The 57,168-nt window shown below is 47.2% G+C and carries 56 protein-coding genes; 6 read left to right on the forward strand and 50 right to left on the reverse strand.

Going from position 1 to position 57,168, the window contains the following annotated elements:
* Positions 1–394 precede the first annotated feature (394 nt).
* Positions 395–751, forward strand: coding sequence for a thioesterase family protein (locus HMPREF2626_RS04730; RefSeq protein ID WP_067973186.1), 357 nt, complete (start codon positions 395–397; stop codon positions 749–751).
* A gap of 54 nt (positions 752–805) precedes the next feature.
* On the opposite strand, the gene HMPREF2626_RS04735 is transcribed toward HMPREF2626_RS04730, so the two are convergent.
* From HMPREF2626_RS04735 to HMPREF2626_RS04745, 3 genes are all read right to left on the reverse strand, one after another.
* On the reverse strand, positions 806–1,510 hold the full coding sequence (locus HMPREF2626_RS04735; protein WP_070618161.1) for an O-methyltransferase: 705 nt from the start codon (positions 1,508–1,510) through the stop codon (positions 806–808).
* A 76-nt stretch (positions 1,511–1,586) separates the two neighbouring features.
* Positions 1,587–2,933, reverse strand: a complete 1,347-nt coding sequence (locus HMPREF2626_RS04740) for a hemolysin family protein (protein ID WP_070618163.1) — start codon at positions 2,931–2,933, stop codon at positions 1,587–1,589.
* A gap of 180 nt (positions 2,934–3,113) precedes the next feature.
* Entirely contained in the window at positions 3,114–4,934 is a 1,821-nt protein-coding gene (locus HMPREF2626_RS04745) for a glycoside hydrolase family 3 protein (RefSeq protein ID WP_070618386.1), read from the reverse strand.
* A gap of 276 nt (positions 4,935–5,210) precedes the next feature.
* On the opposite strand from HMPREF2626_RS04745, the gene cbpA reads away from it, so the two are divergent.
* On the forward strand, positions 5,211–5,912 hold the full coding sequence (gene cbpA, locus HMPREF2626_RS04750; protein WP_246818924.1) for a cyclic di-AMP binding protein CbpA: 702 nt from the start codon (positions 5,211–5,213) through the stop codon (positions 5,910–5,912).
* Between the two features lie 97 nt (positions 5,913–6,009).
* Here the strand turns inward: cbpA and HMPREF2626_RS04755 are convergent, their stop codons facing one another.
* From HMPREF2626_RS04755 to HMPREF2626_RS04885, 26 genes are all read right to left on the reverse strand, one after another.
* Entirely contained in the window at positions 6,010–6,918 is a 909-nt protein-coding gene (locus HMPREF2626_RS04755; RefSeq protein ID WP_070618168.1) for a cysteine ABC transporter substrate-binding protein, read from the reverse strand.
* A 14-nt stretch (positions 6,919–6,932) separates the two neighbouring features.
* A complete protein-coding gene (locus HMPREF2626_RS04760) occupies positions 6,933–7,682 on the reverse strand; it encodes an amino acid ABC transporter ATP-binding protein (protein ID WP_070618171.1) in 750 nt (249 codons plus the stop codon).
* Positions 7,682–8,368, reverse strand: a complete 687-nt coding sequence (locus HMPREF2626_RS04765) for an amino acid ABC transporter permease (protein ID WP_070618174.1) — start codon at positions 8,366–8,368, stop codon at positions 7,682–7,684. Before HMPREF2626_RS04765 ends, HMPREF2626_RS04760 begins: the two co-directional genes overlap by 1 nt.
* Positions 8,361–9,008: an amino acid ABC transporter permease gene (locus HMPREF2626_RS04770; protein ID WP_070618177.1), complete on the reverse strand. Its 648-nt coding sequence runs from the start codon at positions 9,006–9,008 to the stop codon at positions 8,361–8,363. Before HMPREF2626_RS04770 ends, HMPREF2626_RS04765 begins: the two co-directional genes overlap by 8 nt.
* 310 nt (positions 9,009–9,318) lie before the next feature.
* The gene (locus HMPREF2626_RS04775) at positions 9,319–10,365 is read right to left on the reverse strand and encodes an ABC transporter ATP-binding protein (protein ID WP_070618180.1); all 1,047 of its coding nucleotides are present in this window, start codon (positions 10,363–10,365) and stop codon (positions 9,319–9,321) included.
* On the reverse strand, positions 10,352–11,230 hold the full coding sequence (locus tag HMPREF2626_RS04780) for an acyltransferase domain-containing protein (protein WP_070618182.1): 879 nt from the start codon (positions 11,228–11,230) through the stop codon (positions 10,352–10,354). The genes HMPREF2626_RS04775 and HMPREF2626_RS04780 overlap by 14 nt, the downstream gene beginning before the upstream one ends.
* Positions 11,227–12,072, reverse strand: a complete 846-nt coding sequence (locus tag HMPREF2626_RS04785; protein ID WP_070618185.1) for a carbohydrate ABC transporter permease — start codon at positions 12,070–12,072, stop codon at positions 11,227–11,229. The genes HMPREF2626_RS04780 and HMPREF2626_RS04785 overlap by 4 nt, the downstream gene beginning before the upstream one ends.
* A gap of 12 nt (positions 12,073–12,084) precedes the next feature.
* The gene (locus HMPREF2626_RS04790; protein ID WP_083294349.1) at positions 12,085–12,945 is read right to left on the reverse strand and encodes a carbohydrate ABC transporter permease; all 861 of its coding nucleotides are present in this window, start codon (positions 12,943–12,945) and stop codon (positions 12,085–12,087) included.
* 470 nt (positions 12,946–13,415) lie between these two features.
* Positions 13,416–14,729 (reverse strand): sugar ABC transporter substrate-binding protein, encoded by a 1,314-nt coding sequence (locus HMPREF2626_RS04795; protein WP_070618190.1) that lies wholly within the window; start codon positions 14,727–14,729, stop codon positions 13,416–13,418.
* Between the two features lie 33 nt (positions 14,730–14,762).
* Positions 14,763–16,457, reverse strand: coding sequence for a DUF4091 domain-containing protein (locus HMPREF2626_RS04800; protein ID WP_070618193.1), 1,695 nt, complete (start codon positions 16,455–16,457; stop codon positions 14,763–14,765).
* A complete protein-coding gene (locus HMPREF2626_RS04805) occupies positions 16,454–17,122 on the reverse strand; it encodes an HAD family hydrolase (RefSeq protein WP_070618196.1) in 669 nt (222 codons plus the stop codon). Before HMPREF2626_RS04805 ends, HMPREF2626_RS04800 begins: the two co-directional genes overlap by 4 nt.
* Positions 17,123–17,138: 16 nt before the next feature.
* A complete protein-coding gene (locus HMPREF2626_RS04810) occupies positions 17,139–18,029 on the reverse strand; it encodes an ROK family protein (RefSeq protein ID WP_070618199.1) in 891 nt (296 codons plus the stop codon).
* An 18-nt stretch (positions 18,030–18,047) separates the two neighbouring features.
* The gene (locus HMPREF2626_RS04815; RefSeq protein ID WP_070618202.1) at positions 18,048–19,097 is read right to left on the reverse strand and encodes a uroporphyrinogen decarboxylase family protein; all 1,050 of its coding nucleotides are present in this window, start codon (positions 19,095–19,097) and stop codon (positions 18,048–18,050) included.
* A gap of 87 nt (positions 19,098–19,184) precedes the next feature.
* On the reverse strand, positions 19,185–20,111 hold the full coding sequence (locus tag HMPREF2626_RS04820) for a metallophosphoesterase family protein (protein ID WP_070618205.1): 927 nt from the start codon (positions 20,109–20,111) through the stop codon (positions 19,185–19,187).
* A gap of 1 nt (position 20,112) precedes the next feature.
* Complete coding sequence (locus HMPREF2626_RS04825; RefSeq protein ID WP_070618208.1) at positions 20,113–21,498, reverse strand: SLC5/6 family protein; 1,386 nt, start codon at positions 21,496–21,498, stop codon at positions 20,113–20,115.
* A 65-nt stretch (positions 21,499–21,563) separates the two neighbouring features.
* Positions 21,564–22,442, reverse strand: a complete 879-nt coding sequence (locus tag HMPREF2626_RS04830; RefSeq protein ID WP_070618211.1) for a sulfurtransferase — start codon at positions 22,440–22,442, stop codon at positions 21,564–21,566.
* Between the two features lie 10 nt (positions 22,443–22,452).
* Positions 22,453–23,415 carry an arsenosugar biosynthesis radical SAM (seleno)protein ArsS gene (gene arsS, locus HMPREF2626_RS04835; protein WP_070618213.1) on the reverse strand — a complete coding sequence of 321 codons (963 nt, stop codon included), beginning with the start codon at positions 23,413–23,415 and terminating at the stop codon, positions 22,453–22,455.
* 12 nt (positions 23,416–23,427) lie between these two features.
* Positions 23,428–24,330: a nucleoside hydrolase gene (locus tag HMPREF2626_RS04840; RefSeq protein ID WP_070618216.1), complete on the reverse strand. Its 903-nt coding sequence runs from the start codon at positions 24,328–24,330 to the stop codon at positions 23,428–23,430.
* A gap of 395 nt (positions 24,331–24,725) precedes the next feature.
* Positions 24,726–25,772 carry a sulfurtransferase gene (locus HMPREF2626_RS04850; RefSeq protein ID WP_070618222.1) on the reverse strand — a complete coding sequence of 349 codons (1,047 nt, stop codon included), beginning with the start codon at positions 25,770–25,772 and terminating at the stop codon, positions 24,726–24,728.
* Between the two features lie 28 nt (positions 25,773–25,800).
* Positions 25,801–26,478: a TIGR04283 family arsenosugar biosynthesis glycosyltransferase gene (locus HMPREF2626_RS04855; RefSeq protein WP_070618225.1), complete on the reverse strand. Its 678-nt coding sequence runs from the start codon at positions 26,476–26,478 to the stop codon at positions 25,801–25,803.
* 3 nt (positions 26,479–26,481) lie between these two features.
* A complete protein-coding gene (locus HMPREF2626_RS04860) occupies positions 26,482–27,195 on the reverse strand; it encodes a TVP38/TMEM64 family protein (protein WP_070618228.1) in 714 nt (237 codons plus the stop codon).
* Positions 27,196–27,286: 91 nt separating this feature from the next.
* Complete coding sequence (locus HMPREF2626_RS04865) at positions 27,287–28,048, reverse strand: rhodanese-like domain-containing protein (RefSeq protein WP_070618231.1); 762 nt, start codon at positions 28,046–28,048, stop codon at positions 27,287–27,289.
* Positions 28,049–28,069: 21 nt separating this feature from the next.
* Positions 28,070–28,306 (reverse strand): hypothetical protein, encoded by a 237-nt coding sequence (locus HMPREF2626_RS04870; protein WP_141744586.1) that lies wholly within the window; start codon positions 28,304–28,306, stop codon positions 28,070–28,072.
* A gap of 18 nt (positions 28,307–28,324) precedes the next feature.
* A complete protein-coding gene (locus tag HMPREF2626_RS04875; protein WP_246818925.1) occupies positions 28,325–28,705 on the reverse strand; it encodes a glycine/sarcosine/betaine reductase selenoprotein B family protein in 381 nt (126 codons plus the stop codon).
* A 115-nt stretch (positions 28,706–28,820) separates the two neighbouring features.
* Positions 28,821–30,329 (reverse strand): TIGR04282 family arsenosugar biosynthesis glycosyltransferase, encoded by a 1,509-nt coding sequence (locus HMPREF2626_RS04880; protein WP_070618238.1) that lies wholly within the window; start codon positions 30,327–30,329, stop codon positions 28,821–28,823.
* Positions 30,330–30,930: 601 nt separating this feature from the next.
* Positions 30,931–31,248 (reverse strand): metal-sulfur cluster assembly factor, encoded by a 318-nt coding sequence (locus tag HMPREF2626_RS04885; protein ID WP_070618389.1) that lies wholly within the window; start codon positions 31,246–31,248, stop codon positions 30,931–30,933.
* Between the two features lie 585 nt (positions 31,249–31,833).
* Between HMPREF2626_RS04885 and HMPREF2626_RS04890 the strand changes: the two genes are divergently transcribed.
* Entirely contained in the window at positions 31,834–32,616 is a 783-nt protein-coding gene (locus HMPREF2626_RS04890; RefSeq protein WP_070618240.1) for an alpha/beta hydrolase, read from the forward strand.
* A 93-nt stretch (positions 32,617–32,709) separates the two neighbouring features.
* Here HMPREF2626_RS04890 and HMPREF2626_RS04895 read toward each other — a convergent pair whose 3' ends face one another.
* Positions 32,710–33,468: a DeoR/GlpR family DNA-binding transcription regulator gene (locus HMPREF2626_RS04895; RefSeq protein WP_070618243.1), complete on the reverse strand. Its 759-nt coding sequence runs from the start codon at positions 33,466–33,468 to the stop codon at positions 32,710–32,712.
* Between the two features lie 110 nt (positions 33,469–33,578).
* Here HMPREF2626_RS04895 and manA point away from each other — a divergent pair, with 110 nt between their 5' ends.
* Complete coding sequence (manA, locus tag HMPREF2626_RS04900; protein WP_070618246.1) at positions 33,579–34,529, forward strand: mannose-6-phosphate isomerase, class I; 951 nt, start codon at positions 33,579–33,581, stop codon at positions 34,527–34,529.
* 253 nt (positions 34,530–34,782) lie between these two features.
* Here manA and HMPREF2626_RS04905 read toward each other — a convergent pair whose 3' ends face one another.
* From HMPREF2626_RS04905 to HMPREF2626_RS04970, 14 genes are all read right to left on the reverse strand, one after another.
* On the reverse strand, positions 34,783–35,151 hold the full coding sequence (locus HMPREF2626_RS04905) for a DUF956 family protein (protein WP_070618249.1): 369 nt from the start codon (positions 35,149–35,151) through the stop codon (positions 34,783–34,785).
* Positions 35,152–35,289: 138 nt separating this feature from the next.
* A complete protein-coding gene (locus HMPREF2626_RS04910) occupies positions 35,290–36,201 on the reverse strand; it encodes a PTS system mannose/fructose/sorbose family transporter subunit IID (RefSeq protein WP_070618252.1) in 912 nt (303 codons plus the stop codon).
* Positions 36,202–36,218: 17 nt separating this feature from the next.
* Complete coding sequence (locus HMPREF2626_RS04915; protein WP_067973229.1) at positions 36,219–37,031, reverse strand: PTS mannose/fructose/sorbose transporter subunit IIC; 813 nt, start codon at positions 37,029–37,031, stop codon at positions 36,219–36,221.
* 28 nt (positions 37,032–37,059) lie between these two features.
* Positions 37,060–38,052 carry a PTS sugar transporter subunit IIB gene (locus HMPREF2626_RS04920; protein WP_070618255.1) on the reverse strand — a complete coding sequence of 331 codons (993 nt, stop codon included), beginning with the start codon at positions 38,050–38,052 and terminating at the stop codon, positions 37,060–37,062.
* A gap of 383 nt (positions 38,053–38,435) precedes the next feature.
* Positions 38,436–40,442: a transketolase gene (gene tkt / locus HMPREF2626_RS04925; protein WP_070618258.1), complete on the reverse strand. Its 2,007-nt coding sequence runs from the start codon at positions 40,440–40,442 to the stop codon at positions 38,436–38,438.
* A 160-nt stretch (positions 40,443–40,602) separates the two neighbouring features.
* A complete protein-coding gene (locus HMPREF2626_RS04930) occupies positions 40,603–41,304 on the reverse strand; it encodes a hypothetical protein (protein ID WP_070618261.1) in 702 nt (233 codons plus the stop codon).
* A gap of 11 nt (positions 41,305–41,315) precedes the next feature.
* Positions 41,316–42,041, reverse strand: coding sequence for a DUF5058 family protein (locus HMPREF2626_RS04935; protein ID WP_070618264.1), 726 nt, complete (start codon positions 42,039–42,041; stop codon positions 41,316–41,318).
* A 156-nt stretch (positions 42,042–42,197) separates the two neighbouring features.
* Positions 42,198–43,346, reverse strand: coding sequence for an ArgE/DapE family deacylase (locus HMPREF2626_RS04940; RefSeq protein WP_070618267.1), 1,149 nt, complete (start codon positions 43,344–43,346; stop codon positions 42,198–42,200).
* A gap of 179 nt (positions 43,347–43,525) precedes the next feature.
* Entirely contained in the window at positions 43,526–44,485 is a 960-nt protein-coding gene (locus tag HMPREF2626_RS04945; RefSeq protein ID WP_070618270.1) for a nucleoside hydrolase, read from the reverse strand.
* Positions 44,486–44,549: 64 nt separating this feature from the next.
* Complete coding sequence (locus tag HMPREF2626_RS04950) at positions 44,550–45,317, reverse strand: PepSY domain-containing protein (protein ID WP_070618273.1); 768 nt, start codon at positions 45,315–45,317, stop codon at positions 44,550–44,552.
* Between the two features lie 114 nt (positions 45,318–45,431).
* On the reverse strand, positions 45,432–46,178 hold the full coding sequence (locus HMPREF2626_RS04955) for an alpha/beta hydrolase (protein WP_168162711.1): 747 nt from the start codon (positions 46,176–46,178) through the stop codon (positions 45,432–45,434).
* Positions 46,168–47,844 carry a 2-oxo acid dehydrogenase subunit E2 gene (locus HMPREF2626_RS04960; RefSeq protein WP_070618278.1) on the reverse strand — a complete coding sequence of 559 codons (1,677 nt, stop codon included), beginning with the start codon at positions 47,842–47,844 and terminating at the stop codon, positions 46,168–46,170. Before HMPREF2626_RS04960 ends, HMPREF2626_RS04955 begins: the two co-directional genes overlap by 11 nt.
* A gap of 16 nt (positions 47,845–47,860) precedes the next feature.
* Positions 47,861–48,862: an alpha-ketoacid dehydrogenase subunit beta gene (locus tag HMPREF2626_RS04965; RefSeq protein ID WP_070618280.1), complete on the reverse strand. Its 1,002-nt coding sequence runs from the start codon at positions 48,860–48,862 to the stop codon at positions 47,861–47,863.
* A gap of 16 nt (positions 48,863–48,878) precedes the next feature.
* The gene (locus HMPREF2626_RS04970) at positions 48,879–49,967 is read right to left on the reverse strand and encodes a thiamine pyrophosphate-dependent enzyme (RefSeq protein ID WP_070618283.1); all 1,089 of its coding nucleotides are present in this window, start codon (positions 49,965–49,967) and stop codon (positions 48,879–48,881) included.
* 172 nt (positions 49,968–50,139) lie between these two features.
* Between HMPREF2626_RS04970 and HMPREF2626_RS04975 the strand changes: the two genes are divergently transcribed.
* Positions 50,140–50,646, forward strand: a complete 507-nt coding sequence (locus HMPREF2626_RS04975; RefSeq protein ID WP_083294353.1) for a glycine/sarcosine/betaine reductase selenoprotein B family protein — start codon at positions 50,140–50,142, stop codon at positions 50,644–50,646.
* A 114-nt stretch (positions 50,647–50,760) separates the two neighbouring features.
* Positions 50,761–50,982, forward strand: coding sequence for a hypothetical protein (locus tag HMPREF2626_RS04980; protein WP_070618287.1), 222 nt, complete (start codon positions 50,761–50,763; stop codon positions 50,980–50,982).
* Between the two features lie 84 nt (positions 50,983–51,066).
* On the opposite strand, the gene HMPREF2626_RS04985 is transcribed toward HMPREF2626_RS04980, so the two are convergent.
* The 6 genes from HMPREF2626_RS04985 to HMPREF2626_RS05010 form a co-directional block, all read right to left on the reverse strand.
* On the reverse strand, positions 51,067–51,981 hold the full coding sequence (locus HMPREF2626_RS04985; RefSeq protein ID WP_070618290.1) for a TDT family transporter: 915 nt from the start codon (positions 51,979–51,981) through the stop codon (positions 51,067–51,069).
* Positions 51,982–52,354: 373 nt separating this feature from the next.
* Entirely contained in the window at positions 52,355–52,552 is a 198-nt protein-coding gene (locus tag HMPREF2626_RS04990; RefSeq protein ID WP_070618293.1) for a heavy-metal-associated domain-containing protein, read from the reverse strand.
* Positions 52,549–55,017 (reverse strand): heavy metal translocating P-type ATPase, encoded by a 2,469-nt coding sequence (locus tag HMPREF2626_RS04995; RefSeq protein WP_070618296.1) that lies wholly within the window; start codon positions 55,015–55,017, stop codon positions 52,549–52,551. The genes HMPREF2626_RS04990 and HMPREF2626_RS04995 overlap by 4 nt, the downstream gene beginning before the upstream one ends.
* Positions 55,018–55,128: 111 nt before the next feature.
* A complete protein-coding gene (locus tag HMPREF2626_RS05000) occupies positions 55,129–55,893 on the reverse strand; it encodes a 3-oxoacyl-ACP reductase (protein ID WP_070618299.1) in 765 nt (254 codons plus the stop codon).
* Position 55,894: 1 nt separating this feature from the next.
* Complete coding sequence (locus HMPREF2626_RS05005; protein ID WP_070618302.1) at positions 55,895–56,116, reverse strand: DUF2829 domain-containing protein; 222 nt, start codon at positions 56,114–56,116, stop codon at positions 55,895–55,897.
* Positions 56,117–56,126: 10 nt separating this feature from the next.
* The gene (locus tag HMPREF2626_RS05010) at positions 56,127–56,816 is read right to left on the reverse strand and encodes a hypothetical protein (RefSeq protein WP_070618304.1); all 690 of its coding nucleotides are present in this window, start codon (positions 56,814–56,816) and stop codon (positions 56,127–56,129) included.
* Positions 56,817–57,168 lie beyond the last annotated feature (352 nt).

Below are 57,168 nucleotides of genomic sequence, written 5' to 3' on the forward strand. Positions count from 1 at the left end.
CTTCTTTGTTCAGTTTTCAAAGGTCTATCTCGTCGCCTCGTCGAAGCGACTTAATTAGTATATCATCTTATCCGAAAACTTGTCAAGAACTTTTTAAAAAAATCGGAAGTTTTTTGAAGATGACCGTTCGCTTCGCCGACGCTATGTAAGCGCTAACTTAACGACTCATTTAGTATATCGAAGTCTTTTGGACTTGTCAACACATTTTTTGAAAATGTTTTTAACTTTTTTCTCACCGCTCTCTCAAGCGGATCTCAAGTATATCTCATTTCAGTTTAAAGGTCAAGCCTTTTTACTAAAATAATTAAGTTGCCTTTAGACTGTGCGCCGACAAGCAACTTTGATATAATAACAAGAGAAGTGTTATATTGTCAAGTCTATCAGGGAGGATTTTATGAAAAAAGTTTTTACAGTGCGTCCAGAGCAAAGTGCCAAACAGGTTGGCTCAGGGGAATTAGAGGTTCTTGCTAGCCCTGTCCTCTTGGCTTATATGGAAAATGTTGCTTCTGAAATTTGTTTGAGTCATTGCCAAGGCAGCGAAACGACCGTTGGCATTGAGGTTGACTTCAAACACTTAGCCCCCTCTGCTGTCGGCAGTGAAATTACCATTGATGCTGATATCAAAAAAATTAAAAAGAATGTTATCAGTTTAGTCATTCAAGCAAGTGACCAAAATGGCCAAACAGTCGGGGAAGCTAAGCACAAACGAGCCATTGTTAACACAGAAAAATTTATGGCCAAATTAAAATAGCAAACTTATCGATAGAAAAGGCGCTGATCTCTTCAATAGATCAGCGCCTTTTGATTAGCCTTCCTTCATATAATTAAAGTGGTCCGTATCTTGGAGCTTCTGCACCATGAGGACCCCATCGCCTAGGGGGAGCAGCGAGGTTTTTAATTCAGGGCGCCCCAGACAGGCTTCTAAGAGACGGTTCAACTTAGCATTCATTCCTCGATTTCGCCGGGGCACTTCTTTGGGGTCCTTAAAGATCGTTCCTCCTTGGAAAATATCGTCAATCATGAGGACACCACCTAGCTTGAGCCGGTCTAAGCAGTAGGGAAAGAATTCATAGTACTTGGACTTGGCAGAATCCATAAAGATAAAGTCATAGTTTTTGGTTAATTGAGGCAAGATCTCCGCAGCTTCTCCCTGGAGAATTTGGATCTGGTTTTCTAGGCCAAGTTTGCCAATATTCTGCTGGGCTTCCTGGATCATCAGATCGTAGCGGTCAATCGTATCTACATGACGGTCGGGATAGCCGTAAGTCATAAGAGAAGCGGAGAAGGCAATAGCTGTACCGATCTCTAAGATTTCTTTTGCCTGGGTCACGCTAAGGAAGAAGTCAAGAAAGACGGCTGTTTCATGGGGGATGATAGGGACCCGGCGTTCATGGGCATCCTCTTCAATGGCCTTGAGCGGAGCCGGAAATTCCGTTTGCCCCTGGCGCATAAAGTCAAGTACCTCTTCCTTGACGATTGCTCGGTCCATCATTTCATTTAACTTGTGCATTCCAATCTTCCTTCCTCAAAAAAAGAGAGTGGGCAAGGCCTGGACACTCAACCTGCCCGCTTGTCCACCTTCTTTATTAGTCATCTTCTTTGTTTTCATCGTCTTGGCTAGCGTCTTCTGCTAGGCGGGTCACTCGGATGCCGCGGATCCGCCCCTCCTCAACAAGTGTAGTTAACAGTTCATAGTTTTCAATTTGTAAATGTTCAGCTGCCCCGTCTTCAGGAAAGTGGCCTAGTTGTTCGATCATATAACCGGCTATGGTATCCGATTCATCCGATTGAATATCCGTTTGGAAAATCTGATTGAACTTGTAAATAGGTAACATGCCGTCGATCGCATAGTTTGACTCATCCAACTGGCGGTATTCACTATTGGCTTCATCATATTCGTCTTCAATTTCACCAACGATTTCTTCCAACAGGTCTTCTAAGGTAACAATCCCTACCACCCCACCGTACTCATCCTTTAAGATCGCCATATGTTGGTGGTCCTTCTTAAATTGCAGCATCAGATCATCGATAAAAATCGTTTCTGGTGCAAAATAGGCCGGTTTGATCACATCTTTAATGCGGACTTGGTCGAAGCCCTTCTTGTGGGCCTGGCGCAAGATATCTTTCACATGGACGATGCCTAGGATATCATCCTTATCATCTGCAAAAACAGGAACACGTGAATATTGGGAACTCAGTGTCTCTTGAACATTAAAAGAATCGGGATCATCAATATCTAACATAAAAGTATCTGTCCGCGGTACCATCACTTCACGAGCCAGCTTGCTATCCAAGGAGAGAACCCCTTGCATCATGCGGAATTCCGTCATATCGATAGCCCCGTCTGTCTGACTGTTCTCAATCAAAGCGCGCATCTCTTCGCGGGTCAAGTGCTCATCCTTCTTAGTGAAGTCAATAGGCACAAGCCGTTTCAATAAATTCGTCGAGGCCGTAAGTAACCAGACAAAAGGTGTAAAGAGGCGCTTCAAGAAAACAATTGCTCCCGAAGCCATCATGCTATATTTCTCGGGGAATTGGATGGCAACTTGTTTAGGAAAAAGTTCACCAAAAACCAAGGAAATATAAGAAAGGACCAGGGTCACCAAGGCTGAAGCTAGAATATCTGCACCTGGCAATTGGCCCAGATAAGGGCGGATATAGCCCACAAAAGTTGTGGCTGCCTGAGCAGAAGAGAAGAAGCCTGCAAAAGTTATTCCCACCTGGATGGTTGATAGAAAGGCATCCGAATCATCAAGCAAGGCTTGAACTCTCTTAGCGGCCTTATTTCCTTGATCAGCTAAACGACCAATCTTTTGGTGGTTGACTGATACAAAAGCCATTTCAGCACCTGCTAAAAAAGCGTTGATCAGCGTCAAAACTAAGATAATTAACAGTTGACTAACAATTGCCGTCTCGGCACCGGGACCTTCCATTTATGACATTACTCCTTTGTTCCATATCTTTAATTTCATTAATGAGAAAATACTCACTATTACTTTCAAGTATAGCTTTTGCCTCCATAAATTGCAAGCACCAGGGCTAAGTTAGGCAGAGCTAAAAAAGAGGAAGCTAATAAGCTCCCTCTCTTTATGCATCGATTTATTGCGCAGGATCTATGCTTTTGTTTTAGCTGGGTTGATACGGTTTTCGTAAACCTCTTTAACATTATAGTAAGTGTCTTCTTTACCACAGAATGAATCCACTGGGTCAACACCCTTGAAGGCTTCTGGCCCTTCTTGTAATTTGTCCATCAAGATTTCTAAGTTGAATGGCTTATCATCGTAAGCATTGATGTAAGTTTGTACTTGAGGCACATCAACAAGGTGGAATGGGTGGTTAACAGATACCATAATGGTTGGAATTTCATTCACATAGAATGGGCTATCTGGTGTCCCCTTAGAAGCTGGCCACGCTACACGTTGAACAGTACCAGCCGCAATCTTAGCTAAGTTAATTACTAAGTCATACTTATCAGTAAGCTTAGCGATTGGTTGTTTTTGAGCGTAAACGTTAGCAACAGCAGCTGAACGTTCTTCCTTAGGTAACTTCATAATTTTATCTTCAGTTGATTCCCAAACTTCAACATTGAAGCCACGTTTTTCCATGATTTCCTTCATGATATCAGCTGGGGATTCTTTTGAAGCGATCAATTGACCGAAGCCGCCCTTAACGCCTTCATTCATTACAAGGAGAACATTCTTGTAACGTTCAGGTGTTACAGGGAAGATATCTTCTTGGTTGTTCTTCACTAAGGTAATGGCTTTATCAGCTACTTCGCGAGCCATTGCTTGGTTTTCTTCAGTGTTGATATGAGCCAAGGCTTCTTCCTTAGGTGCTAATAAGCTCTTAGGATCTTTTTCGTGAAGACCAATTGAAGCTTTCAAGCCAAGGGTACGACGAAGGGCATCTTCTAAACGTTCATCAGTAATTGTTCCGTTTTCATAACCTTCCTTCATCCATTGGAAGTCTTCGTCTGGATCATTAAAGAATAAGAAGAGGTCACAACCAGAAGCAATGGCTGTTGGTAAGATGTCGCGACGTGATAAAGCACCAGTCATCGCTACCATGTGGGAAGCATCTGTGATAACTGCCCCGTTGAAGCCCATCTTGTCTTTGAGTAAGCCAAGGAGGATTTCACGAGAAAGGGTAGCTGGTAACATCGCTTCTGATTCTGAGATGTCAGGGTTAATGGTTTTAGCATAAGATGGTAAGCCAATGTGTCCTGCCATGATAGCGGGTAGACCTGCATCAAAGAGTGAAGAATAAATCTTACCATATGAATTATCCCATTCTTCAGTTGAACAATGGTTGGTTGCGAATGATAAGTGGTGGTCACGTTCGTCATTCCCGTCCCCAGGGAAGTGTTTAGCAGTTGCGATGATGCCTTTTTCAGAGATTCCCTTGAGATAGTTTAGAGAGAAATCAATGACTTTTTGAACATCACTTGACCAGGTACGAACAGAGATAATGGGGTTACGCCAGTTGCTTTGTAAGTCAACGATTGGTGCAAAAGACATGTTACAGCCGATAGCTGCAGCTTCGTCCCCTGCAATCCGTCCCATTTCATAACCATATTTAGGATCGTTAGTAGCGGCTAACTTCACTTCATGTCCAACATAGGTCCCGTCAGTACAAGCACCATCCCCACCTGCTTCTGTATTCGCTGCGATTAAAACAGGAATCTTAGAGTTTTCTTGGAGAATCTTGTTTTGATTGTAGACGGTATCCGCATCAGATTTATTGTAGCGAACCCCTGCGATATGATAAGTATCAAGAACGCTCTTTAAGTAATCTTCTTCTGCGCTAGCCCCCATATTAAAGAATAATTGGCCAATTTTTTCATCAATTGACATGTTTTTGATGGTGTCTTCAACCCATTGAACACCTTTTTCATCTAAATTATAGGGTGCTTTTGTTAAATCGACTTTCTGCATTTTTACTTCTGCCATCGATTGCATCTCTCCTTTCATTAAGTCCACATGATATTATAAAGGCTTATGACCTTTATTTTATTATAGCAAAGTTCTTAGAAAATGTAAGGGGTTAACACTTGGATCAGGGGTCTAAGTCTTAAAAAGCCTTTTTAAAGTCTGTTTTGTGGTACATTTTTGGTTTTTCAATAAGAAAAAGGAGGCTTTAGATTAAATTTTTCTATTCTTAGCTCCAATAAAACTTAAATCCTTCTCATTATCTGAGGGGGTGTGTTATACTTGTATACGGTCAACAGAAAGGATGGTATCCTAGCAATGAATATCTCATCTTTTACCATTCAAAAGAAAGATGTGGTTTATGTTACGGCATCTACAACGATGCGTGATGCCTTGATTATTTTAGAAGATCACCAATTCCGCTGCATTCCCATCCTAGATGACAATGAGAAGATTTTTAGAGGTAATATCTACCGCTCACATCTCTATCAAAGGCTAGCGGAGGGCCAATCACTCGACGAACCGGTCACCCTCCTGCTCAAGAACGCCACCAAATATGTGAGTGTGGACAGTTCCTTCTACCGTGTGCTCTTTAATATCCGTGACTTGCCTTATATCGCAGTTCTCGACCAGGACAACCGCTTTTTCGGCTTGCTCACCCACCATCAATTCGAGCGCATGCTCAGTCATTCTTGGAAGTTAAATGACAGCAGCTATATCTTAACCGTTACGGTTCCTCAAGAATCAAGGGGGACCATGTCCAAGGTGACGAAGATTATTAGCCGGGTCTGCTCGATCAATAGCATGATTACTTTGACCGATCTCGAAGACCCCAGCCTCTGCCACCTGACATTCTTCCTTTCCGATACTTGTTCTTATCCTGAACTTCAAAAAATTGTTGCCCGGCTCAAACGTCGCGGCTTAAGAAATATTGGCCTTGAAGAACCAGATAAACTTTTCGAGTATAAAATGGGAAGCCTATAAGAGGTCTGGCGCCTGCGACAACAGTCGATACTGGCCGCCAGCCAATCCATCAAAAATCCCGCCAGCTTGCTAGCTAGCGGGATTTTTGATTTGTATTTTATTTTTTAGCGTAGTTAAAGGCATCATAGTAAGCTTTGAGGTCATCGGCTTCAAGGACAATCTGCTTAGGATCAACATCCTTGCCATAAACGGGCAGGCAGGTCTTGTCATAAGCCTTGGTGAAGAAGTGGTCTTGACCTAAACGCACAATCAAGTCATCCAAGTAATCTTTTAATTCCTGATTTCCTTTTTGAACAGCTGGGGCAATGGTATCTTCTTGCCCAAGGGATTCAATGCCTACTTTGAAGCCAGGATTTTCATTGGCCCAGGCCAGGACTTCTGTGTTATCCGTGGAGAAGGCGTCACCCCGGCCATCTCTTAGGGCATCATAAGCTTCTTGGTAGGCGTCATACTTGTCGATATTTTTGATATCAGGAGCTTCTTTTTGGAAGTAGTTCTCTGCTGTTGTGCCCTTCACCAGAATTAACTTTTTATCCTTGAGCTGGTTGATATCGGTGACTAGGCCCTTCTCTGGTGAAACGACCCCGATAGCTACCTTCATGTAAGGGAGGGCGAAGTCCACTTGCTCGCGGCGCTCGTCGGTCACTGTGAAGTTGGCCAGGGTGATATCAACTTTCCCGGACTTCAAGAATTCAGCCCGGCTAGCTGCATCCATGGGGACAAACTCTACCTTGTCGGCACTCCCTAAGAGATCTTCCCCAATTTTCTTAGCGAGTTCGATATCATAACCCTGGGGCTGGCCTTTATCATCAACATAGCCAAAGGGCATCTTGTCTGCAAAGACACCGATGCGGATTTTGCCTGAGTCTTTAATCTCCGCGAGACTGCGGGCTGCTGCCTGCTTACCGGCCGTCGCTTCAGGATCTTTGTCTGTTTGCTGGCCAGATTGACAAGCGGTAAGGAATAAAGCTACTAGTGCTAAGAGCGCGAATATTTTTTTCTTCATTTTCTTTTCTCCTTTTATCGGTCAAATGTTAAACGGTCTAAAAATTGCTGGGCACGCCGGGTCGTGGGTGCCTGGAAGAAGGCTTGGGGGTCGTGACTGCTCTCGACAATCTCTCCCCCATCGAAGAAGAGCAATTGGTCAGCCACTGCTTGGGCAAAGGCCATTTCATGGGTCACAATCACCATCGTCAGGCCCTCTTTGGCGAGCTCTAAAACGACATCTAAGACCTCTCGGACCAACTCAGGGTCCAGGGCAGCAGTTATTTCATCCAACAAAAGCGCTTTTGGATGCATCATCAAAGCCCGGACAATCGCTACCCGCTGCTTCTGTCCGCCAGAAAGCTGGCGGGGATAGGCTGCTGCCTTGTCTTCCAGTCCAACCTTGGCTAAGAGCTCACGGGCCTCCGCTTCAGCCTCTAGCCGGTCACGCTGCTGGACCTTGCAGGGAGCCAGGATCAGATTATCAATAACGGATAGATGGGGGAAGAGGTCATAGGATTGAAAGACCATCCCCACCTGTTCTCTCAGCGCCCGGATCTCACTTTCCGACTGGCCCATGGACTGGCCATTAAAGCGGATCTCACCGGCATCGATCACTTCGAGGGCATTGAGACAGCGCAGGAAGGTCGATTTGCCACAGCCTGAAGGGCCAATGATGACCGTTACCTCTCCCCGCTCAACAGCTAAGGAGATGCCCTTGAGCACCTCAGTCTGTCCATCATAGGATTTGTGTAAATTATCAACTTCAATCAATAAGTCTGCCATTAGTGACCTCCTTCTTGCATCTTATTTTCTAAATATTGACTGATCTTTGAGAAAGGATAGCAGGCCGCAAAATATAAGAAAAAGATTGCCCCATAGATCCAGATGGCTCCACCCGGATAATCGAAGCGGTTCATATCAATAATCTGCTTGCCTACTGCAATCACTTCAACCACCCCAACAAGGACTACAATAGCTGTCGTCTTAATCATCCGGGTCATCAGACTCGTGATGGAAGGAAGGAGGCGGCGGATGATCTGCGGCATAATAATATAGCGGTAGACTTGGCTACGACTCAAAGCCAGGGCCAAGCCGCTCTCCGTCTGTTGCCGGGGCAGGGCTTCGATCGCTGACCGCACCAGTTCTGCCAATTCCGCAGTTCCCCAGAAAGTAAAGGCGAGGACTGCCGCTCCCTCAGCAGAGAAATTCAAATTCAAATGCTTAGCTGCTCCGAAATAGACCAAGAAAACTAAGACCAATTGCGGCATCACGCGGACAAATTCGACATAAACCCGCAAGATGGCTTTGATGACCCGGTAGCGGCTCGTCATCAGGACGCCTAAGAAGAGCCCCAGGGCTAAGGAGCAGCCCATGGAAACCAGGGCCAATTTGACCGTCACCCAAAGTCCTTCTAGTAAACGTAGGAAATTATTCCCTTCAAAGAGAATTTCTAGACCTGAATTAGCCATGCTGGAGCCTCCTTTCTAGGGCATGTCCCAGAAGCGAGAGCGGCAAGAGCAAGGCGGTGTAGGCCAGAACCAGGAGTAGGAGGGCCTCATCTGTCTTGTAATAGAGACCAATATGTTCCTTGGCCACATACATAAGATCCGCCAGAGCCACAATACTGAACATGGAGGTTTCCTTAATCAGAAAGACCACATTCGTCATAAGGGCCGGTACCGAAGTCGCCAAGGCTTGGGGCAAAACGACATAGCGGAAGGTTTGCTGGCGAGTCAAGGCCAGGCTGTAGGCTCCTTCCAACTGACTCTCAGGAACCGCCTCGAGGCCTGAGCGAAAAGCTTCAGCCATGTAAGAAGATCCCAAGAAGGTTAAGCCGACAATTGCACAGACAGAAGATGGCCAGACCACACCGAGTTTGGGTAAGGCATAATACAAAAAGAACAGCTGGATGACCAAGGGGGTATTCCGGGACAGTTCGATATAAATTTGGACGAGGTAGCTTAGGACAGGCAGGCGCCAATAGCGGACCAAAGCACAAGCTAGGCCACAAATCAGCGACAGGACAACACCCAGTCCACCCAGGGCAAAAGTAAGCCCTGCTGCTTTGAGGTATTCCGGTAAGACCGCCCCTATGAATTCCCAATCCATTCCCTCACTCCTTTCAATCACTTATTTTTTACAAGCTAAATCATAGCCGGTCCCCCCAGCTCCTGTCAATTCCAAGTCAAAGACGGTCTGGCCTATTAGGCAAAGCAAAAATAGCCTAAAAGCTTACTATTCTTGCATTTTTTAGCTAGCTGATAGGAAGAGCCGATAACCAACGATATGGAAAAGATAAAACTTAAGCCAAAAATATAAACAAATAAGAACAAAATAAATACAAAAAAACTATCTCAGAACTACTTAAATTGACGAGTTCTGAGATAGTTTTACTCTAGAGAGATCTGTGCCCCTTTAGTTAAAGTAAGGCTTCCTTAGTCTGCGGATCGAAATAAGATAAGGCCCTCGGATCTTTAATCTGTAAGGAATAGGCTTGGCCAACTTCCAATGGGGCTTGGCTGTCTGTCTTCACGCAAAGCCGACCCTCTTCCCCTTCCAGATAGAGATAGCGCTCGCTACCTAGGTTCTCGACCAAAGTCAAGCGATGACTTGCTCCCGCCACGACTTCAAGATTCTCAGGCCGGACGCCCAAAAGACAAGTCTCCTGGCTTAATTGGCCAGGTGTCGTATACGCCTGCCCCCATAAATTTAAGACCTGGTCATCCAAGACAGTCGGAAATATATTCATCTGTGGCGAGCCTAGGAATTCGGCGACAAAGCAATTGGCAGGAGCTTGGTAGAGCTCGTCCGGACGGCCCAACTGTTGGATGCGACCATCACGCATAACGACAATGCGGTCCCCCATGGTCATGGCTTCCGTCTGGTCGTGGGTCACATAAAGCATGGTCGCTCCCAGTTCCTGTTGGATGCGCGAAATCTCATAGCGCATCTGCACCCTCAGCTTAGCATCCAAGTTGGATAAGGGCTCATCCAGCAAGAAGACATTAGGTTCTCTCACAATCGCGCGTCCCAAGGCTACCCGCTGCCTTTGCCCACCCGACAACTGGCTGGGCTTGCGGTCCAGCAAGTCGGCCAAGTCCAATTTTTGGGCCACTTCTTCAACCCGGCGGTCAATTACTGCAGGCTTTTCCTTTCTTAATTTCAAAGAAAAGCCAAGGTTCTGACGCACATTGAGATGGGGGTAGAGGGCATAATTCTGGAAGACCATGGCCACATTCCGGTCTTTAGGGTCGATGTCGTTGACAACCTGCCCATCGATCAAGATCTCCCCTTCAGACAAGCTTTCTAACCCAGCTAAAAGCCGCATCAAAGTCGACTTGCCACAACCCGATGGCCCCACCAAAACGAGGAGTTCACCGTCATTAATCTTAAGGTTAAAGTCTCGGACGGCGGCTTGCCCTTCAGCATAGCGCTTAGTGACCCCTTTAAATTCAATACTTGCCATTTCTTTCCTCCTTAATCATGGGGCGGTAAGCAAGACCTGCCCCTAAAATATCTGCTCCTGACCGAGCTAGCCCCTGCAAACGCGAGCCTTGGTAGACAGTGGGTGCTTGGTCTAAAATGCGAGCCCTTGCCATATCCGGCCAATCCGTACTTGCCAGCAGGTGAAAGAAGGAAGCAAACTGGCGAATACGGCTTCCTTCACCGAGCACTTGCCATAAGCCTGGGTACAAGAGCCAGGAAAAACAACTAAAAGCTTGATAGGCTTCACCAGGGAAATGCTGGCTAAAAAAAGCTTCTGCCTGGTCAAAGGAGGCCTGGCAATTGGCCAAGCTGAGCTCACTCCCCTCCATGATATGAACCGCTAATAAGGGGGTTCCCTCTGGCCAAAAAGCCAAGTCCTCTTCTGGCAGGTGGTAGTAGTCTGGGGCATTCATCCAGTGAGTCCGCTCAAATTGCAAAGTCCCTAACTTGAAGATTTTTAAATCAAAAATGCGCAGCAACCACTGGCCATCATCTGCAGTCAACCCTAAAGTCCCATGGGCTTCATAATAGAGGCGCTCACGCAAGTACAAATCGTCCAAACTAGCTTGTAAAATACCCAAGGGAAGCCCCTGGGACTTGTAGCGTTCAGCAGCTTGGGGAAGTAAGAGAAAGAGACTGGCTAAGCGCTGGCTCGGCTTTAAGCGCTGGATCATAGCTAGCCGCTGGTCACCAACTTCGGGCCAAGTATCTGCTAAAACATCCTGAGCCCTCTGCCAATCTTTTGCCCCTAGCTGACTCACTAGGTCCTTCCAAAGGCTAAAATGCGGCTGGCCTGCATCCAATAAGGCAAGAATTTCTTCATCACTAGGCATCATTTCACTCATCCTTTCACTGCTCCTGCCATTAAACCCGAAATTAAATGCCGTCTAAATACCAAAGCCAGGAGGGCAGGTGGCACAATCGCAAAGACACCTGCTGTTGCAACGAGACCATAATGAATGGAATCACGGGTCATAAACTCCGACATCACCAGCGTCATCAGCTTGGTCTCCTGGGAACTGGTTAAAATCATAGGAATTTGATACTGGCTCCAAGACATCAGGACCAGCATCAGAAAAGCTGTAATTAAAATAGGTTTAGCATTGGGCAATATCACCTTAGTAAAGGCCTGCCATTCCGTACAACCATCCGTTCGAGCTGCTTCCCAGAGTTCTTTAGGGATAGCCCTAAAATAAGACTGGACCATCCAAGTCGTCACCGGCAAGAAGGCGGAAACATAGACAATGGCTACCCAAAAGCTCTGGTCCAACCAGCCCCTCTCCGCAAACATAGCATAGAGGGGGATAATCGTGGTAAAAACCGGAATCACAATGGTGAAGAGCAAGAAATACAGGACAAACTTCCGCCCTCTAAAGTCCTGGCGCACAAAAACATAGGCAGAAGCTACCGCTATCGGCAAGGCCAGAATAACAGTCACCAAGGCCATATTCAAAGAATTCCCCAAGCCCCGCATCACAGTTTCATGGGCTGAGCTATGGGGATCGAGAACTAGCTGGTAATTGCTGAAGTCAATCTGACTCGGCAACAAGTGGGGCGTCGCTGCTAGCACTTCCTTTTCCGGTGTCAGGGTCAAAATCACTGTCCAGAGCAGGGGGCCCAGGCTAAAGATCAAAAATATTCCTACCATGAGCCAATAGAGCATACGGCTCGACCGACGTTCTTTCATTCCTACTACCTCCTATATCTTTTCTGCCATTTTACGAATATAAACAAAGGCTAAGATGCCCGATAGAATCGTAATCACATAAGTAATCGCAGAGCCAAAACCAAAGTTCAAGAATGAAAAGGTGTTCATGTAATTATAAACTAAGAGGGTTTGGGTCTCGTAGCGATAACCAGCTAGGGCTACAATTTCATCAAAGACGTTTAAGGCCGCCATGGTCATTTGGATCAAGGCCAGACCAATGGAGGGCCAAATAAGAGGCAGGGTGACCATGCGGAAATCCTGCCAGGCTGTGGACCCGTCCACTCGGGCTGCCTCATAGAGCTCGCGGGGGATAGTCTGCAAGTTAGCCAAGATAAGCAAGGCACAGAAAGGGATCACCCGCCAAGCCACAACCAAGGCAGCAATCATCATGAGCATCCAGCGATTGGCCGTCCAAGCAATGGGTTGGTCAATCAGTTGCAAGTTTATCAATAGCTTGTTTAAAAAACCGTAGCCTGGATAAAAGATAAAATTCCATATAATCCCATTAACAATTGGGGGTAGAGCCCAAGGGATAATCGCAATCGCCGTCAATACTGGCGTTATCACATGTCGGCGGTTGAGCATCAGGGCAATGGCTAAGCTCATGATCAAACCAATAACCAGGACAAAAATTAAAACCAGCAAGGAATTGATGAGAGCCTGGTAAAAGTCCGAAGACTGTAAAACGGTCAGGTAATTCTCTAAGCCCACAAAACGCACATTACCGGGCTCAGTTAATTTTAAGCGGTAGAAACTATAGACCAAGGTCCGGCAAATGGGGTAGACCACAAAGACCAGCATGATCACGAGCATGGGGCTCAGTAGCAACCAAGGTTTGAAGCGTTTAAACATCATAGACCTCCTTCAAAGCTTAACAAAAAAGAGGCTGGTTCGATTGTCCAGCCTCCGACAAAGCAGATTCATTAGATTCTTTCCCAAATCGTATTGGCGAGCATCCGTTTCGCTTTTGAATTTGGCCCTTGAAGAGCTATGGCATCGGTTCGGGCCAAGGCCCCTCACCTAGCGAGCTTCAAACGGCTAGTACGGCCCCAAAAGCAAGTCCTACTAGCCGTAATTCACATCTAGTCGGGTTCGGCCTAGCAGAAATAGCTCCTCTTCACAAAGATCCACCGAAGACTTACAGTCTTCTCTTGCTCTTTGCTCCAGAGGTCTATTTCTCCCGCTAGTCCTCGCACCCTTGGCTTGCTTTTTCATGACTAAGGGCCAACTTCAAAGCTCCACTCCTGCTCAAAACAAGCTGATATAAAAATGATTCTTTAATAAATCGCTAGTTACCAACACTAAAAGTAGAAAATTCCTAATTAGGCATTTGTCTCGACGATGGCGTTTACTTTTTCTGTCATTTGGTCAGCGGCTTCTTCTGGTGTTAACTTCCCGTTAGCCATTTCGCTAATGGTATTGAAGATTTCTGTACTCATTTCTGTATAGTATTTAGGCACGCCGTTAGGGAAAGGTGAGCCGACCATATCAGCAAGCTGCAACATTTCCTCTGATTCACGGATTTGCCCGTCTGATACGACCGCTTGTAAGGCAGACTTGCGAGTAGGCAGGATTTCAACTTCTTTAAAGAGTTCTTTTTGGGTTTCCTCAGAAGTGTACCAGTCGACGAATTTTTTCGCAGCTTCAGGATTTTCGCTATATGGGGAGACACCAACTGCTTCAACAAAGGAAACGGTCCGGTTTGATGGGCCATCCTTACCAGGAAGGGGCACTACCTCTACCTCTCCTTGGACAGCTGAGTCTTTCTCCGAATCCACGCGAATGGCATAGAAGGAAGGCGCAACCGCATAAGAGGCTTCCCCCTTCTTGATGAGGTCATACTTGCCTTCATTGGTCGTCCGATAGGCAGGGTCCACTAATTCTTTTTGGTTGAGCTCATCCATGATCTTCAAGGTTTCCAAGGCATTATCCCGGTTGAGAGTATTGTCCTTATTGAAGACTTCGCCTGTCAGCGCATAATTAATAGTCAAGAAAGAAGTGGTTGTATTCTCGTCTGCAGCCATGGGAAGAGCCACCGGATATTTAACCACTCCTTGGTCCTTAATCTGCTCAGCTGCTTGGACCACATCCTGCCAGGTCTGAGGCGCCTGGTCTAGGCCGGCTTGGTTAAATTGTTTCTGGTTCATGTAAGACATCCGGTACTCGTTGGAATAAGGGATGGCATAGTAGTCGGTCCCTACTTGGAAGGTCTTCAGTGAAGGGATATCTTTGACGGTCGCTTCATCAACTTCCAGGGGAGCCAACCAACCGGCTTCTTTGAATTCTCCTACCCAGGACCAGTCCACTTCGAAGACATCGGCTGCGGCCTTCTTCCCTACAGCAGCGGTTGAAATCTTATCGCGGATATCATCCCAAGAAGTTGGCATAACATTAACCTTAATGCCTGTCTCATTTTCAAAGTCTTTGAGCATCTCGTCACTCGGTTGGCCGTATTCTGGAATCATAAAAGAAATTTCTTGTTTTTCGCCGTTTCCAGCTGCTTCTTCGCTCTGGGGATCGGTATTATCCTGGGCACTCGACGATTCTTCCCCGATCCCCATGCCCGCATTGGAACAGCCAGCCAAGAAGGCCAGGAGTAGAGACGTTGAGGCTAAGTATTTAAAAGGTTTTTTCATGGTTTTTCCTCCATCTAATTATTAGGACTCGTTTTATTTCTTCTCTAACAAGGCGAGGCAGTCCCGCTTGATCGTCTGTAATAAAGCAAAGTCATCTTGGTAATGTGTATCAATCGTATCCTTCTCTGAATCATAGGTCATTTGACGAATATCCCCCGTCAAGCGCTGGACCTGGGCTTGTACCTGGTCTTCTCCGACCTCAGCCTCAATGGCCTTAAAGAAGCGATAATCTTGCAAGCCAAAAACCAGCTGTTTCCAACGCAAACTAAATTCAGGCTTGCCGTTAGCGCCAGGATAAACAAAGAACATATCACCGGCTGCCCACTTGTAGGTCTTATAGCGGATATCGCGGTTGGGATTGGCAGTCCACAAGCAATAATTCCAACGCAAGAAACCCTTCACCCCGAAAGCATAGGTCAGATAGCCGACCAAACGTGATTCCATTAAGGGACTGCGGACAAAGACATTCAAATTTTGAGGGAAGCAGCAGGAATACCAAGTCATCTCTGCCCGCTTCTGCCAAATTTGTGAATCTGGATCATCCAGCTTATCAATCAGAATTGAAGAGATGGCTGAGTTACTTTCAAAGTTTCCTTGGTAAGCCTCTAAGAAATCGCTATGTAGGCAGGCATGCTTGAAGCTGATGGCTTCCTTACTGGCTGAAGAGAGAAAGTCTTCAAATTTCGCAAAGCGGTCGGGATCATTAGGTTCGTCTGAAATCACCTTCACCCGGTCCCAGAGACCACGGTCTTGCATGTGGTCAAAGACGAGTCCCAGATAGGTTTTTAACTCGGCCTTGGTGCGCAGGTAGCTCACTGTCCCCTGGTCTTCGTCATAGACTTGGACACGGATTGGGTCCTCATAATCGACAAGGGGATTGCCGAAAGCATAGGCATCCCAATTCCCTAGGAGGCCAAAGAGGTTGATTTCTTCTGCCATCCCATAGCTCAAGCAGAGGTCCAGATAGCGGTCGAGCGCGGTGAAGTCAGCCACTAATTCCCCCTCACGGCGACTGAGGCCAACAATCTTATATTCAAAGAGGCTGCTAGGATTATCGCTCACCTGGTAGCAAGCCTGGCCAGCCCAGGCATAGTCAGAAATCACCAAGTCACAAACTTTCTGGCCCGCTTCCGCAAGTGGTTGGATATAGTTTTCAATCAGTTTAAAGTGGTCATCGGACCAGAGCGGCACTTCATAATAGCGAGCAAGGGCCGTCAAATGTTGCCAGAGATCAAGGAAGAAGGGCTGGTCTTCGGGATAGGCATAGTCAGCCACTTCAACGATGAGAGAGGTCTGACTCACCAAGTCTTCATCTTCGAAGCCCTTCCGATAATAAAGCTTGGCTTGAACTTCATGCTTGCCGGGACGTGTCCCCTTCAAGTCCACCCAGAGGCAGTGGGTCCCCCGGTCTAAGAAGGCCGCTTCCCGGTGGAGGATACGGTCCTTCTTGTATTGCTGGTCATCATCAAGGACTGCCCCTTCAAAACTCAGCCGCCCTTCCAAGCCTTCCGGTAAAACCAAGGCTAGGCGGTAAGAGCCAGTTAAACCATTCCAAGGCAGGCTGGTATCCCTATTCAAATTGACCCAGGATTTCTGGTCCAGGTCGAGGGCTAACTGCGCCCCACCCTGCTCATCCTGGAGAAAAAAAAGATCCTCGAGCCTCTCTTCATCTGCCATCGATTGGTTGCCAAACTGGCGAATCGTCGGTTGCAAAAATTTTAAAGTCATAAAGACCTCCATTCTTCATCCATCAAGTAAGGAATAACTTCATCAATCTGATCCAAGCACAGGCAGGCCTGGTCTCTCATCTGGGGACTGGCCGGCAATAAATCGGGAATAAGCACCGTATCGAGGCCAGCTGCTCGGGCTGACAGGAAGCCTGATTCAGAATCTTCAAAAACCAAAGCGGCTTCCCTAGCTATCCCTGCCCGCTTCAGAGCTTCTTCATAGACATCCGGATAGGGCTTAGAGCGCTCAATATCTTCCCCGCATACATAGGCTTCAAAATAGGGCTGGATACCTGTCGTTTCCGTCATCGTCAGCACATTATAGCGGGTCGAAGCGGAGGTGATATAAGAGACATAGCCCTGATCTTTGGCGAAGGCTAGCAATTTTTCAACGCCAGGTTTTAGCTGCAAGCGTCCTGCCGCAACGCCCTCTCTGAAAGTTGCCAGAGCCTGGTCAAAAATTTCCTGCCCCTGGCTCGGGCCAGCTAAGTCTTGCAGGCGGCTCAGGGTATAGCGCCAGCCCCGGCCCGCATAAGCCGCATGGTCTTCCTTAGAATAAGGATAACCATGGGCTAGGAGAGCGGCCTGCCGAGTTTCAAAATATAGGGCCTCCGTATCAATCAAGAGCCCATCCATATCAAAGAATAAGTGTGTCTTTTGCGTCAATAGCTTCTTTCCTTCCCTAGTCAATTAAAGCCGCCGCCCCCAAGAGGCCATTGTTTTCACCCAGCGAGCTGGCAGATATATGGTCTAGCACATGGGCTTGGTCGGGGAAGAGCATAGGCTCTAAGGCTTCCTTACAAGCCTGCAAGTAGCCAGCCTGCTCTAAAATCACCGAGCCACCAAGAACAATTTCCGCTGGATCGAGCACACAGATAATCTGATAGAGGGACCATGCCAAGACTTCTGCCCCCTCCTGGATGACCTCCTGGGCTTGCCGGTCGCCGGCTTGGGCCAGGTTAAAGATGTCAACCGTGGCTAAGTCGGGACGATCTAGGAGCTGCCGTCCCCGGTCTTGAATGCCTGTTCCTGACGCCAGGTGCTGAACTAAACACTCCGGATTCCGGTAAGAGACGGGGACTAGCGCCGTTTCCCCTGCAAAGCCGGAGCCGCGTATCATCTGACCATGAACAAAGCTCTGTGAGGAAATCCCGGTGGACACGGTTACATAGCTAAAGGTCTCTTCTGGGTCGCGCTGGGCCAGCTGGTATTCTGCTAGAGCCGCGACTGCCACATCATTATCGATACGAATGGGCAGGTCGAAAGATTCCTCTAAACGGTCCACAATCGGAAAATTTGCCCAAGGAATCATCATTTGATAGACCGCAATCCCACGGTCTCGGTCCACCTTACCGGGAATACCTAAACCAATCCCCCGTACGCTGGCCTTCCCTGCTTCCTGGAGAGCTCTTTGGATTAATTCCTTCACGAGGTCAAACAAGTCTTCCCTCCCGAGTCCAGAAATTTTGCGATAATACTTCTTAACAATTTCTAGTTGGTCATTAACGAGCGCAACAGAAAGCTTGCTGCCGCCAATATCGACACCAATGCGATAAGCTCCTGCCTGCGTCATAGATAACTCCTCCTTTTTCTACTTACTAGTCACTTGCCCAAAACGACGGGCGGCATCCATATAGGCATGGATATTCTCCAAGGGACTCTCCGCCGGGACATCACAGCCAGGAGCCAGCACAAAGCGCATGGGATCTGTCCCCATGCAGGCATAGGCCGCTTCTACCGCCTGGCTAATGCTTTGAGGATCACCCTGCCAGAGCAAATCAACGGGAGCGATATTCCCTTGAACTTGCAAGTGGTCAGCCAAAATTTCCTTAGCCTTGGCTAAATCAACCACCTGGTCCACGCTGAAAGCATCGACCCCTGTCTCTACTACATCCGCTAAAATTTTTTCCGTTTGCCCACAAATATGTAAGGCCACAAAAGATTCTTTTTGGTGGATGTAGTTCACGAGTTCTTGGGTATAGCTTTGGGCAAATTGACGGTAGACCCGCGGACTAATCAAGCTACCCGAAGCCACAGGGTCAGAAAGAGAAATATAAGTCCCTTCGAGCTGACTAAACTGGTCCACTACATCCTTTAAAATCACCAAGACCCGGCTGAGCAGGGCGTTGAGTTCATCTTTTTGCTTGCGGGTGGCCCGAAGCAATTTCTCTGGGGCAATAAGCCCAGCAGCTGCTGTAAAGGGGGCCGGCATATGGATCCGGCAGTAGACCTGGCCATCCGTTTCTTCCTGGATGATTTTCACTGCTTGGAACACTTTTTGCTGGCCAAGATCGTTGTCAAAATGAACCGCATCATAGGGTAAACAGTCGAGATCAGCCAAATCATCCAGAGCGTAGCGGCTAACTGAAGCCGGGGCATCCTCGGCCACTTTCACTTCCGTCCCCAAAAGCTTGGTGAAATTCTTAGTAGAGTAAATCAAAGAAACCGCATCGTGACCAAAAGTTTGGTAAGAAGCCACGAGCTTCTTAGCCAAAGCCTCAGCAGAAGCTTCAGATTCTTGGTAGGTCATGCCTACTAATTTTGCAGCAATTAGGTTGTCATAAAGAATGACTGGAGCCCGGTCAACTGCCTGGCCATTCTTAAGAGCCCGATGTCTTTCAACTGCTGTCATTTGATCCATAATGAAACCGCCTACCTTTTGTTATGATACCTTATCTTAGCATATTTTCACAAAGCTTAACATCAAAAAAGCCCTAGTTTACTCAAGTTATTCAAGACTTGGTGAATAGATACGCAAAGGGAGACTCGTGCCCTGAATCAATCTTTCTCTATAAGAAACTGCTGCTGCCGACCCTGATGGCCAGAGCTGATCAAAATCAGACATAAATAAATCTAAATCGTAGGCCACCCTTAGCAATTCCACATATACGTGATTCATTTTTTTGGAATAAATAGCATCTGGATGGGCAACTTGCCCCAAACGGATAATTAGACCCGCCGGATCCCCAGCTAAAGTCCCCATACCTGCAGATCCATTATTGATAACTAAAGTTGCCTTGCCTTCATAAATAACTTGGGAACAAGTGTGGGTACAGGCAATGACATCGATTTGATAGCTCTCCATAAAAGCTTCAAGTTCCTGTTGCCGACCTGGCTCTTGTAGGGACTCTGCTGAACACCCCCAACCTGCTAAAAACTTTTCATCCCCATGCAAGACAAGGAGACGTAAGCCATAAACTGTAAAAACTTGGACTTTACCGAGATCTTGAAAAGAATCTACTGGTATTTGAGACTCCCTCACCATTTCCTTAAGCCTTTTATGAATGGCATTTGACCGACTTACCGCTGCATCTGAAGTTGACGACGGATAAGCACATCCACAGCCAATTTCTTGGTCGCCAGTTCTCAAGAGTTCAGCTTCTACATTGCCTAGCGACCGATAGTGGCAGTTAAGCCGCTCTTCCAAATCTTGGAAAAGGTCTGGGTCACAATCGAACCAGTGAGTATCCCCATTAAAACATAGAGATACCGGCTCAGGATCCCTGACTTGCATAGCCTCAATCTCATCCAAGGCATAGGGGTTTCCATAGAGGCCGCCAATAATATAAAGTCCTTTATCGTGATCTGGAAAATCTTTTTCATAGACCTTCTCTTCTATGGCGTAATCGCTTGGACAAAGTCTTCCTGGTCTCATATTATTCGACTCCTTTACTTTGAAATTTTTCTAAGAGTCCTGGCAAAAGATAGCCTAAAGTGCAAAGGATCAAGCCGTAAACATTGGTCCCTAAAAGCAAGGCGCTATCTCCAGCCCCAATAGCAAAGATACTTGGGACAAGCCCAAAAGTATAAAGCAAACCAATTATGATACCTATCCAAAAGCTCAGTTGGAAGCTCCACTTATTTGTTGGCACAAAACCATGAAGGCAAAAAATAGGCGCAAAGCCCATAACCATGGTGCCACTGATGGTTGTTGCACTAAGGATGCTTGTTCCAAAAAACATGGGTAAATTCCCCAAGATTGCAAAAAGCACCATAGTCAGCATCGCAATAAATCGTGTTTTTTTCTTAGTCAAGCGAATACCCAGCAAATGAGGCACGTCAATAGCAGATAATTTCGCAATACTTGAAAGCGCAGAATCAAGAGTCGACCCCGCTGAAGACACCATAATCCCTGCCATAATAACAAGGGCGGCAGTTCCCAGTGACTGGGCAACAGCTACTGGAATATTATCCGTTAAAGCCATCCCCTCCATCTTGGCGTAGATGCCAACAAAAGAGAAAAGCACAATCGATACGAAACCCGCTAGGCCCGCTATGATAAAAGCCTTGAGCATCTTCTTCTCATCTGAGATAAAGCCCCGGTCAGTTAAAACTGGGTCATGGAAAGGATAGCTAAAAATTTGAACAGCAGATACTAAAAGCATGTCTACTCCCCCTAGCAAAGTCCAATTCCCTGACTGAACATAATCAGTCATCGGACGATTAGGCAGCACCAATGCAAAAACAGCCACCATAAAAATAATAAAAATGATACTTTGAATCATATCAGTTACAATCGCACTCCGCAAACCACCACGGACAGAATAAGCTAGGGTAATTACGGAAAATATCACAGAGGCAAGTATAAAGGGAGTAGATCCCGACGCCCCAAAATAACCACCTACTACTGAGGTATTCGACCAAATTTCATTGAATAAACGTGTAAAAATTGCCAAAGTAAAGAAAATTCCCGCCCAAGGGCCATAATTATGATTGAGAAAAGGAATAATCCCTTTTGCTCCAAATTTTTTACGTAAACGGTAGATAACAAAACCAGCTAAGGGAATACATAGCCAATAAGTTGCGTAGGCAAAGCCTCCCACAATCCCATACTGAGCCCCTAAATTAGCTGCATTAGTTACTGATTTAGCAAAAATCCAACTAATAAAAATGGTTGCTGTTAGTAAGGGGAGCGAAGAATCCTTACCTTCCTTATTCGTTCCTCTAAAATACCCACTGAAATCAACAAACTTTGGCGATAATAAAAACATCAAAATAGCATAAATCGTAAGAAAGGCCCATATCACTTCATTACTCGTCATAAACTTCTCCTTTTTAATTCAATAAAAGCCAGAGCAGACAAACTCTGGCTTGACTAACATTATACTTATACTTCCAAGGGCTTATCTGTCTGCGTGGCCCATTCCATCAAGGAGCCGTCATACATGGCAACCTGGTCTTGACCAAGATAATTCAGAACAGCTCGGAGCCAGCAAGCCGCAATCCCAAAACCGCAATAGGTAATGACGCGCTTATCAGGATCGAGCACAGCAAAGTCTGCAAAGACCTGCCGCAAATCTTTTTCAGGCAAGAGCGCGCCTGTCTCAGGATCAGATAAGGACCCGAAGAAGACATTAACTGCGGATGGAATGTGTCCCACTCGGTCGTCACCGAAGCCAGCAAATTCCCCCTCGTATTGGGCCTTAGGAAGACTATCTAAGATCACAACGCTCGGATCTTCGACGGCTGCTTCCACTTCCGTCAGATCAGCAAGCAGGTCTTCTCGACGTTGCAAGCTTAGCTGGCCCTGCTTGCTTTCAGGTATTTCTTCTGTTAGGGCCCGACCTTCACGCTCCCACTTATTCAAGCCCCCCTCAAGGATAGCAATTTGTTTTTCGGGAAAGCCCTCATAAGCCAGCTGCCAGGCCAAGCGTGCCGCCCACATATTCGCTGTAAAATCCGCGCCGACTTGGGCTCCACTGTCATAGATAACAACCTGGCTATCTTCAGCAATCCCCAAGTCTTCCATATTTTTCACGAAAGGCTCATGGGCAGTGACTTGGAAGGGAATCGGGTCATGACTTGCTGCTTCAGCCAGTTGGTCATAGAAGACAGCCCCTGGTAAATGTTTGGCCGCATACTGGTCCTTACCAGAGCGCAAGAACTCTCCTTCTGGATCATTAAAGAAAACGGTAGCATCCACCAAAACTAAGTTTGGATCGGCTAGCTGACTCGCTAATTCTTCAGTTGATACAATATTTTTCATCAAAAACCTCCTACGCTTCAGCCAAGGCGACTTGGGCTGGACATTCTGTCGTCAATTCGCCTCCACAAGATGAACCAAAACCAGCTGTACAGCCATAACAATAATCGCGGAAGAGGATCTCCCGTCCAAGATCTTCTTTATCAATCACATCGGTAATTGTATCTCCCGTACTAATCGGCAGGTTAGACATTTGATGGAAGTCACAATCATAGAGTTGGCCGTCGTAACCCACTGACAGCTGGGACCGGCACATCAGATTAGGTACCGTCACGGGATTAAAGGCATTGCGAAGGATATCCATATACTCGTCATAATAGTCCATATCATTTAGGAAATCTTCAAAGTAGCCCATAGGCAGGTTGGTAATGGTATATAGATTCGTAAATTCAATGCCATACTGACCTAAGTGGTTGCGATAGTCTACCGCCAAGGCGTTTTGCTCTGGGGGTAAAGTGGCCCCTAGCGGATTATGGACGAGGTTTAAAGGTCGGTCTTTATCAATGCCATAGCCATAAGAATTCAGTTCTTGGAGGACCTTGATTAACTTCTTAAAGACCCCGCTACCGCGTACGACATCCACATTGTCTTCAGTGTAACAAGGCATCGAAATAAAAATCGTCACAGGATATTTTTGATAGAACTCACGCATTCTTTTATTCAAAAAAGTCCCATTCGTTCGGACAATCACTTCGTCCACATAGGGAGCCCCTTTCTCTGCCAGATAGGTGAAGCCTGGGTGCATAGTAGGTTCTCCCCCTGTAATATCCAGGGTCGTCACTTCATCATGGGCCTTGAGAAATTCAATGCAGGCATCCATAATCTCGGGCGACATCATTTCATTCTTCGAGTCGCGCATCACGTGACAGTGCCGGCAACGCAGGTTACATACCTTACCAATATTCACTTGCAGAGTAGTAATTGCTGAGGTTTTCCGGTATTCAGGTTCGATCCGGTCAATAAAATCACTTGACATTATTTTCTCCTTTCATTTTTGCTGATCATCGAGGGACAACCAAGTCTGGTAGAGATGATCTTTTAGTGCCTCTTTTTTAGTAATTCTAGGTGTCGTGACCAGCGTCTGCTGGTAAGGCTTAGTCACCACATACTGGGTCGGGTCCTGGCTCGGGCAGTGAAGGCGTCCTCGAGCTAGGCCTTCTACACTCAGCCAATATCTCTCTTGGTCTAAAGAAAAGTATTCTGGATGAACGAGGCAGGCCGCTGCCAGGCTATCCCAGTTATAGAAGCCTTTGATGCCATACTCTAAGTCATTATCGCGAAACCAAGGCGCTGAATATTTTTGAATCATTTGGACAATAGGGCCTTCCACTCGGTCGAAAGCTGCTTCATATTGCTCCTGGGTAAAGAGCAGGTCCAAGCAATGATTGCCTGTCATGACACGGACATTATGCCCCTTGGTTAAGACTTGATAGGCAGCTTGAGGATCACAGGAGAAATTCAATTCCAACATTTCCTGCTTGGCGAAGTTCAGGGGCGCCGTAGTGCCTCCCATCAAGCTAAAACCAGCAACTTGATCAAAGAAATCTGGATTAAGAAGAGAAGCTCCCATAAGATTCGTCAGAGATCCTGTCGCCAAGACATACAAGTCTCCTGCATATTGGGCAGCCAAATCAGCCAGAAGACGACTAGCTGGATTGAGATAATCGCCACAAGCCTGACCGCCCTTAGCATAGGGCAGATCAAGCTGAAGCGTCTCTAGGAGATGCTGGGTATCCCGGTCCACCAGGTCGATCCCCTTATTCCCGAACGTCGATGTCACAGCGATCAGCTCCACTTCAGGACAGCCTAATAAATAAAGCAGCGCCATCCCATCATCCACATCACGATTAGCCGTAAAAAAAGTATTGTCAAAATCAATGGCTACTTTCATCGGTTAAACCCTTTCTAGACCTAGCCTTTATCCCAGCAATGATCATTTGGAAGAGGCTTAGAGCAAGTAGAAGCAAATAGTAGAGATAGTAGGTTTCCAATTGGTCGAAAGTCCAGAATAAACTATAGAACGTAAAGGCTAAAGTCAAGACTAGCCCTCCATAGGCTGATCGCCGTTTGTAACGAAGCAGAAGTATAACGGCCACTATAAGACACAAGCTAGGCAGTATCCAGGTCCAAAAATCATGATAAAGTTCAGCTTTCCTTGAACGATAGAGTACTGACCGCATAAAATTCAAATGATTCGCGTAAAAACCACTAACTTGCGTCATTAAAAAGAGCGCGAGAACTTGTAAGCCACGCAAACTTGCGATCACTAGCTGGACAGGCCTTGACTTAATCAAGGATTTCCACATCATTTCCGCGGGGATCTCCTACTTGTACCGGGTACTTGCTTGGATTTTTTTGATGGTTTAAATTCCATTCATACCAACCCCCATCTTGGACCGAAATATCATGCCAGCCTGCTTGTTTAGCAACAAAGAAGGCTGTAGTATTACGCCAGCCTGTTCCACAATAGAATGTTACCGGTTTATCTTGACTAATTCCCCATTCTTCCCAATCAGCAAATACTGCTTGTGGCTCACGAATTGTGCCATCTTCATTGGTTAGATAGTTGACGTCAGCTGCTGTTTCGCTGGCTTTGGCCCAGACTGCTCCTTTGATCTCGCCTGCCTTGTCAATGTAGTCATAACCTGATGTTTCACCAATAAACTCAGGCCAAGAGCGAACGGAAGCAATCACCAAGTTTGGTTGGGACTCCTTAGCTGCTAGGAGGTCATCCGACGTCTTAATATAGGCTTCGGGCCGACCTGGATAATCCCCGCCAAAATCTTTAGCTGCGGTAACTTGAGGACTTTCCTCAGTAAGTTCATAACCTGCCTTCTCCCAGGCTGCTTTACCACCGTCAATAATGTGCACTTCATCTACACCCAGGTAGTAAGCGGCAAAGGCCACACGGGAAGCCGCATTGACATCCTCACCATAAACAAAAAGTGGTGTATCCTTGCTTACCCCCTTAGCGAGAAAGGCTTTGACCAAGTCATCATCTGTTAAGAGATTCCAATCACTCTCTTCTGTCTCAATCTCCATCGTATCCATGAGTTGAGCACCTGGCAGGTGGCCTTTTTTGTAGGCTGCATCACCATAACCTGCCTCTAGAATCTTGGCTGTATCCTGCTGGTCAATCTGGTCTTTAGCCCAAGCGGCATCCACAAAAATATCCTCTTTCTTGCTTTCGCCTGCTTTGACCAGATGGGTCTCCTCTTTTGAAGGAGGGGCTGGTTGCGTTGAGTCGCTAGCTGTTGAACTTTGCCCTTGGCAAGCCCCTAAAAGAAAACTAGCTAGTCCACATACTGCTAAAATTTTTTTAGTCCAATGCATCTAATCTTCCTCTCTTCTTCTCAATTACTTATTTATCGCGGTAAAATTTTTGAATACTTTCAATCGACTTTCCCTGCCTGAATAGGGCTTGGGCTCTTTGCATCTTAAATAGGGTTCTCAGATAGCCCTTAGCTTCAAAGCGTCTCGCTGAGGTATAGATCTTCTGCTCTGCCACCCGGCAATAAACACCAGCCTCCTTGGCCCGAATCGAAAGATCATAGTCTTCCATTAACGGGTAGGAACGAAAGCCTCCCAAAGCCTGGTAAAAATCGCGGCGCATATGCATGCCCTGGTCTCCAAAGGCAATATGGCGGTGACTTAGCCGCCAATTGGATCCTGCTGCAATCAGACGCATCCGCCAATCCTCACTGGTAAAGCGCAAGGGAAAGGCAGCAAAGGGGACTTCCTGACCATTCTTTTGTACCTCCTTAAGAGGGCAAGTTTTAAAGAAAGAATCTGCATGCAGAAAGAATAAGATTTCACCCTGACTGGCAAGCACGCCTGTATGAAGCTGTTGCCCCCGCCCCGGCTGGGAGTTAACGACTGAGTAGCCTGCCGCCCTGATTAAATGGGCTGTACCGTCCCGGCTGCTCCCATCCACGAAGATCAGCTCATGCGGAATATCTGGGTTAAACACCTCTAAATGATCAAACAATTGATCCAGTTGGTTTCGCTCATTAAAAACAGGAATGATAATACTAATCATCAGCTAGTTAAGGGATTCCTTTTTCTTCTTGCGGTCGGTATAGACCCGGCGCAGGAGGGCAACTAAGACGCTCAAAGCGAATAGGATCAACAGACCCGTCACAAGCTTCTGAGCGCCACCTGTCAACATACCACCTACATAAGAATAAATAATGGTCGCCGGTAATTGACCGATCCCTGTGGCAATAAAATAACCCCAAAAGCCCATCGATGTTAAGCCTGCTGCATAAGATACAATATCAAAGGACATAAAGGGCAGCAAGCGGGCCACTAGGATGGTCTGCATGCCATAGCGGTCAAAAAAGTTTTCGATGCTTTCTAAGCCCCGCTTAGTCGTAAAGCGAACAACCACATCACGCCCTAAGATGCGGGCAATGTAAAAGCATAGGGCAGCCCCCACCATCGCACTCGACCATGACAAGATAGCTCCCTGCCACCAACCAAAGAGATTAGCATTGGTCACCGTAATCAAGAAAGCAGGGAGCGGGGCGATCACTGCCGTTAAAACCATTAGGAAAAATGAAATAAGTGCCGCATAGCCCCCGTATGAATCGATAAATTCGCGCACTTCATCAAAATTCCCCGTTGCAAACATCTTAAAGACCTGGTTGATCCATTCCCTAACTGGGGGGATCAGAAAATAAATAGCCAGGCAAAGGCCCACAATACCTAGCAATAACCAGCGTCGCTTACTGGCTTCGTTAGTTTTCTTCGTCATCTGTCTCCTCCATCTTCCAATAAAAAGAGCGACCCAATCTAAGAAACTGGGCCGCCTAAAATTAACTACCCAACTAGATCAGAGACTTAAATTATTTCTCTGACAAATCAAAGCCGTCCCATTCCTTAGTACCTTCTGTGGCATTGATGGTGTTGTAACCTTCATCTGTTAGGGCTTGAGCGATGGTATTTGATTTATTACCGGAGTAGCAGTAAGTCAAGATAGTTTTATCTTTAGGAATATCAGCTTTCTTCGCATCCAAGTCGTCAACTTCGATATTTACTGCCCCTTTAACGTGGCCCTTATCGTAGTCCTTAGCCTTACGTGCATCGATGATGTAGTATTCGCCATCATTGTTGTCAACCATTTCTTGGAATTTGTCTCCTAGCACATAGCCAACTTGAGTCATTGTTGAATAGTCATGGTCTTTAACCCCGTCAGCATTGTAAACTTCTTCAAAGCCGTTTTTAGCCAAGATGTCTGCCCCTTCCTGGCTCTTGTTCCCAGTGTTGCAGATCGTTACTACATTTTCTTTCTTATAGTTGCTTAAACGATCGAGGTTATTTTCAAGTTCATCGACAGGGATATTGATAGCCCATTTCACATGGCCTTCTTTGTATTCATCTTCTGGACGAACGTCGATGACGAGGTAGTCTTCTTTCTTCTTGTCATCAGCTAAAGCTTCGTCGAGCTCTTCGCCGGATATAGTTTTAACTTCAGCCGCTTGGTCAGCTGTAGCTTCTGTTTGAGCATCATTTGAACCGCTAGAAGCAGAGTCTGTGTTATCTGCACAAGCAGCTAGTGACAATGAAGTAAGAGCAGTTAAACTGAGTAATAATAATTTTTTTGACATAATTTTTTCTCCTTTAAATTTTTAAATTTCCCATTTCTTCAATTCTTCGGCACCGCCATGAATGGCAAAATCGAGCAGAGCGGTGAGGCCCTGGCGTTCGGTTTCTAAGTCAAAAGCTTGCCCCGCAAAAGTATGGCCCAGGGCAAAGGGGGTCTCAAGCATGCGAGGTGGGCGGGCTTTTTCCGCCACATTAGGCAGGTGCATCATGGAAGCCGTGCGTATGCCCCGGCTTTCAATTTCGCGCTGAATCAGCCCCACGGACTGGTGGCAAATATATCAGCCAGGAGACAGCAAGGCAATATCGACCTGGTCCTCCTGCAATTGGTCAGCGATAGCAGGTGCCGTCTTATTCATGAGCTTCTTAACCTGGGGGATGTAGCCCATCAAACCGAAGTGGTGAGGAGCTACTTCTCCAATCTTACCCTCCCTAGCGAATTGCCGGAGGATATCCAGGGGGAAGACCAAGTTAATATCTTCGAGGGCATCTCGAATATCATAGTGTTCGTGGTTTACCGTAAGGTCCTCATAGTCCACATCTCCGGGAATAATACGGAAAGTTGGATCTCCCTTCTTCGTCTCAAAAGGCGGATCCGTCTTCAAGCGGACCCCCGCCGTGGTAATGAAAGCAACTCGGGCTTCATCTAGTGCCTTATCCATATGCGCAATTTTGGGTGCCGAATTGATGGTCACGACCATGTGCTGGGCGACACGACTAATAACAACTTCTTTTAAACTTCGGCGATTTTTTTTAACGATAAAAATCCTCCTTTCTTTATCCAGGCAATCTTTTAGCGATATAGTCTTCAATCATCTGGATAAAGTCAGTACTTAAAAAGCGTGAAATGACCTGGTAAGTTTCCTGGTTACGCGCCAATTTATCAGCTTTATTATATTGCACATAGGCCATGGCGCACCAAGTCAAGCCCCGCAGGCAAGTGAAGACCAAGTACTGGTCGAGCTTAGCCTGGTCAATCGCAATCGGAGAGTGGGCATCATAGGCCTGGATGAAGCTTTCTAAAGACTGGTCATCATAGAGGTAGTCAGTCTTCCAAAGCGTCGTTGTCGGCGCTAAGAAATGTCCCAAATCCTGTTCACGTTCCCCAATCAGCGGCTTCTCCCAGTCAATGACATAGGACTGGTCGCCTGGGTTGATCAGGAAATTAGAGGCATTGAGTTCCGTATTAATGATACAAGGATTAACAAGCTGGGCGCTGTGGTCATAGACCTTTAAGCCATCTAAGAGCCGCTGAATCCGCTGAGTCACTTCCTCCGACCGCCCCTCCCAGGACCGGTAGTGGGCAAACATGGTCTCAAACTCTTCATACATCACCACAAAGGGTTGGCCCACATAAATGAGATGGTCTGCCTGCTTAGGATCTTGTTGGTGAATTTGCGCCAATAATTCCGCTGCAATCTGGCTATCCGTCTCATAGTCCAGCTGGCGACCAGGCAGGAAGGCTTCCACTAAATAACCCGCCCCAATCAAGGGGTGGTAGTCACAAAGCGCCAAGGGTTTGGGCGTTACGCCACTCGCTTCGAGCGCCTTCAAAGCCCCGTACTCATACTGGATCTGCTGGTCGAGATGCAATTGTGAGCCCAAAGCAATCCGCAACAATTTCCTGCCTTGGTCAAAGATAAAATTGGCATTATATTCCCCTTGGGCTAGGAAAGTCGCCTCAGGGTCCCCCGTCAAGATAGCCGCAATATCTTCTTTATCATCAATATCACGGATGGCTGGCAGGAGTTCATAACTGATCCCGGCTTGGTCAGCATGTGAAAGCGTCGCCGCCAAAACAGAGGTATGGCCATAACTTTCCAGGGCAAATAGGTCGGGATAATAGGCGGACATGCCGATCAGCCCATAGCCCCCATCCAAGCTAGGCGCCAAAACCAAGTCGCAGGAATCCAAATAAGTGAAGGCTTGGTCGACCTGGCTAGTAGATAAATCATAAAGATCTGACCCCATAAGAGCCACCTGGTCATAACCCCGGTTGAAACCATCTCGAATCGCCCGAGACATACGTTCACCTAGGCTATCGCCCTCCTGCCAAAACACCGCTTCCTGGTCAAGGTTTAAAAAGTCACCCAAGTCATAGCCGGCTTGGTCAGCCGTTAGCCAGAAACAGAGGTCTGCTTGGCTCGCCTTAGCCCGCTGATAATTCATCTCTAAGAGATACTGGCTAAGCGCTTGGGTTTGATCGACCGTCAAGAAATCAGACAGACGACTCTTCGTCTCGCCTTTCAGTGGCAAGCGAGTCATTATAATTAATAGTTTTTTCATAGCTTTTGTATGTAAAGGTTTCCATATAAACAAAAAAGGTGCTGACAGCAAATGCCAACACCCCTTTGAATTATGGATACCCGCCGGTAATTTGTTGAATGATGCGGCGACGAAACCTCTTCGCATACTAAATAAGCCACTAACTTTCTTATTTACTATGCCCCACAAGCAAGCTCATAATATCCCCATTAGAAAAGTGTATAGCATTTACCAGCTGTCTTCCTAGCATCTTTTTATAGACTCACTGTACATACATGATAAATGCCCCCCTCTCTAATGTATTCACTCAAACGTTACCATAATCACAAGAAAAAGGCAACTATTGTTGCCCTTTATAGAAATTTTTTTATTACTTTAAAGATAAGAAAAGCCCTCAATCGGATCGGTAATGGGGGGGATCCAATATGAGGGCCTGGCGCAGTCGCCAACTCTTTCAGTAAAGAACAACCTAACAAGTAGGAAGCGCAAGGAAATCGACTATCAAAGTTGGAGAAAAACTTTTATCTTCCTAAAACGGTCTTTTAATTTGTGATGGTAGTAATCAAGTACCTGTTAGCAAGGTTCTTTACTGAATGGAACTGGCGACCTCGGTCGGTTCAGTCTAACGGAGACCCAGCGCAATCCGCGCATAACGCGTTAAACGGTCCGGGCTCCAAACAGGCTGCCAAACTAATTCCACTTTAACATCCTGAATAAGTTCAATCTCTCGGAGCCTGTCCATCAGGGTCTGGAAAATCACATCGGCTAAGGGACAGCCTGGCATAGTGAGGGTCATCCGCACCCACAAGTGCCCGTCTCCGTCATAGAGCAGGTCATAAATCAAGCCTAAATTATAAATATCAATTCCAAGCTCCGGATCGATCACTTCCTGGCAGGCGGCCAACACGTCTTCATAGAGCTCCGGATCCCGCAAGCTCAGTTCAGTGAACTCACTAGGATCTGCGAAGCGTTCCGAATTCGTTGCTGCCGCATAGTTCTCGTTCCAATCCTGGTTTTCGGCCAATTGCTCTTCAATTTCTTCCTTAATCGAGAGGGGGAGGGCCTCTTCATTCCCCATTTCTAGTTTATCTTTATCGATGGTCATAGGAATCGCCTCCAATTCTTATTCAGCTAAGTAGACAGTTTACGCGAGCTAGGTGCGATTTTCAAGTTAGATAGGAAAAAAGCGCCCGCAAACAAATGCGAGCGCTCGGTAGATACGAGTTAGTCTGGCTAAGAACTTGAGACGAGGTTAAAAATAGGCATAAAAAACCCAGCATCCTCAAGTTCTCGAACTAAAGCTCATTAAAAAGGCGCATTTACACGTGTTTGCTAAACTAGCGTCATTCAACTGTACTCATAGCCTAACCATGTAAATACCCCCACTCTTATCTAGTGATACTATTAACAATATACAATACTTTAATGGATTTAGCAAGTCAAAAATGCCCAGAAAGCAAGGAGGAGGACTGGTCAAAGCAATTTTGTTATAATGGAGTCAAAGCAAACTAAAGGAGGAAAATACATGACCCGACTACACGCGACCTTCTATTCTGATACCCTACGCATGGATATGCACCTCAATATCCTTGTCCCTCAAAACTGTGAGCGCACCCCTGAAGCCATCCGGCAAAAGCGCCGTCCCCCCTACCGTGTCCTCTATCTCTTACACGGCCTGTCCAGTAATGAGGACGGCTGGTTACGGTTCACCTCGCTTGAACGCTATGCCCGCGACCTCGACCTGGTGATCGTGATGCCGACTACCCACCGCGGCTTCTACATGAACACGGCTAAGTCCTATGCCTATAGCGACTTTATCAGCCTGGAACTGCCTGCCTATATCCAAAACCTACTGCCCGTTTCAAGCAAGCGGGAAGATACCTTCATCGCAGGGGCTTCCATGGGCGGTTACGGCGCTCTCAAGGCGGCCTTCACTTATCCTGAGCAATATGGCTATGTGGCCTCCTTATCTGGCGTCACCGACCTTTCCGCCCGCTACCAAGAAGGCCCTGATCCTAAGTCACCCTTTGAATTCGACCTCCTCTACGGCGGCCAAGATCCCAAGGGCACTGACAAAGACATCTACCAGCTGGTGGACCAGGCCATAGAAGCTGATATCGACCTGCCTAAAGTCTTCCTCACTTGCGGTCGCGAAGATGAACTTCTTGGACAAAACCATGATTTCAGAGATCGCTACCAAGACCAGCTCCAGCTCAGCTTCCAAGAAGCAGACGGCGGCCACGGTTGGGACTACTGGGACACCCACATCCAAGACGTCCTCGACTGGCTCCTCACCTTGTCCGATTAATCAAGCAGGCAAAAGCGCATGAATATAAGCAAGAGCTGCCACTCCTCAACCTAGAAGTAGCTGCTCTTGCTTTTTATCATTATTTTAGCCAAGCTATTCCTCTTCAGCCGGCACTTGAACCAAATCCACCCCTGCCTGGTCTAGGGCCTGGGTAATATTTTGGGGAATGCCGCTATCCGTATAGACCCGGTCAACCTCCTCCAAGCGAAATTGTAGGATGCCTTGGCTATTGGTAAATTTAGAAGAATCCATCAGCACATTAATCTCTTGGGCAGACTCGGCCAGGGTCCGGGCCGCATCGATCCGTGCAACATCAACGCCTGTAAAACCCTTCTTTAAATCAAAGCCATCCATTCCCATAAAAAAATGTTGGACCTGGAAGTAGGAGGCAATTTCGCGCAGGAAGGGGCCCACGCAGACCTGGGAGTCCTTCTGGTATTCCCCACCTAGGAGAATGAGCTTCACGCTAGGAGACTTACGCACAAAGGAGGCAATAAAGGTCGAGTTGGTGATAATCGTGATGTCGCGGTTTTCAAAGGCGAGAATTTCTGCTAGAAGAGCGCAGGTGCCTCCCGATTCAATCATCACAGTATCCCCATCGTGGATGGCTGCCGCTGCCCGCTTGGCGATCCGGTGCTTGAGGTCATAGTTCACTGCCAGACGGTAATTCATATCCGCGCTAGAGCTGACCACCGCATAGCCGTGCTGTCGGCTCAGGATCCCCCGCTCTTCCAAACGATCCAAGTCTTTTCGAATGGTTACCTTGGAGACTTGGAAGTGGTCTGCCAATTCATTCACAGATACCTTGCGTTTCTGGCTCACCCATTCCACAATCGCATCTTGTCTCTTCATTGCTTCTTCCTCCTTCTATCGCTTTTCCATTTTGCCAGCTTAGACACCCTTTCAATCCCTCCTTAAAGTACGTATAATAGGAGACACAAGCCTTTGAAAGGAGTCTTAGCATGGACCTCATATTTCTCGACGCCTACCTCCAAGAAAAGATCTGGGGCGGGCAAAAATTAAAAGATATCTATCATTTCCAATTGCCTTCTGACCATACCGGAGAGGCTTGGATCATCTCCGGCCACCCCCACGGCCCGTCGCGTGTCCATTCACCCCAAGCCTATGCTGGTATGACCTTAGCTGAGCTCTACCAAGACCAGCCAGAACTCTTCGGCCAGCCTGAAGATACTAACTTCCCCCTCCTGGTAAAGATTCTTGACGCCAAGGAGGACCTCTCTGTTCAAGTCCATCCCGATGACACTTATGCCTGGACCCATGAAGGCGAACTTGGCAAAACCGAATGTTGGTATGTCATCGCTGCGGATGAAGGAACAGAGATTGTCTATGGCCACCGCGCCAAGAGCCGTGAAGAATTTCTACAAATGGCTGGCGAAGGCCAGTGGGATAAGCTCCTCAAACGCCTTCCGATTAAAGCAGGCGACTTCTTCCCTGTGCCAGCTGGAACCATCCATGCCATCGGGGGCGGGGCCCTTATTCTAGAGACCCAGCAGAGCTCCGACACTACCTACCGGGTTTATGATTATGACCGCAAAGATAAGGATGGGCAGAAACGGCAACTCCACCTGGACCAAGCGGCCGATGTTACACATTTTCCTAGCCAAGATACCCTGGCCCAACCCCACACAGAAACCCAGGAAGGCGGGCAAATCACGGAGCTTTGGGCTAATCCCCACTTCACCGTCTACCGCTGGCAAGTCAAGGAGGAAATCCAGGTCGATACCTCTAGCCATCCTTACAGCTTGGTTAGCCTCATCCAGGGCCAGGCCCAAATCGAAGCTGATGGTAAGACCTACAACATCCTAGCCGGCCAGTCCTTCATCATCCCGCATGCTATCCAGAGCGTTAAACTCCGAGGTGAGGCAAGCCTGATCTGCTCGCATCCCAACTAGAACAGGGTGTGAGGCTTGGCGCTTAGACTCGGATGATTGGAGCAAGTCAGAATAAGAGCGAAGCATGCGCTCGTTTCTGACTTGCGAAATCACTCCGAGTCTGCCAAGTCGAACCCGACTAGAACAGGGGGTGAGGAGAAGTTATTTCTGCAATTTTGAACCCAACTACAAACTATAACTATTCGAAGGTCAGCTAGTTACAGATATCGTATGCTTGATCTGATTCAGGCCTAAGCGACTTTTTGTTACACTCTCATTTCTTCCCCCAGCCCAAAGCCTGCTTAACCACTTCAAAGAAAGAGAGTGAGCGGACAATCCGGTCGGCTGGTACATACTCGCGCACTTGGCGCAACAAAGCCTTGGCATCTTTAGCCGCAAAGCTGAAGCTGCCGGCTTTTTTTGTTTGGATGGCAAAGCGGGGAATCCAACGACCAGAGAAAAGGATGGAAACCACCACATAATCAATCTCCTCCCAGGGAATTTGAATAAAGTTGGCAGGATTGCGCTCGTCATAGAATTCAAAAGCTGCATTACCTAAGAGAATCTTACCATAATCTGTCATCCCTAAAAACGATGTTGCCTTGGTCACATAGACGACCTCTTGGTTCAAAGACTGTACCATAGAAACTCCTTTCAGATACTCAACAGCAGGGGCAAAAATTAAGAAAGCCCTGGATCACCGAAACAAAGGAGGAGCCAGGCAAAGGCGTGCCCTCAGTTTGTAGCGTGGAGGCCAGGACTAACTGTTGAAAATTTTTAATTACATGAGCCCAATGACATGGAGGATAACCCCCGCTGCGAAAAGACCCAGAATAATCACGATTGGTGAGACCTTCTTATTCAGTAACCACATACAGAAGAGGGTCAGTAAGAGCCCCGCCAAACCAGGAATCAAGCTATCCAAGTTATCTTGGAGGGTGGTTACCTTAGTTGGATCGAGCGATAGGCCTTGAGCCTGTTGTTCTAAAGCGACCTTAATGCCTTCTGCACCGGCAGGGAGTTTATCCCATTCGATGTAAGCCCCCTTGTCTAGCGGAACCTCTGAAACAACCGGGGTGAAGGAGATGGCCACCCAGCGGTTAACCAAAGAGCCGAGGATGAACATCCCTAGAATCGAAGCCCCCTTGGTAATGTCTTGAAGTAAACCGCCTGACAAGTCTTCAGTAATCTTAGATCCTGCCTTATAGCCGAATTCCTGGGTATACCACATGAAGCCCAAACGAATAGCATTCCAAACCACGAAATAAATGATTGGGCCGAGGATATTGCCCCCCATGGCCAGTGATGCGGCTAGGGCCCCAATAATTGGCTTCACAGTGAACCAAAAGACCGGGTCTCCGATCCCCGCTAAAGGACCCATCATCCCTACTTTAACCCCTTGGATAGCGACATCATCGACAGGTGCCCCATTAGCCCGTTCTTCTTCTAAGGCCAGAGTTACCCCAAGGATCGGTGAAGCCACATAAGGGTGGGTATTAAAGAATTCCAAGTGCCGCTGTAAGGCTTTTGCTTGTTCGTCTTTCGTCTTATAGAGTTTACGGATAGCTGGGATCATTGAGAAGACCCAGCCACCATTCTGCATCCGTTCATAGTTCCAAGAACCTTGGAGATAGGTGGAACGTAGCCAGATGGAAATCCGGTCACGTTTCGATAGTTTAACGCCTTCTGCCATTACGAATTCTCCTTTCTTTAATAGTCATCAATCAAGTCGCCGACAGGGTCCCCGGTATGTTTAGGTCCAGATTGGCCGTTCGACGACCCGCCCATTTTAGAGAGTTGGAGGTAAAGTAAAGCGAGCGCGATACCAATCGCCCCAAGCCCAATCAAGGTCAGCTCCTGGATCGTAGCGAGAACGAAACCGATGGCAAAGAAAGGCCAAACTTCCCGGGTAGCCATCATATTGATCACCATAGCATAACCTACAGCAACCACCATGCCCCCGCCAATGGACAGACCATCTGTCAACCAGTCGGGCATAGCCAAGAGAAGCTCACGCACAGGACCTGCCCCGATAGCTAGGATCAGAGCAGCAGGGATGGCGATCCGCACCCCTTGCATGACAATCGCGATCATATGCCAGATCTCTACTTTACGAACGTTCCCTTCAGCAGCGGCCCCGTCCATAATATGGACAATCCCAGTTGCTAGGGTCCGGCAGATAATGGTCAAAAGTAGACCCGCCACAGCTAGAGGGACGGCCAAGGCAATGGCTGAACCAATTCCAGCTTGACCCTGCCCCCCTAGGACCAAGATAATAGCTGATGCCACAGCGGCTAGGGCCGCATCCGGAGCAACCGCTGCCCCAATATTAGCCCAACCCAAGGCGATCATCTGTAAGGAACCACCTAGCATCAGACAGGGTCCTAGCTGGCCACTTACGAGACCAATCAAAGTGCAGGCAATCACAGGTTGGTGAAAATGCCAGGCATCCAAGATCCCCTCGGTACCAGCTAAGAAGGCAATAAAGATAATTAAGATAATTTGGATAATATTTAAATCCATAAGACTGCTTCCTCCTTAAGCGATAATTTTATGCGTTCTGCTTGTCGAGTTCTTTCTGAGCTTGCCGCAAGATACTGTCCATATTGTCGCCTTGATCTGCAGGCACCTTACGCACATCAAAGCGCAGGCCTTGATCTTTCAAAGCTTGGAAGGTGTCAATATCGTCTTGACTGAAGGCCAAGACTTTATTGGGTTGGACCTTCCCCTTGCTGTGAGCCATAGAACCCACATTAATTTCTTCCAGTGGGACACCGCCTTCAACTACCCGCAAGACATCTTGGGGATTTTCAAAAAGCAAGAGCGCCCGTTCCTTACCGAAGTGTTCTTGGTCTTTACCGATCTTAATCATCTGGTCAATCGGAATCACGTGAGCCTTAATTCCAGATGGGGCCGCCTGCTTGATCAGTTGGGTTCGCAGCTCATCCTTAGCTACCGCATCCGATACCACAATAATCCGCGTGGGATGAGTAGCCCGGGTCCAACCTGTCGCGACCTGACCGTGCAAGAGCCGGGAATCGATCCGAGCCAGGACAAAATCCATCTGCCCAGGACTCCCCACCTGATCACTGCTGGCAGGAGTCTCTTCAGCCTGGACTTGCTCTGTCTCTTCTTCATCTTTCGCCAAGCCTTCCGGTAGGGGTTTGACCCCTTCCTTGGCTGTATCTAGGATATGACCAGCAATCTCTTGGGCAGTGGTCATGGAGAAACGTGACGCATAAGCCTCGATCACCATGGGCAGGTTCATCCCGGACACAATGGCCCAGCTGTCTTCGTGGCCTTCAAAGAGATTGCTGGCCTGGTTGAAGGGCGTCCCTCCCCACAAATCAACTAAAAACAATACCTGGTCAGGATCAGAAAACGATGCGATAGCTTCTTCCATTTTGGCCCGCACATCGTCGGGGCCTTCAGAAGGAAGCAGGGTCACTGCCGCTACATCTTCTTGGTCGCCAAAAATCATGGCACCCGATTGCAAAATACCATTCGCAAACTCACCGTGACTGGCGAGGATAATTCCAACCATCTCAATACCTCCTTGGTCAATTAATATAAATATAATAAGTCAATGAAAACGATTACTGATCTATTATACCTTTTTTAAACTTTCCTTTCAAGGCCAAATCCCTTTCGTTTACCACGATTTCGTAAGTCTATTGTCTTTCTAAAGAAACAAGCCTTGATCAACACTGCAATTGAACAGCTCCTTCGCTATAAAATTTGGTCCTTAAAAAGCCATGCTAGCAGCTTGAGCCCAGCTCTCTCGCCCAGCAAAACGCAAAGGGCTAGTAGGGCTAAGATTTTAGCCTACTAGCTGTAATTCACTTCAGTCGGGTAAGGTGAAAAATCCTAATCCAATGACAAAAAAGGCTGTGCCTCTAATTGGCACAGCCACATCTTTTAATAGATTTATTTTTGCTTGTCGATCACTTGGCGCATCTTATCTGCTACATTGTCAGCAGTGAAACCAAGTTTTTCTTGGATCAAGTCGCCTGGAGCAGAGAAGCCGAACTGGTCGATGGTCAAGCTAGTGCCTTGACTGCCAGTATAACGTTCCCAACCGAAGGAAGCGCTCATTTCAACAGCGAGTCGAGCGGTGACTTGACTTGGGAGAACACTTTCCTTGTAAGCCTCATCTTGGGCTTCAAAACGGTCCCAGCTTGGCATGGAGACAACCGCTACATCCACCCCATCTTCAGCTAATTTAGCTTGAGCTTGGATAGCCAGGGCAACTTCTGAGCCAGTTGCTAAGAGGAGGCCGGCTGCTTGGTCGTGGGCTCCTTGAGCAGGTGACACCACATAGGCTCCCTTATCAATTGGTGCATGAACAGTCGCTTCTAGACTTGGAAGTCCTTGACGGCTGAGAACGAGAACAGTTGGTTGATCTTGGGTTTCAATCGCTTGTTTCCAAGCCGCAACGGTTTCGTTGGCATCAGCTGGACGAATTACTTGCACATTAGGAATGCAGCGGATGCTGGCTAATTGTTCGATTGGCTCGTGGGTTGGACCATCTTCCCCAACCGCTACGGAGTCGTGGGTCATCACGAAGACTGGCGCCGTTCCTTGAATAGCAGCCAAGCGGAGGGCTGGGCGGAGATAGTCAACAAAGGAGAAGAAGGTCCCCCCGTAGACCTTGCTGCCGCCATGGAGCTGGATCCCATTCATCGCCGCTGCCATAGCGAACTCACGCACACCGAACCAGACATTGCGTCCAGCATAGTTATCAGCTGTGAAGTCTTCTTCGGCACTGACCATAGTCTTATTAGAAGACGCCAAGTCAGCTGCCCCACCCCAGAGATAAGGTAATTTTTCTGAGAGGACTTGGAGGACTTCATGGCTAGATTGGCGTGAAGCCAACTTGGAATCTGTACCATAAACTGGCAGGTTTTCTGCCCAGTCGCTAGGTAATTCTTGGCTGAAGCCCAATTCAAAGTCGCTGGCTAAGTCTGGATAAGCTTGGCGGTAAGCCTCAAAGCTTGCTTCCCAATCTGCTTCAGCCTGAGCGCCAGCTTCTACCATTTCTTCCTGGAAGCGCGCCTTAACTTCTTCGGGAACGAAGAAATCATCATTCTCCCATTGGTAAATGGCCTTAGCTGCAAGGATTCCTTCCTTACCTAAAGGTGCTCCATGGACGGCTGAACTGCCGGCATTAGGTGCCCCATAACCAATCACTGTCTTCACTTCGATCAGAGTCGGTTGGTCCGTGTGGGTCTTGGCTTCTTTAATGGCTTGGTCAATGGCTTCCAGGTCATTCCCATCTTCTACCCGGAGATAGTGCCAATTATTCGCTTCAAAGCGTTGTTGGACATTTTCTGTGAAGGCCTTAGAGGTCGGACCATCTAGGGAAATATCGTTCGAATCGTAGAGCACCACTAACTTGCCGAGACCCAGATGACCAGCTAAGGAAGCAGCTTCTTGGGAGATCCCTTCCATCAGGTCCCCATCCCCGCAAAGGGCATAGGTATAGTGGTCCACAATCTTGTGGTCGGCTTGGTTATAACGGGCTGCTAAGTGGGCTTCAGCCATGGCCATCCCAACAGCCATCGCAATCCCTTGGCCGAGTGGTCCAGTGGTCGCTTCAACCCCGTCTGTATGGTTCACTTCGGGGTGGCCTGGTGTCCGACTTTCCCATTGGCGGAACGCCTTGAGATCATCAATCGTCACGTCATAACCTGCCAAGTGCAAGAGCGAATAAAGCATCGCTGACCCATGACCAGCAGAAAGAATGAAACGATCACGGTCAACCCAGTTTGTTGACGTTTTAGGGTTCACTTTTAAGTGTTTGGTCCAGAGCACGTAAGCCATTGGAGCTGCACCCATGGGCAAGCCGGGGTGGCCAGAGTTAGCCTTCTCAATCATGTCCATGCTGAGGGTACGAATCGTGTTTACGCCGAGCTCATCAACTTTATCGAACAATTACTTCACCTCTAAATTATTATTTCTAGGTCCTTGGACCCGGTTACAGTCTATCACTTCTATTATCCTAGAAGCGCCCAGGATATGCAATGTTTAAATTGAATTTTCATCCGATTTCCGGTAAGTGGAAAAAGGCTGGAAGATTTTTCCAGCCAATTGTTTAATATTCACTCAAGTGCCCCTTCTTGTACATGAAGTAAGCGGTAGCTACCGAAATGATCATGCAAGAAATCAGGATATAGGACTGGTATTGGGCGAATCCCTGGGGTCCTAGGATTAAGAAGATCCCGACCGCAAATAAGATAGGAGCTACGGATAGCTTCTTATGGTTGAGGATCTGAGGGACCGTAATGGCACCGTAGAGAGCCGGAATGATTTGGTCAAAACCTGGCTTCAGGAAGGGGTGGTTCAGGATAGGAACCAACCAGGAACCGATCAAGAAGGCCCCTAGAATCAAAATAATTATAGTCACAATGGAAGAAATCCCTACACAGATAATGGCGATCACATTCCCCTTATCCGTACCTGGTTCGACACCAGCAATCTTTTGACCGGCAACAGTTACCGGAATCTTCAAGTTTGTGATATTCCCGGTAATCGAACTGAGATACATAGCGCCTGCTCCGAGGATGGGATAGAAGGAAACATTCTCAACTACCGCTGTGGGAAGGAAGATCGCGATCAGTCCTGAAGCAGCGACCAGGGCCTTGCCAAAATCGAGGCCTACACCTAACCAGTAAGCCGTTCCTAGAGGGACCATGAACATCCCCATTAAGGCAATAACACTTGTGATCCGACCCAAGCGGTTAATCTCCCGGCTATATTGGGCATCGGATTCAATTTTTCTCTTATTCTCTGCCATACAAGCACCTCCTAAAAGACATTAGCGTAGATAATGACGGCCAGCATGCCCACAATCATGGAAATGGGCATCGAGAAGTCACTCAAGAGTCGCTGGTCGTAACGTTTGGATAAGGCATTGAGAGCCAGGGTACACAAGCCCGCCGCCACAAAAGCTATGATCGACGAAATATTGGCTACATTAGCCACATAAGGCGTGGATAGAGTAATCAGCATAGCGGTAAAGAGGGCTGCAGAGAAGATTCCTACAAAGGCCTTACTCTTAGGATTTTCCCGCATCTTCTGAGACATCTTATCCAGCTGCCCCATGAAGAGGATGTTAAAAAGAATCCCCCAGATAATTCCAATCGTCATCACAAACATAATAATCACATAGATCTTTGGCGTTAGGCCCGGGTCGGAAATATCCGTTAGCCCCTGACTTTGGGCTGCAATATTAGCCGCTGACCCCTCGTAGACAGCAGAGCCGACAATGGACAAGCGCAACCAAGGGAAATATTTACCTAGGGGTACCGACAGGGCGAGCATCATAACAATAATGGGAAGAGAAGGCACAATGGATAGAAGCGCACTATTGGTCATAGCCCGTTTCAGTACCTCTTTTTCCATGTCAAGTTCCAAGCCTCGCTTCCAAGCTTTACGAATAAAGAGCAGGGATTGGATGACAACAATTGCAATAACCAAGGCACAGAGGGCAAAGACCACTGGACTATTGGCTACTTTTAAATAGTCACTCATTATTTTCATCTCCTTTGATAAAAAAGGAGGCTAGGAGCTCATCCCAGTCCCCTCTTCGTTATTTAAATTTTTTGTCTTGCTAGCTAATGATTAAGACATCGCTTAAGCAAGAGCACAACAGATCGCCAGCTATCATTCGATAGAGGCCCGTCATTTTTAGGCTAAGTAAGTTTTGGCTGTTTCGATATAGAGGTCAATAAATTTCAGGTAATCTGCTACTTCCACATACTCATCGAGCTTGTGGGCACGGGAGGTTTCCCCTGGGCCAAAGACTGCCAAGTCATAGTCATCACTGATCCGGCCGAAGTTGGAAGCGTCGGTTGCGCCGGCTAGAGTTTGCGTCCCCACTTCCCAGTCAGCTGAAGCTTGGATAGCCTTAACTAGGGCATTGTCTGGGCTAGATTCAGCGGCGGGGTTGTTTTGTAAGAGATTCAATTCCAGACGACCGTCATTCTGCTCGTTGAGTTCGTCCATGGTGTCTTGCATCATCTTAACCACTAAGTCATTGCCAGCTTCTGGCACCACCCGAGTATTAGCCTTCATGACTGCCTTGCTGGCGACACTATTGATCTGGGCCCCTGCTTCAATCACGGTATTCACATTGAGCGAACGGCCCAGTTGGTCATTATAGGCTTCATCCGTATTAAAGGCTTGGTCGAATTTGTCATTCATGATATTGATGTAGTCCACCAAGAGTTGGATGGCGTCGATCCCTTCTTCCGGCATGGAGCTGTGGGCACTCTCCCCATGGGCAATCACTTCATACTGGATAGAGCCTTTGTGGGCATTGATAATAGCTTCATTTCCGCTTGGTTCAGCGATCAAGAAGGCGTCGGCATCATCGAGGTAACCTTCATCAACCAATTGTTCGGAACCTAACATACCGATTTCTTCCCCAACCGTTAAGGCTAGGCGCAGGGTCCCCTTGAGGTCCGCATTAGCTTCTTTCAATTCAATGAGAGCAATCACGATAGCAGCTAGGCCAGACTTCATATCTGTCGTGCCGCGACCGTACATCTTACCGTCCACAATTTCAGCCCCAAAAGGATCGTGGCTCCATTCCTCATGATCGCCAGCTGCAACCACATCCAAGTGGCCACTATAAACCAAGACCTTACCTTCTTCTTGGCCCTTGATTTCAGCCACTAAGCTGCTCCGTCCTGGGGCATACTCTACCAATTGACTGTCAATCCCATGTTCTTGCAAAAGATCAGCAATATACTTAGCCACTTCTTCTTCATGGTCATTTTCACTTGGAATCTGAATAATGTCCTGTAAGACTTTGATACGTTCTTCTTTATTCATCCTAATCTACCTTTCTTCTCAGTAAATGTCATATATTATGTCAAAAAAGATTAAAAGCTACTTATATTTTATCTGATTTTAGGCCTTTTTGCAATTATTAGTTCTTTTTGCGTTATTTAATGTAACATATGGTGTAAGAAAAAAAGATCCAGACAAAGCTGGATCTTAGTCACTTATATTTAAGCTTCTTGGGCTAGCATGGCGCTAATCCGGGTCATGAATTCTTCGAGGAAGCGGTCCGTATCCACCTGAATAGCAACTGACATGCTAGGGTCTGGATCATTCAAGCGCTCGTTATCGCCAATAGTCCGGCCCCGGCTGGCACCTTCTGTTTCCACCTTCATATTGAGGGGCAGGTAGTCCACCAGATCTTCTTGGACGGCTACTGCAACGGCCAGGGGATCGTGGAGGGCACAGCCCTTCAGATGGGGTGAGGTGATTTCATAAGCTTTGATATAGTAGTCAACAATATCAGCCAAAACCCGGCCGGCCTCCGTCCCCAGGGCCCGCCACTTCGCGGTATCCTCATAGGTCAGAAGGGTGCGGAGAGTCACATCCAGGCCAACCATGGTCACATGGACATCACTTCTGAACAAGCGGTCAGCTGCCGCTGGATCTTGGTTGATGTTAGCTTCCGTATAAGGGGTCACATTGCCGCAGACCGTTAAGGCCCCACCCATGATGACAATCTTACCGGCCTTCTTGAGGGTCGCTTCATCTTGGGCCAAGGCCGCATCGAGGTTAGTCATGGGACCCGTAGCCACAATGATTAAGTCCTCGCCATAGAGGTCGCAAGCCGACAGGATAAAGTCAACGGCGGATTCTTGGCTAGGCTGGCGGGCAGAATCTGCCAAGTCGACATTGCCAATCCCATCCTCACCATGGATGAGAGCTGAAACCTCTAAGACTTCAAAGTCAGACTTGTCGCTAGCATGGGCTAGGCCAGGAAAAACAGGCACCTGGTCCTGGCCAAAAAGATCCAAGAGCTTCAAGGCATTGCGAAGGCCATCCGCCATCAAGACATTCCCATAAGTTCCTGTAATGCCGATCAATTCAACTTCCTTTGAGGCAACAGCGTAGGCAATGGCCAGGGCATCATCGATCCCTGTATCCAAATCGAGAATAATTTTTTTCGTCATGGTTCTTACTCCTTGTTCACATGGTTCCGGCACGAGGGCCTTACTGGACGGTCAAATTTCTAAACTAATCTTGGTCGTAGGCAACAACTTCTCCGGATTCGGCATCAATCTTCACTTCACCCTTGCTTTGGCGACCATCGCGGAGGTCCACCTTCCAGTAGAACTTGCCATCGCTGTCGCGTTCAAGCTCCCATTGCGTTGCTTGGTCAGCACGCGCTTCCTTAAGGGCAATTTCAGTAGCCTCTTCTAAGCTAATCACTTGGTCTAATTGGAAGCGGTCTTTAGGGTCATTGGCACTGCCCACTTCTTCCTTCTTCTCAACAATGGCCAAGTCATCCGCCAAGGTCAGACTGTAATCCTTGTCGTCATCTTCCCCTTCGATTTCAAAGCGGGAATCGCCTTCCGCTTCCACCTCAATGCTGGTCAATTCAGCACTTGGGAATTGATCTTTGAAGCTAGCAACAGCTTCTTCTAAATCCTTAGTAATAGCTGCGACATCTGTCTCAGCCCCGCGGCGGTCAGACTGGGACCGGCTGGACTCTGACGAAGTCCGACGAGAGCTTTCTTCCCGATCATCTCGGTCGCCTTTATCCTCTTGGTCATCTCGGTCATCTTGACTATTTTGACTTGCTTCACTGCGGCTAGACTTCTTACTTTCCTTGGATGCGCTGGAAGACTGGTTCTCTTGAGCTTGGTCCTGGCTATCCTGGCTCGATTCTTCTTGTGTTAAGGGATCCACCCGTTGTGCTTCCTCGCTCGGTTGAGCCTGGCAGGCCACCAAGAAAGTAGAAGCTAGCAAAATAGTTGAAGTCCGTTTAATCCATTTTTTCATTCGATATTCCTCCTTAAAAGCATATCACATGTCATAAATTTAGCTTAGCACATCTGCCTCTAAGAAGCACCCAAAAGCCCTTCAGGACAAGCTAAATAAGGAAATTTATGACGATCAAATGGACAAGGAGGCCAGGAAATGACAGATATCTTGAACTAGACAGTTCTTGACGGAATCCCCCTCTAAGTAATGGTTAGCTTGAGGATAAATATGGAGGCTAGGCTTTCCTTTAGTCGACAAGAGCCGGCACAAACGCTCGGCGACTTGGACAGACACCACTTCATCCGCTTGACCATGCCCTATAAAGACAGGCTGGTCAAGCGAAGCCAAGCGCTCAAAATTTTCATCCATCCATTGGTTCATCCCACTCAAAACCTGGTCAAATTCTTCAAAGAGCTCCTGAGCCTGGTCACGGTCAGCTACGGTCGGCACACCTTCCAAAGACCGATAGTATTTTTGGCGCATAAAATAAGGAATCCGAGTCTGTCTCAAATCCGTCAGTATCGGACACGATAAACTAATGACAGCCTGCACTTGGTCTGTTTCACAAGCCAGAGCGAGGGCCAGGAAGGCACCTAGGGATAAGCCTGCAGCGACCACATTCTGGTGACCTTCTTTCTTTAAAAAGCTCAGAGCCGAGCGGGCATCCTCTAAATAAGTAGACAATGGAGCTGTTAAAACCATTTTTAAATCGCCTTCTTGGTGGCTGCGATAGTAAGGAAGGTATAGGGCATACCCCTCCTGTTGCAAGCTTTCAGCGAGCGACTCTACTTGATTGGGACTATCCCCTAAAGAATGCATCAGTAAAATAGCCGGTTTATCAGCCTGGCCTGGCCAATAAGACGTCCTTTTACGCGTCATTTGCATGGTCCCCTTCTAATAATTCGGCTTCCATCTGAAAGAGGAGGCTAGGTTTCTCAATCATATCTTTAATAAAGTTAATAATACGAACGATCTTATCCCGGGTAACAATCCGCGCATCCACAACTAGGGTCATCGCTTTCAAAGGACGAACCACCATCTCGCCTTCTCGAACGACCACTTCATCTTGACTAGCCGCCAAGCCTAAAATAGCAGCATCAGGGTAGTGAATGATCGGAACAAAACCATCTACAGGGCCATACCCCGACAGATCGGTCAGTGTAATGGTTGATTCTGAATTAGTTTCATAGTTAAAAATACGTTCTTTTTTGACTTCATATTCTAGCTCAGCCAAACGTTTTTCAATCTGAGCTAGCGACATGTCTTGGGCATCCTTGACTACCGGGGTAAATAAGCCTTGAACGGTATTCATTTCAATCCCGACATTGACATAAGATTTAAAACGGAAGACAGAGACCACATCATCAATGCTGGCGTTCAGTTCGGGATAACGATGAGCCGCAATACATAGCGCTTTAATGAAATAAGGGAGGTAGTCTTGCTTACCTAGACGGTCACCCTTTTGGATTTTTAGATAGGTTCTCAGTTCAGTCATATCGACTTTAACTTGAACAGAGAAAGGAGGAACTTTGTGATGGGTCATTTCGAAGCGAGAGGCATTATATTTACGAATATAAGTTTCTTCACGCCCCTGCTCTTCGTCAGGCCGATGAGTCCAATAGCCTGGGTCTAGTTCATTAATCCAACGATAGTTCCATTCCCGTTCGCCCACCGCATGGTCAAGGGCCATATCCACCATTTCCTTGGTCACAATCCCGTCCTCATTAACCGGCAAACGCGACAGGTCTAAATGATTAGCCACTGCATATTGGCGAACAGCCGGCGCAGCTTTAACGGTTTCGGCGCGTTTCTCTAATTCTTCCTTAGGCAGTTCATTAGCCACATGGACAGGAATGGGTTGGCTGCCATCTTCTGAATGCATAAAGTTAGTCTGCAAGGGCTCTAAATAGCGCTGCTTACGCTGGCTAGCTGCTTTTGGTTCCCCTTGTTGGGCCTGGCCTTGTTCAGCCATGAAGGTTTTATCAACCTGGGGTGCTTGAACTTTTTCTTTAGGCTGCTGTCCATGGACGCGCTGGAAGATTTCAGCAGCTGATCCGGTTTCTTCAACGATCAAATAATCGCCATCATCAGCTGCTTCTGCTGGGCTCACTTCTTCTTGGTCTTCTTTTTCCGCTTGATCTGAAGGTATACCGCTTGTCTCTTCAGTCACTGCTTCATTTGACGCCAATTTTGCCTGGTCGTTTTCTGGGGCGGGAGCGAGTTTTTCATCTGCTGAAGCTTGAACAATCTGTCCGTCTTCTGCCACTCGACCCGCATCACCACCGGCTCCTGTTCTCAAGTCAGACTTGCCGTCGTCGATCAAAAGCACCTTTTCATTGCGGAAGATATAATCGCCTAATTCAATATAGAATTTTTCGATGACACCATCCACTGGAGAAGCTAGCGCTCCTGTTGCTTTGTCCGTTTCCATTTCAGCAATCACGTCACCTTCCTTGACGCGATCGCCCACTTGTTTATGAACGGCTACCATCTGAGCCTCGAAGATCCCCTCACCAAGAGGAGGTAGTTTTACTAAAAATGCCATAGATTATTCCTTTCATTTATCCATTAACTGTTTCCCTGATAGCTTGCAAGATATCCTCTGCACCTGGCAGCCAATCATCTTCGACCTGTTTGAAGGGGAAAGAAGTATTTGGAGCTGATAAAAAGCCAATCGGTCTTAATAAGTCATAAAATGCCCGACGAGCCATCTCTGATACAATCCGGTTACCAAGTCCAGCAATCCCCTGGGCCTCTTGAACCACTAGCAGGTGCTGGGTCTTTTGTACCGAACGCAGGATGGTCTCATAATCTATCGGGTGGACAATTCTTAAATCAATCACTTCCACCTGGATGCCTTCCTCAGCAGCGCGCGCCGCAGCTTCTTTAGCATAGCGCACCATCGCACCATAAGTCACCAGGGTCAAATCTTCCCCTTCGCTAAGAACTTTAGCTCGGTCGAGATCAATGCTATAGCTTTCTTCAGGCACCTTCTCACGGAATGACCGGTACAAGAGCATATGCTCCAAGAAGATCACAGGCCCATCATCCCGGATAGCAGCCGTGAGCAAGCCCTTAGCATCGATTGCTGAAGACGGCACGACGACTTTCAGACCTGGAAACTGGGCCAGCAAGCCTTCAAAGTTATCTGGGTGAAATTCTGGGGTCCCAACGCCCCCACCAAAGGGCGCTCTCACCACAACGGACATAGCTAGGTGGCCACCAGTCCGATAAGAGGCCCGAGCCATTTGGTTGATACTATCCATAGTCTCAAAGATAAAGCCTAAGAATTGGATTTCGATCACGGGACGGAAGCCTTGGTAGGCTAGACCAATTGCCATCCCCGATATACCGGACTCAGCTAAGGGCGTATCGAGGACGCGCTGCTTGCCAAATTTTTCTTGGAGGCCTTCTGTCGCGCGGAAGACGCCCCCATTCTTTCCAATATCTTGTCCAAAGAGAACCACTCGGTCATCCTGGGCCATTTCAAGCTCCAAGGCTTGATTGATAGCTCTCACCATGGTTAAATTATTGCCTGCTTCAGGATTTTTTCGATTATACATAAGTCGCTCCTCTCCCTTACTCTGAATCGCTGACTGAATCAGGATACTGCCATGCCAAGGTCTCCTCCAAGGTCATTGGGACTTCGCCTTCGCTTTCAGCCATGCCTTGTTTTATGCTTTCGACCGCTTCTTCATAGAAACTGACTTCTGTTTCTTCTGAATACAAGCCCTTGGCCGTTAAATACTTGCCATAACGCAAGAGCGGGTCTCTGGCCTCCCAATAATCGATTGAGGCTTGGTCACGATAGCGCATGGGGTCATCGCCCATAGTCGAATGTGGCTCCATGCGGTTGGTGACTAATTCAACCACTACCGGCCCCTTGCCCGAAGCAGCATGCGTCCTAGCTTCTTTAGCCACACAGTAGCTTGCGAGCGGGTCATTGCCATCAACACGGACACCTGGAATTCCTGCAGCTACTGCTTTTTGAGCCAGGGTCTGCGCCTGGCTCTGTTGGCTGAGCGGAGTCGAAATCGCATAGCCATTGTTTTGAATAAAAATAACTAGTGGGCTCTGATAAACCCCAGCGAAGTTCATCGCTTCATAAGTATCCCCTTGTGAGGTGCCCCCATCCCCAATATAGGTGAAAGTCACTTGCGGAGACCCTTTGAGCTTTTGTCCTAAGGCATTGCCCTGGGCCTGGACTAACTGGGCCCCAATAATGATTTGTGGTAGGGCTGCATGGATACCCTTCTCATAAATAAAGCTCGACCCCTTCACATGCCCCTTAGACCAATTGTAAACATCAGCAACTGAAGCCCCATGCATTAGCAATTGGGGGATGTCGCGGTAGGAACCAAAGAGAAAGTCCTCCTTTTCAAAGGCGTAATGGCTGGCGATCATCGCCGCTTCCTGTCCTTTAGAAGGCGCATAGAAGCCCATCCGCCCTTGCTGGGAATAGGAATTGGTTTGTTCATCAAAAGCTCGTGCAAAGACCATACGTCGCATTAATTCAACCAGTTCATTATCTGTTAAATCCGTTAGCAAGTCTGCATTGACGACTTCGCCATTCTTATCAATTGCCTGTAATAACGGGAATTGTTCAGCAATAACCTGTGACTGTTCCAAATTTAAAATCGTATTTTTTTCTACGTCGCCTTGACTCATATTAATGCCACCCTTTTCTATTGAAATAAGACTTGTGTCATTCATTCACAATTATAGCAAATATTCATTTCTTTGCCTAATTCAGTCCCAAGCTTTAATTGACTCTGACCAAGCATTCGACTATACTAGCACTAGTTGTGAAAGCATGGCTTATTATTAAGGAGGTGATCGCATGAAACATGTTGATTCAACGATGCCCACCAATCATGATCGTCAAACGATTGAAGCGCAAACCGCAAAGTCTCATAATCTGGAGGCAATGACCCTCACTTGGAGACAAGCACCACAAATCGCACCGGTGATTGATAAACCCTTATCCGATCTCCGTGTCGCCATTGCCGCTTCTACCGGTGTCCACCTTAGAACGGATAAACCTTTTATTCTTACAGGAGATGCCTCTTACCGTATTATCCCAGGAGACGCTGATTACCGAGATCTGACCATCAGTCACGTCCGTTATCCGAATCAGGCTGCCCACCGCGATCTTGATGTTGTCTATCCTTTGAAAACTCTTCGCTATATGGCTGAAAAAAATATCATCGGCGAAGTTTCACCAGTCAATATTTCCTGGATGGGACACGTCCCACGCGTTGATGTGCTGATTGAAGTAACAGCTAAACAAATTGCTGAAACTTTAGAAGAAAACCAAGTGGACTTGGTGCTCCTCTCGCCTGGCTGATTTATGTGTCACCAGTCCGTGGGATTGGTCGCTCGAGAAATCGAAAGCCGTGGGATAAGAACTGTTCTTGTCGGACATTTCCCTCATATTGCTGAAAGGATCCGTCCACCGCGCATGTATATTGTCGATGCCCCACTTGGAGAAACTTTCTCAAGTGCCTATGACTACCACATGCATGAAGTGATTGTCCACGAAGCTCTCGAATTTGCTCGCACTGGTGGGAGTGAATTAATTTACTACCCACCTTATGTCTGGAAAGATTATACCGGTCTGGTTCTTCCTGAAGGTGTTGAAGATCCACAACCGATTATTATCAAGAACCCTAGAGCACTATAAATTAAATACTAAAAAGGCTTTGGAATCCCTTCTTTCTTAGTTAGAAGGGGCCAAAGCCTTTTTTGTTAGTCATTCAGCGGTCGCCTATTCTGACTTAAAGATCAAGCGCATATAGCCATAGAGAACATAGGCAACAATAGCTATAGCGACTACGGTCTCCAGCAATACAAGCAGACTCGTCAGCGCATTATTCCATCCCAAAACGGGCAGGGCTAATTTCAAAGAGAGAGCCGAAATGACGAGGGGGAAGGTTAAAGCTGCTGAGGTAGGAAAGAAACCTAGACGAATCAATCGAGGAAGTTGGACCAAGATGCTGAAGTAAAGCAGCTGAGAGAAGACTAGGAGAATAGTCAAGAGCAAGTGAGAAGGTTCTTGGAAACTATTCACATAACCAGCTACTAAGAGGGAGAAAGGCGCACATAAGATCGCCGTTGTGAGCTGGGCAGGTTGAGGCAAGTCGCGTAAGCCATAAACCCGGTAGAGCATAAAAGGCATCACGGCAATCCCTCCAATTAAACCAAACCAGAACAAAATCTGTCCCAAGAAAAAGTTATCGTAAACAGGGGCCGTCACACTAGCCACCACAAAACCAACAAAAACAACCCCCCAAGAAGGAAAGACGACATTCATTTTGCGTTGGGGAAGATAGCGTGCGAGATAACGAATCACTAAAACTAAATTAAAGATTAAACCTACATACCAAATCACTTCAGCTAGCGTGATTGGTAGCTTCAATAAAGGCGTTAAATAAGTTGATAATAACATGATCGACATGGGATAAGTCGGAAAGACAGAAGCTGGTAGGGGGGCACTCATCTCTTCTTTAAAGGCTGAATAATTCACAAATAAATTCAAGGTATAAGCCATAAAAAGAAGCAAAGCAAGGCCACCCAAAACCAGGCGAATCCCCGCCCCGTAAGACTGAAGTAAGTTACCCAAAGTCGCTAGCGCCAAAATTAAGCCAGACATAGCGAAAGGCTGTCTCTTCAAATAATTCATAAGATTTCCTCCTAAAAAAGATATACTAATCACTCGAATTATAGCAATAAATGAAGCCAATCACAAATCAGACTTTCCGTTCAAAACATATGGGAATATTGAATCAGGGTGTGAGGGCGCGCGGGTAGGAGTGGATCTCTGGAGAAAAGCAACCGAGAAGACTAAAAGTCTTCGACAGTGCTTTGTGAAGAGGAGCCACTTCCGCGCGACCAAACCCAACTATCAAGGTGTGAGGCTTGGATGATTGGACCAAGACACCCAAGCAAGTCAAATAAAAAAGCGCCAACACGACTGCCTTACTCCTAAAAGCTTAGCTGAAGGATCCAAGCTTTGGGAGCTACAATAGTGTCTGGCGCTTATTCTTTTAATAGCACTAGTCTTCCAACTGGTAATTAGTCCCAGCTAGAGCTTGTTTTAAGTCTTCGACTTCGTAGTCACCACTTACTGTGACTTGTTTTTGGTCGAGGTCGACTTCGGCACTTTCTACGCCGAAGACTTGACTTAAAGCTTCTTCAACATTTTCTTTACATCCCTGGCACTTGAGGCCGGATACTTGATAAGTCTGAATCATGCTTTCACCTCCTGATTCGATGGTTTAAATCTTTTCAAACGAAGGGCATTCAGTAGAACAGAGATGGAACTGAAACTCATTGCTGCCCCTGCAATCATTGGATTGAGGAGTGGTCCCCCGAAGATGTGGAGGAGGCCCATAGCAACTGGAATCCCCAGCACATTATAAGCAAAGGCCCAGAAAAGATTTTCCTTGATATTCTTAATGGTAGCCCGGCTGAGTTCGATACTTGTCGGAACATCTAGCAAGCTAGAACGCATCAGCACAATATCCGCTGATTCAATAGCAACATCTGTACCAGAACCAATGGCGATACCAACATCAGCTTGCGCTAGAGCGGGGGCATCGTTAATACCATCCCCGACCATGGCAACTTTATGGTCCTGGCCTTGTAGCTTAGCTACTTCACGTGTCTTATCTTCCGGTAAGACCTCAGAAATGACTTGGTCGATACCGACCTGACGGCCAATCGCCTCTGCGGTTCGACGGTTGTCTCCGGTCAGCATGACTACCTTCAACCCCATCTCATGAAGAGCATCGATAGCTGCTTGACTATCTGACTTCACAGTATCTGCCACTGCAACTAAGCCTAATAATTCTTGGTCACGACCTAGTAGCATCGGTGTTTTCCCTTCGGCTGCTAAACGGTCCATTTGTGCTTGGGCTTCGCCAATAGCAATGCCTTGATCTGCCATTAATTTAGCATTACCAAGGAAAATATCATGCTCAGCCAAACGAACGTGGATACCACGTCCACTTAGGGCTTCAAAGTTTTCGGTATCTTCTAAAACAAGATTAGCCTCTTGGGCGCCTTCAATAATCGCTTGACCGAGTGGGTGTTCTGACCCTTGCTCAGCAGACGCACTTAATCTGAGAACTTCCTCTTGGCTCAAATCGCTATATGTTTCTAAGTCGGTTAAAACCGGCTTACCTTCTGTGATTGTCCCTGTCTTATCAAAGACAATAGTTGTGACTTCTTGAGCGGTTTCGAGGGCATCCCCACTCTTAAAGAGAACACCATTCTCCGCTCCCTTACCAGTACCCACCATAATAGCAGTTGGAGTCGCTAAGCCGAGGGCACAAGGACAAGCAATAATCAGTACGGAAACAAGAATAGTAATCGCGAAGTTCCAAGATTCGCCACCAATTAACCACCAAGCCAGAGCAGAGAGGATGGCTAAGACAATAACGATTGGTACAAAAACACCCGATACCTTATCTGCCATACGTGCGATTGGTGCTTTAGAACCTTGGGCTTCTTCCACTAAGCGAACAATTTGCGCTAGACTGGTGTCTTCGCCGACCTTGCTAGCTTTCATTTGGAAGCTCCCATTACTATTAATAGAGGCTCCAACGACTGAGTCGCCAACTTTTTTATCTACAGGCATACTTTCCCCTGTAATCATCGATTCATCAACGGCTGATTGCCCTTTAATGATTTCACCATCGACTGGAATTTTTTCACCAGGACGTACTTGTAAAATATCACCTGGTTGTAATTCATCTACGCCTACTTCAACGACTTGACCATCCTCACGAACCAGACGGGCCGTATCTGGTGCCAGGTCCATTAATTTCTGGATAGCTTCACAAGTTTTACCTTTAGACACATTCTCGAAATAACGACCAAGGGTGATTAAAGTAAGGATAACCCCTGCTGATTCATAGTAGAGACGCATAGCGTAAGAAGCATCGCCTTGGCTAATCTTCCACGTCAAGAACAAGCTATAAAGGACTGCTGCACTTGTCCCTAAGGCAACCAAGGAGTCCATATTAGGATGGCCTTTAAAGAGTGCCTTAAAACCTGTCGTAAAGAATTCATGATTTAAGACAATTACTGGAAGAACCAAGACTAACTGTGTCAAGGCAAAGGCCAAAGGATGGGCCATGGGATCAAGGGCACTAGGTACTGGTAATCCAACCATGTCCCCCATCGCTAAGTAAAGTAGAGGGACCGCAAAGATGGCTGACCCAACAAAACGGCGCCATAGATGCTTAATCTGTGCATCTTTACGTTCTTTCTTATCTTCTCGCTTAACCGTTGACTTGGTCTGAGCCTGGTAGCCCGCAGCTTCGACGGCTTGAACAATGTCATGGGAGGTCAGATGATCACTATCATAAGCTACCTGCATCTCTTCTGTTGCTAAATTAACATTTGCTGTTTCTACGCCGTCCAAATCAGATACAGCTTTTTCAATTGTTTGGGCACAAGAGGCGCAGGACATGCCCGTAATAGCAAAGGTCTCCTTCTCTTCTGCCAATTCTAATTGATAACCAGCATCGGCAACCTCCGCTGCAATATCTTTGGGACTTAAGCGTTTATCATCATAACTTACGGTTAATTTTTCTGTTGCTAGGTTGACATTAGCTTCATCAACGGCATCCATCCCGCTGACCGCGCGTTCAATCGTTTGGGCACAGGAAGCGCAGGACATGCCAATAATGGGATAGCTTGCTTTTGTCATCTAATCCTGCTCCTTTCTTTTTATAGTCTACATTTGTAAACTTTACAACTAAAGTGTAAAGGGTTGGTCTACACTTGTCAACCCTTTACGCTCGATTTCTTATGATTTAGCTTAGCGGATGAGCCAGCCCCCGTCAACGGGGATCACGGCGCCTTGGATATAATCAGCCCCATCACTGGCTAAGAACAGGGTCAAGGAGGCAATTTCTTCTGGATCGGCCCAACGCTTGACAGGCGTTTGGTCTGCTACCCACTGGGCCAGCTCAGCGTCATCTTGGAAGTCCTTGGCATTCATTGGTGTGGCCACCGCACCTGGTGCAATAGCATTGGCGCGAAGACCACCAGCCCCGTAATCATAGGCAAGTTGCTTGGTAAAACCAACAATAGCGTGTTTGGCTACCGTATAAGCAATCCCTCCACCTCCCGCAGTCAGTCCTGCAATAGAAGCCATATTAATCACGCGTGAGCTAGGAGCTTCCAGAAGATAGGGCAGAGCCGATTGAGTAACATAGAAGAGACTATCTACATTACTACGAAAAATGTTCTGCCAAAGTGATAGACTTGTCTCAGCAAGCGGAAGATAGTCGTCTAAGATACCCGCCGTATTGCAGAGGACATCCAGAGCCCCCCAGTCCGCCAAAAGTTCAGCGATAACTGTCTGGGCCGTAGCCTGGCTTAAGTCCAGCTGGCAGGTTCTCACTTGGTCTTGCCCTTCTGCCCAATCCATCGGTGCTCGGTCGACAGCTAGGACCTGGTGGCCAGATTCAAGAAAGGCCTGGGCTTGGGCCTGGCCAATTCCAGAAGCAGCCCCCGTTACCAGAACCTTAAGCGGCTGTCTGAGTGACTTTCTTTGGCTAAAGGCTTGAAAAGATTTCATCTTAGTCAACCAAACGCCAGTCTTCAGCTAAAAGATCGCAAACAGTCGGTTGAAAGACACTAAAACCTTCTCCCGCCACCGCAATCAAGAAATAAGGGGTCACTGGACGGCCATCATATTCCTGACCGGCAACATAACACACATACTCTTCGGCCCCCGGCCAGCCCTCACGGATAATGCGGGCGCCGTCTTTTAATTGGGGTAAAATTGCTTCAAAAGTCATTCAACATCTCCTAATTCAAATATTCTTGCATGGTATCGGCTTGGTCAGCAGTCGTGTTCCCAGCAAAGTTAGGGGCTGCTAAGGAAATACCACCTTGTTCATTATAATAGAGATACCATTCTTTAGGGAAGTCCGCTTGGTCATTATCCACTTCAACAACCGTATTTACCTTGATGTCGCGGATTTGACCAGGCAATTGGGCAGAGAAGACTTGGATGGTCTTGGTTGGAACCTGCTTGATCTGCATGGCAAAATTTCCTTGGCCTGGAATATTCACATAGCCTTCATTATTATCCAAGTTAATATTCTGTGGCGCATTGGCTACGGTATGGGGAATCACAAAACTTATAGCGCCGACATTTTCAGCAGAGACGCCATAAGGATAATCATCCCCCTGGGCAGAGCCTTGGACAGTTACATCTGTGCCGTCTGCAGATTCTTGGTCAGAAGACTCGCTGGACTGGTCGCTCGCCCCATCCTCAGCATCTTTGGAGCTCGCTGATGAAGCATCATCTTTGCCGTCTTGGCTTTTGGCTGCATCGGCTTGGCTATCGGCTGCTGTCTCCCCTGCTTGACTAGTCGTATCGGCCTGGCTAATGCTTCCCGCTTCATTATTCTGTGCACTGTCCTGGCTACAAGCGGCCAAGAGGAACACACTGGAAGCCAAGAGTAACTTGCTAGCAAACTTTGTCATTTTCATCATGATCTCTCCTATTCTAACAAATACTATAGCGCTTACTTATACCTTCATTATAGCAAGCCCCCGACAAAAGTTAAAATAAAGGCCCTTATCTCCCATCAAAAAACAAAAAAAGTCGACTAGGCGCTCGACTTTTTCGCATAAGTCAGAACATAGCCTTCCTTACTAGCTGCCAGTCCTCCATTAGACTGACGCTTAACTTTAAAAGAAAATCTAAAAGGAACTAAGGAAGCTGATGAATATCGTTTGTACTGAGAAAAGGTATCATTATCCTTGTATGCACTTGCCCCCTAAACCTCGTTCAAGTCTCCCCTAGTTTAGGCCTAAAGTTCTGAGAAAAAAAGTTCAAAAC

It is taken from the genome of Aerococcus sp. HMSC062A02 (genome assembly GCF_001809535.1).
Classification (GTDB): domain Bacteria; phylum Bacillota; class Bacilli; order Lactobacillales; family Aerococcaceae; genus Aerococcus.

Excerpts from the sequence above, each read along its gene's own strand:
- HMPREF2626_RS04765 (WP_070618174.1), bottom strand. The coding sequence starts at position 8,368 with ATGGCTAATTCAGGTCTAGAAATTCTCTTTGAAGGGAATAATTTCCTA.
- HMPREF2626_RS04825 (WP_070618208.1), bottom strand. The coding sequence starts at position 21,498 with ATGACGAGTAATGAAGTGATATGGGCCTTTCTTACGATTTATGCTATT.
- HMPREF2626_RS04770 (WP_070618177.1), bottom strand. The coding sequence starts at position 9,008 with ATGGATTGGGAATTCATAGGGGCGGTCTTACCGGAATACCTCAAAGCA.
- HMPREF2626_RS04840 (WP_070618216.1), bottom strand. The coding sequence starts at position 24,330 with ATGAAAGTAGCCATTGATTTTGACAATACTTTTTTTACGGCTAATCGT.
- HMPREF2626_RS04740 (WP_070618163.1), bottom strand. The coding sequence starts at position 2,933 with ATGGAAGGTCCCGGTGCCGAGACGGCAATTGTTAGTCAACTGTTAATT.
- HMPREF2626_RS04755 (WP_070618168.1), bottom strand. The coding sequence starts at position 6,918 with ATGAAGAAAAAAATATTCGCGCTCTTAGCACTAGTAGCTTTATTCCTT.
- HMPREF2626_RS04930 (WP_070618261.1), bottom strand. The coding sequence starts at position 41,304 with ATGGCAGAGAATAAGAGAAAAATTGAATCCGATGCCCAATATAGCCGG.
- HMPREF2626_RS04815 (WP_070618202.1), bottom strand. The coding sequence starts at position 19,097 with ATGGATCAAATGACAGCAGTTGAAAGACATCGGGCTCTTAAGAATGGC.
- HMPREF2626_RS04920 (WP_070618255.1), bottom strand. The coding sequence starts at position 38,052 with ATGGTTGGAATTATCCTCGCCAGTCACGGTGAGTTTGCGAATGGTATT.
- HMPREF2626_RS04850 (WP_070618222.1), bottom strand. The coding sequence starts at position 25,772 with ATGCATTGGACTAAAAAAATTTTAGCAGTATGTGGACTAGCTAGTTTT.
- HMPREF2626_RS04745 (WP_070618386.1), bottom strand. The coding sequence starts at position 4,934 with ATGCAGAAAGTCGATTTAACAAAAGCACCCTATAATTTAGATGAAAAA.
- HMPREF2626_RS04910 (WP_070618252.1), bottom strand. The coding sequence starts at position 36,201 with ATGGCAGAAGGCGTTAAACTATCGAAACGTGACCGGATTTCCATCTGG.
- HMPREF2626_RS04995 (WP_070618296.1), bottom strand. The coding sequence starts at position 55,017 with ATGACAAAAGCAAGCTATCCCATTATTGGCATGTCCTGCGCTTCCTGT.
- HMPREF2626_RS04955 (WP_168162711.1), bottom strand. The coding sequence starts at position 46,178 with ATGACGCGTAAAAGGACGTCTTATTGGCCAGGCCAGGCTGATAAACCG.
- HMPREF2626_RS04990 (WP_070618293.1), bottom strand. The coding sequence starts at position 52,552 with ATGATTCAGACTTATCAAGTATCCGGCCTCAAGTGCCAGGGATGTAAA.
- HMPREF2626_RS04860 (WP_070618228.1), bottom strand. The coding sequence starts at position 27,195 with ATGACGAAGAAAACTAACGAAGCCAGTAAGCGACGCTGGTTATTGCTA.
- HMPREF2626_RS04960 (WP_070618278.1), bottom strand. The coding sequence starts at position 47,844 with ATGGCATTTTTAGTAAAACTACCTCCTCTTGGTGAGGGGATCTTCGAG.
- HMPREF2626_RS04890 (WP_070618240.1), top strand. The coding sequence starts at position 31,834 with ATGACCCGACTACACGCGACCTTCTATTCTGATACCCTACGCATGGAT.
- HMPREF2626_RS04975 (WP_083294353.1), top strand. The coding sequence starts at position 50,140 with ATGAAACATGTTGATTCAACGATGCCCACCAATCATGATCGTCAAACG.
- HMPREF2626_RS04880 (WP_070618238.1), bottom strand. The coding sequence starts at position 30,329 with ATGAAAAAACTATTAATTATAATGACTCGCTTGCCACTGAAAGGCGAG.
- manA (WP_070618246.1), top strand. The coding sequence starts at position 33,579 with ATGGACCTCATATTTCTCGACGCCTACCTCCAAGAAAAGATCTGGGGC.
- HMPREF2626_RS04940 (WP_070618267.1), bottom strand. The coding sequence starts at position 43,346 with ATGAATAAAGAAGAACGTATCAAAGTCTTACAGGACATTATTCAGATT.
- HMPREF2626_RS04760 (WP_070618171.1), bottom strand. The coding sequence starts at position 7,682 with ATGGCAGACTTATTGATTGAAGTTGATAATTTACACAAATCCTATGAT.
- HMPREF2626_RS04935 (WP_070618264.1), bottom strand. The coding sequence starts at position 42,041 with ATGAGTGACTATTTAAAAGTAGCCAATAGTCCAGTGGTCTTTGCCCTC.
- HMPREF2626_RS04830 (WP_070618211.1), bottom strand. The coding sequence starts at position 22,442 with ATGAAAAATATTGTATCAACTGAAGAATTAGCGAGTCAGCTAGCCGAT.
- HMPREF2626_RS04945 (WP_070618270.1), bottom strand. The coding sequence starts at position 44,485 with ATGACGAAAAAAATTATTCTCGATTTGGATACAGGGATCGATGATGCC.
- HMPREF2626_RS04950 (WP_070618273.1), bottom strand. The coding sequence starts at position 45,317 with ATGAAAAAATGGATTAAACGGACTTCAACTATTTTGCTAGCTTCTACT.
- HMPREF2626_RS04810 (WP_070618199.1), bottom strand. The coding sequence starts at position 18,029 with ATGACGCAGGCAGGAGCTTATCGCATTGGTGTCGATATTGGCGGCAGC.
- HMPREF2626_RS04800 (WP_070618193.1), bottom strand. The coding sequence starts at position 16,457 with ATGACTTTAAAATTTTTGCAACCGACGATTCGCCAGTTTGGCAACCAA.
- HMPREF2626_RS05000 (WP_070618299.1), bottom strand. The coding sequence starts at position 55,893 with ATGAAATCTTTTCAAGCCTTTAGCCAAAGAAAGTCACTCAGACAGCCG.
- HMPREF2626_RS04915 (WP_067973229.1), bottom strand. The coding sequence starts at position 37,031 with ATGGATTTAAATATTATCCAAATTATCTTAATTATCTTTATTGCCTTC.
- HMPREF2626_RS04795 (WP_070618190.1), bottom strand. The coding sequence starts at position 14,729 with ATGAAAAAACCTTTTAAATACTTAGCCTCAACGTCTCTACTCCTGGCC.
- HMPREF2626_RS04875 (WP_246818925.1), bottom strand. The coding sequence starts at position 28,705 with ATGGATAAGGCACTAGATGAAGCCCGAGTTGCTTTCATTACCACGGCG.
- HMPREF2626_RS04980 (WP_070618287.1), top strand. The coding sequence starts at position 50,761 with ATGTATATTGTCGATGCCCCACTTGGAGAAACTTTCTCAAGTGCCTAT.
- HMPREF2626_RS04780 (WP_070618182.1), bottom strand. The coding sequence starts at position 11,230 with ATGAGTGAAATGATGCCTAGTGATGAAGAAATTCTTGCCTTATTGGAT.
- HMPREF2626_RS04855 (WP_070618225.1), bottom strand. The coding sequence starts at position 26,478 with ATGATTAGTATTATCATTCCTGTTTTTAATGAGCGAAACCAACTGGAT.
- HMPREF2626_RS04785 (WP_070618185.1), bottom strand. The coding sequence starts at position 12,072 with ATGAAAGAACGTCGGTCGAGCCGTATGCTCTATTGGCTCATGGTAGGA.
- HMPREF2626_RS04790 (WP_083294349.1), bottom strand. The coding sequence starts at position 12,945 with ATGTTTAAACGCTTCAAACCTTGGTTGCTACTGAGCCCCATGCTCGTG.
- HMPREF2626_RS04985 (WP_070618290.1), bottom strand. The coding sequence starts at position 51,981 with ATGAATTATTTGAAGAGACAGCCTTTCGCTATGTCTGGCTTAATTTTG.
- HMPREF2626_RS04970 (WP_070618283.1), bottom strand. The coding sequence starts at position 49,967 with ATGAGTCAAGGCGACGTAGAAAAAAATACGATTTTAAATTTGGAACAG.
- HMPREF2626_RS04730 (WP_067973186.1), top strand. The coding sequence starts at position 395 with ATGAAAAAAGTTTTTACAGTGCGTCCAGAGCAAAGTGCCAAACAGGTT.
- HMPREF2626_RS04965 (WP_070618280.1), bottom strand. The coding sequence starts at position 48,862 with ATGTATAATCGAAAAAATCCTGAAGCAGGCAATAATTTAACCATGGTG.
- HMPREF2626_RS04820 (WP_070618205.1), bottom strand. The coding sequence starts at position 20,111 with ATGAGACCAGGAAGACTTTGTCCAAGCGATTACGCCATAGAAGAGAAG.
- HMPREF2626_RS04905 (WP_070618249.1), bottom strand. The coding sequence starts at position 35,151 with ATGGTACAGTCTTTGAACCAAGAGGTCGTCTATGTGACCAAGGCAACA.
- HMPREF2626_RS04895 (WP_070618243.1), bottom strand. The coding sequence starts at position 33,468 with ATGAAGAGACAAGATGCGATTGTGGAATGGGTGAGCCAGAAACGCAAG.
- arsS (WP_070618213.1), bottom strand. The coding sequence starts at position 23,415 with ATGTCAAGTGATTTTATTGACCGGATCGAACCTGAATACCGGAAAACC.
- HMPREF2626_RS04775 (WP_070618180.1), bottom strand. The coding sequence starts at position 10,365 with ATGGCAAGTATTGAATTTAAAGGGGTCACTAAGCGCTATGCTGAAGGG.
- HMPREF2626_RS04865 (WP_070618231.1), bottom strand. The coding sequence starts at position 28,048 with ATGTCAAAAAAATTATTATTACTCAGTTTAACTGCTCTTACTTCATTG.
- HMPREF2626_RS05010 (WP_070618304.1), bottom strand. The coding sequence starts at position 56,816 with ATGAAAATGACAAAGTTTGCTAGCAAGTTACTCTTGGCTTCCAGTGTG.
- HMPREF2626_RS04735 (WP_070618161.1), bottom strand. The coding sequence starts at position 1,510 with ATGCACAAGTTAAATGAAATGATGGACCGAGCAATCGTCAAGGAAGAG.
- HMPREF2626_RS05005 (WP_070618302.1), bottom strand. The coding sequence starts at position 56,116 with ATGACTTTTGAAGCAATTTTACCCCAATTAAAAGACGGCGCCCGCATT.